Consider the following 57,671-nt stretch of genomic DNA (forward strand, 5'->3'; position numbering starts at 1 on the left):
GGATATGATATCAGTGCAGATACTACATTTACCATTGGAACAGATGGCAAGATCAGCAAATCAGGAACAACTGCAAAAGTCAGCGATGATGGAATCCTTCTGGTAGAAGATAACATGCTGAAAGGCGCGTCTGTAGCAGTAACTAAGAAGCTTGTTTATAATAACATGGCACTTGGTGCTGTTGACCAGACATTCCATGTTGCACTGTATGGCGATGAAGCCTGCACGAAGAGACTGACAGATGTAAAAGAAATTGTATTCAAAAATGCATCAGTATCAACTGTAAACTTCACAAATCTGGAAATCGGCAGAAAGTACTATGTAGCTGAATGTACAGCAGATGGTACGGCACAGTCTTCCGGAACACTTGCAGACGGAACTGTTTACATGGCGAACTTTACAGATGGAAATACAGTAACAGTAAATGAAGCGAACGGTACGAAGACAGTTTACTTTAACAATGAATTCCTGACAGTTCCGGATGGATTCTATAAGGAAGGTAAACTGAATGTTACCAAGAAACTTCTGGGTGCAGATGGAAACGCAAAAAATTCTGACGAAGTATTCTACGCAGGAATCTTTGATGACAAGGATCACAAGATACTGTCCACACATACATCTGAAAATGTCATTCCGCTGGATCTGGCAGATGGCTCAGAAACAAGCTATACTGTAAATGTCAGCGTGGCAAAAGATGCACCGTGTGTACTTTATGTAGTAGAAACTGATGAAAATGGTACCCCTGTAGAGGGAGCAGAAGATTTTGAGTATGAAGTAAGTTACAGTGGAGATTCTGTAACAGTAAATGACTCAAATATGAATGCTTCTGTAACGATCACAAATAAGGAAAAACCAGCAGAGAAAGATAAAGACAAGAAAGATGAAGACACAAAGAAGACAACAACCACAACGACCAATGCAACAACTTCCACAAATGTGAAGACAGGTGATAATACACCAATTGCTCTGTATGTGGTAATTCTGCTGGCAGCCGCAGCAATCGTGGCATTCATTTTCATATTCAGAAAGAAAAGTAAAAAAGACAATAAATAAGCAATAAAACAGACCCGGAGGCGATAAGCCTCCGGGCCTGTTTTTTGCGCTTACTGCAATCTTCTGCGCAATGTTTCCTGATTAAGAGCGTATTTCAGGGCAGTCTCTTTGGTGATGCGTCCTTTTTTATACAGTTCAAGAAGGCTGTGGTCCATAGAACGCATCTGATCCTGAGATGCAGAAGAAATGACTCCTTCAATCTGAAAAATCTTATTATCCCTGATCATGTTTCGGATTGCAGGGGTAAGCTTCATAACCTCGAAGACTGGTATATTACGACCGTCAACGTCCGGGATCAGCTGCTGCGAAATGACGGCCTGCAATACCATGGAGAGCTGGATGGCAATCTGGCGCTGCTGTGAAGGTTCAAAAACATCCATAATACGGCTGATGGTATTTGCGGCACCGAGAGTGTGGAGACTGGATAACACCAGGTGTCCTGTCTCGGCAGCTGTCATGGCAGTCTGAATTGTTTCGTAATCACGCATTTCACCAAGAAGAATAACATCAGGACTCTGTCGCAGAGTGGCACGAAGGGAAGTCAGATAACTGTCAGTATCTGTGCAGATCTCACGCTGGCTGACGATGCATCGGTCATGCCTGTGAAGATATTCAAGTGGATCTTCCAGAGTGATGATATGCCCTTCCCGTGAATGGTTGATACGGTCGATGAGACATGCCATGGTAGTGGATTTACCACTGCCTGCAGAACCTGTCACAAGAACCATGCCTCTTGTAAAATCAGCAATATCCATGACATCGTCAGGAATGGAAAGCTCCGCAGGGTCCGGCAGCTGGAATGCGATCACACGGATAACAGCGGCCAGAGAACCTCTCTGTTTATAAGCATTGATACGAAATCTGGACAAACCAGGTATAGAAAAGGAAAAGTCATCATCACCGTGAGTATGCAGTCTGCTGATATCACGGTCATTTGCAAATTTATAAATCGTCTGCAGAATTTCTTCTGTCTGTTCCGGCATCAGGTGGTCTCCATAGTTAGAAAGATGGCCATCGGTTTTGATCACCAGCGGGCGTCCGGCAATAATAAAAATGTCAGAAGCATGCTCATTGGCTGCTTTTGTGAGAAAATCAAGTGTATCCTGTTGGGTCATGACAATTATTCCTCCTGTTTTGGATTATATACAGACTGGCTGGTATCTGGATTCCAGTCAGCGGTAATCACTGTTTTCCATTGTAAAATTTTGATTAGTTTTTTATCGGCAGAAGTCTGTGGATACAGAATCTGCATTCGGATGAGAAGACTCTGTGTATCCGAAAACGGATGCGACAGAATCAGGATGTCATCTGAAGAATCATCAAAAGCAAGCTCCTCAAATTCTGAAGAAAGATTACCGGCAAGTTTCAGAAACTCATCTTTGTCAGAGGTCTGAGTATGATATGACTGAAGGACTTCCTGGATTTCGACTACGGTATCGGCTGCTTCTTTGCAGGCGTTGTAATACTGTTCTGTCTGTTCCATGGAAAGTCTGGCTGAATTCAGTTCAGAACGTGAACTTCCAAGGGTGAGCAGTGAAAAAACAGCCATACAGAGTACTGCAAAAATGAGAAACAGTGAAGGGATGCCTGTAGACGCAAAAAATGTGTGTCTGCGATTCATGAAGAAGCCTCCTTTCTGTCAGAAGAAATTGTCGGAAATGCAAGTTCTGTCTGATAAAATTCTGTTTCTTTTTTTTCATGAACAGAATAAAAAGTGAGAGTTCCTTCTTTTATCATTGCATCTGTTGAAAGAATAAGAGTCATTTTGTGGGAAGCTTTTTCAGAAGAACAGATTTCCCAGTTTTTATCATAATACCAGATCAAAGTACTGGAATTCTGCGTGCTTCCGGACAGAAATTTAGAAACACTGTCAGGTGTTCCGTCAGTCCCTTCAAGAATCTCGCCGACAGATGTAGTAAGTGACTGAATATGCCTCCAGTCTACGGCTTTTGCGTGGTTCTGGCTGGCTGCGGCAAAAATCCTGATACAGGCAACGCTGGACAACGAGAGGAAAAGCAGTACCATGATCATTTCTATAAGAAAGAGGCTGTTTTTGGAATGAGTATATAATTTTTTCATTTAATCAGCCTCCTGATCTGCGGCGGTGCTGTGCAGGTAAAATTCATCTGTATCTCCAGCCGTGTTAGTAAGAGTAATCCGAAAAAAACTGTTTTTGTTTTCTACTGCCTGAAAATCTTTGAGTTCTGCTATAGTGGTTCCGGCATTAGCAGATACTGCAGAATTTTCTGAAGTAAAAAGTTCTTTCAGAGAAGTACCGTTGAGATAAATATAGGTAATATAATTCTGACCATCAATGGAATCACGGAAACACAGCGCCGGAATTCCCTCCAGCTCACCGGTAAAAATACTGTCAGCAGAGTCGTGCTGTCGGAACTTTGTGGTAATATAAGCAGAAGCAGTACCAAGTGAAAGTTCAGTGTCAGTATTGCTGACCTGATTCTGATAAACCTTTGCAGAAAAAAGTAATATCAAAAGAAGAAAAAGTGTAAACAGCCCAAAAAGCACCAGCGAAAACAGGGAGGCTATGGAATGCTTCTGTATCGTTTTTTTCATGAGGCGGCCTCCTTTCTGAGACTGAAAGAATCAGAAAGAGGTATCACGCTGATCGATGGGAGAAGATTGCTTCCATTGGGCATGTATTCCACTACAAAATGGCTGTGGTCGTAAGTAATGTGATAATCTTCAAGAAGCTCATTGAGGCTTTGCGGATACTGACCGCTGAGAGCATATGTCCGTATGGCACCCTGCTCCAGTGCCTGCTCCAGTGCCTGCTGTTCTTTGGCAAGAGTTTCGTCTGAAGTGAGATTCAGTCCTAGAAAAAATATCAGCCCAACTGATACAAGAAACAGTACCGGAAAAAGAACCATCATATTACGCAGAAATTTTTTTCTGTGACTTTCAAATAATTCCATTATTGCCACCTCACATTGCGATATCTGAAAGGATTCCAAGTAAAGGCATCATGACAGCCAGAAGAACCAGACCTACCAGAAGGGACAGCAGGATCACGATCGTAGGTTCAACGACTGAAATAGTCTGAGAGATGAGATCAAGAGATTTTTCCTGATATTTTTCAGAAAGGCGGCCGAGAGCCTCATCTGAAGTACCTGACTGAAATGAAACAGAAATCATCCGCCCCTCCATACCTGCAAAAAGTCCGGATTCAGTCAGAGCATGGGAAAAAGGTACTCCCTCTTCAATAAGAGTGGAAGCTTTTTGCAGAAGTTCAAGAACAAGCGGATGAGAAACCATTTCTGAAGCAAGGGAAAGACTTGTCTCAGCTGAAAGTCCGCTCCGGAGTCCGAGAGAAAGTCCCTGTGTCATCCGGCTGTAATCCATGGAAACAGGAATATCCCTTAAACCGGGAAGCCGGTATACGAAAGCAGTCAGCATATGGCGGCCACGTGTGTTCAGACAGAAAAACAGAACTGCCAGAATGAGGAGCGCCGTCAGAATAAGAAAAACAGTTGAATATCGACTGATAACATTACCTGCATTGAGAAGCCCGCGGGAAAAACCATTCATATCCATTCCCATCTGCAGAAAAACCTGACGAAAAACAGGAAGAACTTTTACCAGAAGAACAACTATGACAACTCCCATCATTCCGAGCATGATGAGTGGGTAAGTGACTGCGTTTCTGATCTGGTCGGAAATTTCCTGCTCCCGGTCGTAATGCTCAGAAAGACTGGTAAGTATTTCATCCAGACAGCCGGTTTCTTCTCCGGTTTTCAGATATGCACTTACAGAAGCGGGAAAGCATTCGGCATCTGTACAGGCCTGGGAGAAAGAACCTGTTTTTTCTATATTATCAGTAAGCAGGGTAAGAACCTGCCTGTCAGTATCTGTAGTACTTTCGTCCAGCAGAATATGTAAACTTTCTGAGACGGATATTCCGGAATGAACAAGCATTCCCATCTGCCCGAAGAAATTGCTGAGTTCACGGGCGGTAAGTCTGTATTTCATAAAAAATCTCCTTTGCCATTAACGTGTAAACTGTACGGTATAATTATCTGCATCACCTATGTAATCCTGGATTGCTTCTTTGTCTTCTTCGCTGTCGCTGTCAGCAGATGCAAAAGTGGGATCCATGAGAGACCAGCTGTCGCCTTTGAATGAGATGGCATTGTCTATCCATCCTTTTGAACGGATATAAACATCAATCCAGGCATGTTTGATATCGCCGGCATATCCAATCTGGAGTTTGCATGGAATATCACAGCTTCGCAGCATGGCGGTTGCCAGAGCTGCATAATCAAAGCAGATGCCTGTCCCTGAAGTCAGGGTTTCATCTACATCAGGAAGATAGCCGGTCTGAACAGTGTCCGCTTTTTCGTAATCATAGGTAAGATTTTCTGTAACGTAATTGTATATCAGTTCCAGTGCCTTTACATCAGTAGTATCCTCTGTGACCATGGAAAGTGCCAGAGTGCTGGCTTTGCTTGCGGGAGTAAAATTCACATACTGATTCGGATAAAGAAAAGGAAGAAAATCGTTTTTCAGTGTTACAGTTATTGTTTCGCAGTACAGGGCCGCATACTGGTCGCCACTGATCTGCTGATAACCTGTGACTGTATAATCACCGTTTCCTTCAGTAAAAGGAATAACTGCCTGTTCGTCAGGGCTGATAAAATAAGAATACTGAATTCCTGTAGGGGCTGTCATCTGAATACTGGTCGTGGAATCAGATGAATCAGATGCGGCAATGAAATATCCCTGATCTGTGTTGGAAATGTCGAGAATCAGGGGTGAAGTGCCTACTGTAGCTTTTCCGGAGGCTTCGGGAACAAGTACCTGAAGCGGAGAGTAGACCGGAGGTTCATCACTTTTGGTACTGGAAGAACCGCCCCCGCATCCGCTAAGGACTGTGCACAGAATGAAAACGTATATTATTATGGCAGGGAGACGGATAAATGATGTGTTTTTCATAAAAACCGCTCCTTGTGGTTGTTGTAAACCGGTGAGATTTAAAACTCTCATTCAGTATAGCAGATTATGAAGAAAAAAAGAACAGGACGTACAGAAAAAATGTTACTACTCACTCCGTTCACAGTATTACCTGTAGTTACAGAAAAATTAAAAATACTACAATAAAATTAAAAATACAATAAAATATTAAGAAAAGATGTTGACACAGCGTGGACAGAAACATATAATATGGATATGGGCAAACCAGTTGAAAGACTGGGACGCAAAGCCAAGGGTCTAAGGTCATGAGACTATGACAGCCGGTTGCCGCATTAAATTCTGATTTAGTGACGTATTTTATGGAACAGTAATTGTAAAACAGAATCTATATGTATGAGCAGCCGTTTAATTATTATTTCAGTAATTAGACGGTTTTTTTATTCAATATGATGATTTTACAGGAAAACTGATTTTATGAAGTGCGTCCATTTTCTGAAAGGTGTGAATTAATATGAAAAGAAAAATGGACCTCAAATCGTTCCTTCTTAAAAAGAAAGTTGCAGCAGGCTGTGTTGCAGTAGCTGCAGTGCTTACGTTCGGAAGTATCTCAATGGTATGGCAGTCATCGCCGGATGTACCGGAACTTACTACTTACACAGATCCGGAGATTGAGACAACACTTACAGGTGATGATACACCGCTTGCTTCCAAACCGAAGGTAACAACTAAGACTACTTCCAAGACAAAGACAACCAAGAAAAAAGTCAAACTGAAAAAAGCAGCGAAGAAGTCTTACACAAAGAAACTTCCAACAAAGAAAAAAACAAAAACAAAAACGGCAAAGAAAAATAAGACAACAACAGTAAAGACTCAGACAACGGTAAAAACACAGACAACTGAGAAGTTTAAAAAGAAATCCAAAAAGAAACTTGTTACAAAGAAAGTGACAACAACTGTTAAGACTACAACAACTGTTGTAGCACCGGTTGTACAGAACAGCCAGCAGGAAGAACAGGAAATTGACGTATCAGCAGGCGGCTCTTCAGCAGCACAGTCCAAATATACTGTCAGTGATGTTGCTTCCATTGCACCGAAGATGGATAAGAGAGTACTGGAAGCGTATAAAAAGATGGGATTCAAAGTAGTAGTAGATCCGTTTGTTGCTTATTCAGGACATTTTGATGCAAGAACAAGAACAATCACTCTTCAGGAAGCTGATGATACGATCTACCATGAACTTGGACATTTTCTTGCATTTATCGCAGGCAATGTAGATCAGAGTTCATCATTTGCTTCTGTTTATAACAGTGAGAAATCTAAGTTTACCGGTTACAACAAAGCATATGCAACTCAGAATGCAGCTGAGTATTTTGCGGAATCTGTAAGAGATTATGTTGAGAACCCTGAACTTCTCAGCAGTCAGAGAAACGCTACATACAATGCGATCGAACAGGCTCTGAATACAGTCACAACTTCAAGAGTTGACATGATCCTGAAAGCTTATGGAGCAATCTGGAATTAATAAATTACATACAGGACCGTCCGGAGTGATCCGGGCGGTTTTTTGCTTTATAGACTGTATAAAAATATATACAGCATAAAAAAATCTTTCCAATTACAGGAAGGACTGTTATAATGAAAAAGATGTATCAACAGTCAGCAAAAGGAGGAGAACTCAATGTTAAAGGGAAAGACAGTTCTTCTGGGAGTTACCGGAAGTATTGCTGCATACAAAATTGCATATCTTGCAAGTGCTCTTAATAAACTTCATGCGCAGGTGCATGTACTTATGACGCAGAATGCTACGAATTTTATTAATCCTATAACTTTTGAATCTCTTACAGGAAATAAATGTCTGGTAGATACTTTTGACAGAAACTTCCAGTTTCAGGTAGAGCATGTGTCTATAGCGAAACAGGCAGATGTGGTGATGATAGCACCTGCCAGTGCGAATGTGATTGGCAAGCTTGCCCATGGAATAGCAGATGATATGCTGACTACTACAGTTATGGCATGCAAATGTAAGAAAATCATTTCACCGGCCATGAATACCAATATGTATGAAAATCCTGTATTACAGGACAACCTCGGGATCCTGAAGCATTATGGGTATGAGGTGATCGAGCCTGCCAGCGGATATCTGGCATGCGGAGATGTTGGAGCAGGCAAAATGCCGGAACCGGAACTGCTTCTGGAGTATATTCTCAGGGAGATTGCCTGTAAAAAAGATCTGGAAGGCCGCAGGATTCTGGTGACGGCCGGACCTACACAGGAAGCAATAGATCCTGTCAGATATATCACCAATCATTCATCAGGAAAGATGGGATATGCAATCGCCAGAGATGCCATGCTCAGAGGTGCAGATGTAACGCTTGTCAGCGGTCCGTGTGCTATTGAACCGCCTCCGTTTGTAAAAGTAGTTCCTGTAGTATCTGCGAAAGATATGTATGATGCAGTGACTTCAGTCAGTTTTGAACAGGATATTATTATCAAGGCAGCAGCAGTGGCAGATTATCGTCCGGCTGTTGTTTATGATGAAAAAGTTAAGAAAAAAGACAATCAGATGTCCATAGAACTGGAAAGAACAGATGACATTCTCCGGTATCTGGGAGAAAATAAAACTCCGGGACAGTTTTTGTGCGGTTTCTCTATGGAAACCCAGAATATGATAGGTAATTCCAGGGCGAAGCTTCAGAAGAAAAATCTGGATATGGTGGCAGCCAATAACCTTAAGGTGGCAGGAGCCGGCTTCCAGGGAGATACTAATGTGCTTACCCTGATTACTCAGGATGAAGACGTGTCACTTCAGCTTATGAGCAAAGAGGACGCAGCCCATATCATCCTGGATAAGATCCTTTCTATAATGAAAGAAAGGGGAATGTAACCCGTACACCAGGAAGCGGGCAAATAAAAAAGAATAATAGAAGTCCGCTGTTCCGCACCGTATTGTATCCCAAAGGGAACGATAACAAGGAGGAAAAACATGAAAACCAAAAAATTTACAACAACGCAACTGACAATGCTCGGACTGATGGCAGGTGTGCTTCTGCTTATGGCTTACACACCACTGGGGTATCTGAATATCGGACCACTGGCGATTTCTTTTAACGTGATCCCTGTTGCTATCTGTGCAGTAGTTCTTGGACCTGTAGGTGGTGCTGTTGCCGGAGCAATATTCGGCCTTACAAGCTTTTTGCAGTGTATAGGCGTTGGCGGTACAAGTGCCATGGGTGCAATGCTTTTCAGCATTAATCCGGTTCTTGCATTTATCCAGAGATTCGTACCGAGACTTCTGGACGGAATCTGTCTTGGATTTATTTACAGAGGAATGCGTAAGAAAACAAATGTATATGTATCATGCGCAGTTACCGGATTCTTTTCCGCATTTTTAAATACATTATTTTTTATGACTGCACTGGTTGGAATGTTTGGAAATACTGAATATGTACAGGGACTGATCGGAGGAAGAAATGTCATTCTGTTCTGCTGTGCATTCGTCGGTATCAATGCAGTCTGCGAAATGCTTTCATCAACAATTATCACAGGAGCAGTAGGAGCTGCACTTTCAAAAGCTCATCTGATTCCGGCATCACAGATGGTCGCAGATAAAGATGTTAAAGTAAATGCAGCATCATAAAAGACAGGAAGAAAACGTATGATCTTAGCAATTGATATTGGAAACACCAACATTGTGGTTGGCTGTATAGATAAGGAAAAAATATATTTTACAGAAAGAGTGGCTACAGTACGTACCAAGACAGAACTGGAATATGCAATAGATATCAAAACAATTCTTGATATTTATCATATCAGCCGTTCTGATATTGACGGTGCGATCATTTCTTCAGTTGTTCCGCAGATTACAAATGCAGCCAAACTTGCTGTACACAAGATTCTTCACAAAGATGCAATGGTTCTTGGCCCCGGGATCCGTACAGGATTAAATATCATGCTGGATAACCCCGGCGAAATGGGCGCTGACCGGGTAGCGGATGCAGTGGCAGCACTGGCACAGTATCCGGTACCGCTTGTTATTGTGGACATGGGTACTGCAACTACAGTATCTGTCCTGGATGATAAGAAACGTTATATTGGAGGTATGATCATGCCGGGAGTAAGAATCTCTCTGGATGCTCTTACTTCCCGGGCTTCACAGTTGAGCGGAATCAGCATTGAAGAGCCGAAACGTATTATCGGTAAAAATACTGTTGACTGTATGAAGAGTGGGATTCTTTATGGAAATGCAGCAGCTGTGGATGGTATCATTGACAGGATCGAAGAAGAACTTGGACAGAAGGTTACAGTGATCGCCACAGGCGGTATGTCCAAAAAAATCATACCGCACTGCAAAAGAAAGATGATCCTTGACGGAGATCTCCTTCTGAAAGGTCTTCAGATCATTTACGAAAAGAATCGCAAAGATCACCCGGCACAGGAGCGGTAATACACATCTGTTTTCCTGTAAGGGGATGACGGAAATCAAGCTGATAAGAATGCAGCGGCTGACGACTGAAGCGGTCGTAAACAGGATTATACAGATAATCAGCAGGAAGTGGATGACCGATATAACCCATATGGATTCGGATCTGATGTGTCCTTCCTGTTTCGAGATGAAGCTCCAGCAGAGAATAATTGTCAGATATAGCAAGACGCTGAAAGTGGGTGACGGCTGATTCACCGTGATCAAAATCAACCTGACGTTCCATTACGGAACCGTCTTTTCTCCCGATGGGGGCAGAGACGGTTCCTTTTTTTGGCGCAATTCCCTGGACGATGGCAAGATATGTCCGACGGATTTCGCGGTTACGCATCTGTGCGGAAAGAATTGCGGCACTGAGGGCGTTTTTGGCAAGGATCAGTGCTCCGGAAGTGTCACGGTCAAGACGGTTGATACAGCGAAATGGACAGATCAGATTCCGGGAGCGGAAATAAGATTCTACTCCGTTTGCAAGCGTATTCTCATAATTCCCGATAGATGGATGTACCGGAAGGTTGGAAGCTTTGTTCAGAACAAGAATGTCTTCATCTTCGTAGAGAACAGAAAGTTCCATCTCTGCAGGGATAATGCCTTCACAGGAACCGGTCTCAAGAATCCGGACATGGAGAACATCACCGGTATGAAGAACAGTGTTTCCACCGGCTTTTTCGCCATTCAGAGTGAGAGCTTTTTTGTCCGGTTTCATAGAAGTGAGAATATGGCGTGAAAATCCTTTCGCCCGGAGAAAATGAAGGACAGTCATGCCGTCTTCACAGAGAGAAACTTTGTAGTCCAGAATTCGATCCATATTGATGCTCCTTTTTGCTGTGATCAGGGTGAATGGTAACAGTCTGGCTCAAAGGTTATCACAGCATTTTCGTGATGTCAATCTCTGCGGAAAAGATCACGGGTGTAGACTTTTTCCTGGACATCATCCAGACAGTTGTCATAACGGTTGGCAAGAATACACTGACTGAGTTCTTTGAATTTCCTGAGATCATTGACAACGCGGCTCCCGAAGAAAGTAGTACCATTTTCAAGGGTTGGTTCATAGATGATAACTGTGGCACCTTTGGCTTTGATACGTTTCATGACACCCTGGATGCTGCTCTGACGGAAGTTGTCGGAATTGCTTTTCATGGTAAGACGATATACACCGACAGTAACTGGCTTTTCCATATCAGAACTGTAGGAATTGTCTTCGCCGTAGCTGTAGTACCCGGCCATTTTGAGCACCCGGTCAGCAATAAAATCTTTTCTTGTACGGTTGCTTTCCACAATGGCACTCATCATATTCTGGGGAACATCATTATAGTTTGCAAGAAGCTGCTTGGTATCTTTTGGCAGACAGTAGCCGCCGTATCCGAAAGAAGGATTGTTGTAATGAGTTCCGATACGTGGATCCAGGCATACTCCCTGAATGATATCCTGCGTGTTAAGTCCTTTCATTTCTGCGTAAGTATCCAGTTCATTGAAATAAGATACTCGGAGGGCAAGGTAGGTGTTTGCAAACAGCTTGACAGCCTCTGCTTCTGTAAAGCCCATAAAAAGTGTATCTATGTTTTCTTTCAGTGCTCCCTCCTGAAGAAGCGCCGCAAACTGGCGGGAAGCCCGGACAAGATGTTCATCATCAGGATCCGTGGAGACGATAATTCTGCTTGGATAAAGATTATCGTAAAGCGCTTTGGATTCACGGAGAAATTCAGGACTGAAAATAATGTTTGAGGTATTGTATTTTTTACGGACATTTTCGGTGTAACCGACAGGTATGGTGGATTTTATAACCATAACAGCGCCAGGATTTACTTTCATAACCAGCTGGATAACAGCCTCTACAGCAGAAGTGTCGAAATAGTTTTTCTGACTGTCGTAGTTTGTAGGTGCGGCAATGATAACAAAATCTGCATCTCTGTAGGCGGCTTCACCATCCAGGGTTGCAGTGAGGTCGAGATCTTTTTCTTTAAGATATTTCTCGATATATTCATCCTGTATGGGAGATTTCCGCTGATTCAGCATTTTGACCTTTTCGGGTATGATATCAACGGCTGTTACATGATTGTGCTGTGCAAGCAGAGTCGCAATGGAAAGTCCGACGTAGCCGGTTCCTGCAACTGCGATATTAAGTGGAGAAGGCGAAGGCAGTCTGGAAGGAAGACCTGTACTCACAAAAACCTGATCCGGTTCAAAACCGAGAACTTCACAAAGCTGTTCCAGCTGGGAAATTGACGGAATGAAGTCTTCCTTTTCGAGCCTGGAAATAAGAGAACGGTTGATTCCTGTGGACTCGGACAGTTGTTTCTGCGTCATGCCAAGTGATTTACGGTGGCTGGCGACAAGCTGAGAAAGTTTTTTCTGGGATAATTTTTTCATATAAAAAATCCTTTTATGGCAAAAGTTATTTTAAATAATAAAATGACAATCCAAATACAAATAGAATATTTATTTATATTAAAACAAAAACAGATAAAAAACAAGAGAAAAATGAAGAAATGGTGTGGAAGATAAATAAGAAAGATGTTATTTAAAATAACAAAAAGAACGAAGAAAGAAATATAAATGTAAAATTATGTTTACAAAAAAAGGATATTTACTGGTATACTAAGACATAAAATATACAGCAGTCCAGAGGGAAGAGGAAACATGGGGAAAAAACTGAAAATCACAAGAAAAAGTAAGAAAATTATTCTGGGGATCTGCGTGACAGCTGCGCTTGCACTTGTTGTCGGGCTGTTTTCTTATATATATGTGGCAGATCATAACACGCTGGGGCGCAAAATTTCTGTTTACGGCCTTGATGTGTCGAAATTGACGGTACCGAAGGCAGAGCAGAAAATACTTAAATCATTCCAGAACCGTAAGGTGGTTTTTCAGGAAGACGGAGCGGAGGTTTATGAGACAACACTGGGAAATCTGGGATACAGCATCAATGCGGATGACCTGAGATCACAGCTGGAAGATCTTCGTAAGAAAAGAGCGGCAGACAGACATCTTCTCGCAACGCAGGAAGATTATAAGATACAGTATCAGCTGAATAAAGACGAAAACCAGGAAAAATCAGTACTTGTATCCGGGAATTTCGGGGATAAAGAACGGACTGCTTCTGTAGATGCAGCAGTTCAGTATGATGAAAAGCAGAAAAAATATGTAATGGTAAATGAAACACAGGGAAATATGATCGATGAGGCACGTCTTAAGGCGTATGTGGATCAGACCCTGGATTCTGTTTTTCAGACAGATCTTCTGGGAGACGATGTGACAGTTACCATGGGAACGGAAGTCTACCAGCTTCCGGTCAGTGCACAGTCAGAAGAAATGCAGAATAAACTTACAAATCTGAATGCCAGACTGGATACATACAGAAACATGACAGTCACTTATACATTTGGAAGCGAAACAGAAGTTCTGGATGGCAGTACGATTGATTCCTGGCTGAAAATAGATGGAGAAAATGTCAGCGTTGACCAGAATCAGGCGAAGGCATATGTGGAGAATCTTGCAACGAATTATAATACTATTTATGTGCCGAGAACTTTTCATACATCATATGGAAGTGATGTGACAGTGTCTGACAACGAATACGGATTTCAGATCGATCAGGAGGGAGAACTGAATCAGCTGCTCCAGGATCTGGAAACAGGAACACCGGTGACAAGGGATCCGGTATACAGTATAGCAGGAATGCAGCGGAACGGTCGTGATGATCTGGCAGGAAGTTACATTGAAGTCAGCCTAGATAACCAGCACCTGTGGCTGTACAAAGATGGTGCGCTGGTTACTGAGACAGACATTGTCAGCGGCGCACCGACACCGGAAAGAGAAACTATGAGAGGCGCATGGCCGATCGCATATAAGGCGAGTCCGTATACACTTACCAGTGACCAGTATGGATATAACACTACAGTTACTTACTGGATGCCGTTTGTATATGGTCAGGGTCTTCACGATGCAACGTGGCAGTCTTCTTTTGGCGGCAACAGGTATAAATCCGGAGCAGGCAGCCATGGATGCGTAAACCTTCCCAAAGATCAGGCGGCAATAATCTACAATGCCATTGACGGAGGATATCCGATCATCATATATTAAATACGTTGCTGTGAACAGTTACTTAAATACTAGCCGGCTCTTCATAAGGGAGCCGGTTTTATTGACTTTTATCAGGCAAAATTGTATAATAAAATAATGGCTGAAAGGGGGAAATTTATGACACATAAAACCGGTCTGGAAGATTATTTTGTGATTCGCAACAACAAAAAAATGCGATTTGGTTATACGACAGGTTCCTGTGCGGCAGCAGCTGCCTCAGGGGCGGCGCAGATTCTTCTGGGAGGCAGGGAGATAAAAGAAGTGTCACTGATGACCCCAAAAGGAATTCTTCTTCATCTGGAACTTGCAGATATAAGCAGAGAAGCGGATGCTGCTTCCTGTGCGGTAAAAAAAGATGCCGGAGATGATCCGGATACTACGGACGGAATTCTCATCTATGCGAGAGTTGAAAAGAACAGTGATATTACGGCACCCCGGATCACTGTTGACGGAGGTATCGGAGTCGGACGTGTGACAAAGCCGGGGCTTTCGCAAAAAGTAGGAGAAGCTGCAATTAATCCTGTTCCGCGCAAGATGATATATAAGGCAGTGGAAGAGGCAGCAGGTCAGTTTGATTATGAGGGAAAACTGAAAGTTACCATTTATGTACCTGAAGGAGAAGAAATCGCCAGAAAGACTTTTAATCCAAGACTTGGTATTCAGGGAGGAATTTCCATTCTCGGCACATCAGGAATTGTGGAACCAATGAGTGAAAAAGCGCTTATCCGCAGCATAGAAGTGGAAATGACCCAGCATGTGAGCCAGGGAGAAAAATATCTTCTTGTCACACCTGGAAATTACGGCGCTGATTATCTCAGGGAACATATGGAACTTCCTTTTGAAAAAAATATCAAATGCAGTAATTATGTAGGCGAAACGATAGATATGGCAGTGAATATGGGAGCGAAGGGAATCCTTTTTGTCTCTCATATAGGTAAGTTTGTAAAGGTTGCGGCTGGCATTATGAATACACATTCACACAGTGCTGACGGTCGTATGGAGGTCATTTGTTCCAATGCGATACGTGCCGGGGCTGGCATTGAGTGTGCAAGAGAGATCCTTGCATGTAACACGACAGATGAAGCACTGCATATTCTGGAGAAACACTGCATACTGCATGAAACAATGAAAGAAATTACAGACCGGATACAGTTTTATCTGGATCACAGGTCTTATGAACAGATTCTTCTGGGAGCAGTTGTCTTTTCAAATGAGTTTGGATACCTTGGACAGACACCGCATGCAGAAGAACTGATCACAAAAATTAATCAAGGAGTGAATTGACATGATACATTTTGTAGGCGCAGGACCGGGAGCACCGGATCTTATCACAGTAAGGGGAAAACAGTATCTGGAGGAGGCTGATGTGATCATTTATGCAGGGTCACTTGTAAATCCCCAGCTTCTGGAATACAGCAAAGATGTCTGCACGATTCATAACAGTGCGAAGATGACACTGGAAGAAGTAATTGCTGTTATGGAAAAAGCAGAAAAAGAAGGAAAGATGACAGTACGTCTCCATACAGGAGATCCCTGTATTTATGGAGCGATCAGAGAACAGATGGACATTCTTGATGAGAAAGGAATCGTATATGATTACTGCCCGGGTGTCAGCGCTTTCTGCGGTGCGGCAAGTGCACTGAATCTGGAATACACACTTCCGGATATCTCACAGAGCGTGATCATTACAAGAATGGAAGGACGTACCCCTGTTCCATCCAAAGAAAGTATCCAGTCTTTTGCAGCACATCAGGCAACTATGGTTGTTTTTCTCAGCACAGGTATGCTGGAAGAACTGAGCCGCAGACTGGTTGAGGGAGGATATAACGAGGATACACCGGCTGCGATTGTTTATAAGGCAACCTGGCCGGATGAAAAGAGCTTCGTCTGCACTGTAGGCACTCTGGCAAAAACAGCAGCTAAAAACAATATTACAAAAACAGCACTGATGATCATCGGGGATTCTGTTAAGGGTGCGCATTACGACCGCTCGAAACTCTATGATCCTGAATTTACCACAGAGTTCAGAAAAGCAACAAAGTAACAGTATGGAGGAATCTTCCATGAAAATATCCATGATCTGTTTTAGCATGACGGGAGCGGCAACTGCTGAAAAACTGAAACAGGGTCTTGAGAAACAGGGGAATGAAGTTTCATTGTTTTCAAAAAGCAAATATCTGGAAAATTCTGTTTCTGTAAGTACAGAACAGTGGGCAGGGGAAAGATTCTGCCTGGATGACGGACTGATCTTTGTGGGGGCATGTGGAATTGCAGTGAGAAGCATTGCTCCTTATGTTGCGAGCAAGAAAACAGATCCGGCTGTTCTGGTCATTGATGAATGCGGAAAGTATGTAATATCACTTTTATCCGGGCATCTGGGCGGCGCAAATGAGCTTGCCCAAAAAGCAGCAGATATTCTGGAAGGACAGGCAGTCATCACAACGGCAACAGATCTTCACAGCCGTTTTGCTGTGGATGTTTTTGCACGCAGGAATCACTGTGGGATTTTTTTTATGAAAGCTGCCAAAGAAGTTTCAGCTGCAATTCTTGCAGGTGAGACCGTTGGTTTTTACAGTGAGTTCCCGTGGAAGGGAAAACTTCCAGGGGGGCTTGTTGTGTGTGACAGTACAGGAAAAGACCGGGATGGAAATATACCAGAAACCGGGATTGTACTGACAGTACATACTTCATGTATGCCATTTGCCTCCACAGTACAGATTGTTCCGAACATCCTAACGCTTGGGATGGGATGTCGGAAAGATAAAGAATCTGAGGCTGTGAAGATCGCAGCAGAAGAATGTCTCAGCAGGGCAGATATCAGAAGAGAGGCAGTTGAAAAAATCGCCAGTATTTCGCTCAAGAAAAATGAGCAGGGACTTAAGCATCTGGCAGAAAATTGGCAGATTCCTTTTGAAACATATGAAGAAGAACAGCTTAGGGAAGTTGCAGGAGATTTTACTCCCTCTGCATTTGTAAAATCAATTACCGGAGTAGACAATGTCTGTGAGAGAAGCGCAGTGCTTGGCTCAGATAATGGAAAACTCCTCATAAAAAAAACCGGAGGAAACGGTGTGACAACAGCGCTTGCGATCCGGAAATGGGAGGTACGTTTTGAATAAAATATATGTAGTTGGAATTGGACCGGGAGGCTGTGACCAGATGACCGGAATTGCAATGAATGCACTGAAAGAAAGCGATACGATCATCGGTTATACAGTTTATGTTGACCTTGTAAAAGATACTTTTCCGGATAAAGAATTTCTTACAACACCGATGAAAAAAGAGGTAGACCGCTGTGTGCTTGCATTTGAGGAAGCCATGAAGGGTAAAAGGGTTTCCATGATTTGCAGCGGTGATGCAGGTGTTTACGGAATGGCAGGCCTTATGTATGAAGTAGGCACAAAGTATCCGGAAGTGGAACTGGAAATCGTGCCTGGTGTCACAGCGGCACTTGGCGGGGCAGCAGTTCTGGGAGCACCGCTTATCCATGATTTCTGTCTGATAAGCCTCAGTGATCTTCTCACTCCATGGGAAAAAATCGAAGCTAGACTTCTGGGTGCGTCACAGGCGGACTTTGTTATCTGCCTTTATAATCCGTCCAGCCGAAAACGCCATGATTATCTGCAGAAAGCATGTGATCTTATGATGCAGTATAAATCACCGGAGACAGTCTGCGGAACGGTATCCATGATCGGTCGTGAAGGCGAGGAATATCATGTAATGACATTGAAGGAACTCCGTGATACAGAAGTCGATATGTTTACAACTGTCTTTATCGGAAATTCCCAGACAAAAGAAATCAATGGCAAGATGGTGACACCACGGGGATACAGAGATGTATAAAGCAATTGTTTTTGCAGGAACAACAGAAGGATATGAGATCAGCCGTTTTCTGGCTGAACATAAGATCTATACTCTTGCCTGCGTTGCAACAGAATACGGAGCAAGGTCATTGAGTGAAAGCGAATTCCTTCACGTGAAGGCAGGACGTCTTACAGAAGAAGAAATGAAAAAACTATTTCAGGAGCAGAAGCCGGAGATGGTCCTTGATGGAACTCATCCTTACGCAAAGGAAGTGACGCTTAATATCAGAAGTGCTGCAGAAACAGAAGGAATCCGGTATATTCGTGTACTTCGTGGACAGGGCGAAAGACAGGAAGCCGTTTATGTGGATTCAGTGGAAGAGGCTGCTGAATTTCTGAAGAATACAGAAGGAAATGTCCTCCTTACAACAGGAAGCAAGGAACTGAAAGCCTTTACTTCTGTTGAGGATTACAGAGAGCGTTTTTATGCAAGAGTTCTGTCACTTCCATCTGTAGTGGAAACCTGCAGTTCTCTCGGATTTGAGGGGAAACATCTTATTGCGATGCAGGGACCGTTTTCGCAGGAAATGAATGAGGCGATACTGAGACAGTATCAGTGCAGATATCTGGTAACAAAAGATTCGGGCAAAGCAGGCGGATTTGAAGAAAAAATCCAGGCAGCCGAAAACTGTCAGGCAGTTTCTGTAATTATAGGGCGTCCGCTCAAAGAAGAGGGAGTTTCAGTGAGAGTGTGTAAACGTGAATTAATGGAGCGTTTTGGACTTGAAAGTCACCCTCACATAACATTACTTGGAATAGGAATGGGGAATCCGGATCTTCTGACCGTTCAGGGCAGGAAATGCCTTGAAGAAGCAGAACTGATCATAGGCGCCAGAAGGATGGCCGATTCTGTCAGCCTTCCTCATCATGATGTGTTTTATGAGTACAGAAGTCAGGAAATTCTGGATTATATTCAGGCGCATCCGGAATATTCCAGGATCGTGATAGCTTTGTCAGGAGATGTGGGATTTTACAGCGGAGCCCGTAAACTGAAAGAGCTTCTGGGAGAAAAAACAGAAATGATCTGTGGAATTTCCTCGGTTGTTTATTTTATGTCCAGGATTGGTCTTTCGTGGGATGACGCCAGAATCGTCAGTGCTCATGGTAAAAGCTGTAATCTGATATCGGAAATTTGCATGAATCATAAAGTGTTTGCCATTCTGGGACAGAAGGACAGCGTGGCGAAGCTGGCATCACACCTGACTGCATACGGAATGGGAGAGGTACTTCTTTATGTAGGCGAATATCTTTCTTACAAAAATGAGAAGATTTTTTCAGCGCAGGCAAAAAATCTGACAGAGTATGAAGGAGATCCTTTAAGTGTCCTTTGCACAGTAAATCCATCTGCCGAAAGTCAGCCGGCAACGCACGGACTTCCGGATGAAGCCTTTATAAGAGGCAAAGCACCTATGACAAAGACAGAAGTAAGGACAGTATCGCTGTCCAAACTGAGACTGAAGGAGGACTCCATCTGCTATGACATTGGTGCAGGAACGGGCTCTGTTTCTGTGGAGATGGCGCTCAGGGCATACAGAGGGCATGTATTTGCCATCGAAAAGAAAGAAGATGCGGCAGCTCTTCTGGAAGAAAACAAAAAGAAATTTGCACTGGAGCACATGCAGATCATACGTGGTACAGCACCGGAGGCACTCAGAGGACTTCCGATACCGACACATGCATTTATCGGAGGGTCTTCCGGAAATCTCAGAGAGATCGTGCATCTTCTTATGGAACAGAATCCATATGTCCGTATTGTGATCAACTGTATTACACTGGAAACAGTGGGTGAAGCACTGGAATGCATCAGGGAACTGAAAAAAGAGCAGGAAAGTGTGGACTGGGAGACAGAGGTAGTGCAGCTTGGCGTGGCAAGGTCAAAGGACATCGGACGTTATCATATGATGATGGGCGAAAATCCGATTTATATTATTACTATTCAGGCTCATGAGGAGAAAAACTTATGAAGACACCCAGGATCCTTCTGGCGGCAGGTGCCAGCGGAAGCGGAAAAACCCTGATCACCTGCGGACTTTTGCAGGCACTGGTAAACCGTGGAATAAAAACAGCTTCTTTTAAATGTGGTCCCGATTACATTGATCCTATGTTTCACAGCAGAGTGATTGGTACAAAATCCAGAAATCTGGATACTTTTTTTATGGAACCGGATATTACCCGTTATCTCCTTCAGAAAAATGCCAGAGACTGTGAGATTGCAGTTATGGAAGGCGTTATGGGGTATTATGATGGTGTGGCAGGGACTACCACAAGGGCAAGTGCCTATGATCTGGCTATGGTGACAGAAACGCCGGTGGTACTTATTGTGAACAGCAGAGGTATGAGTGTTTCGCTAGCAGCATATATCAAGGGTTTTCTTGAATACAAAGAAAACAGTGGAATACGTGGAGTGATTTTTAATCAGATGTCGCCTATGCTTTATCCGAGAATGAAAGAACTTGTGGAAAGTCAGCTGGGGATTTCTGTATTCGGTTATGTGCCGAAGGTGGAAGACTGTGTGATCGAGAGCCGTCATCTGGGACTTGTGCTTCCGGATGAGATTCCGGAACTTAAAGGCCGGCTGACGAAACTGGCAGATGTGCTGGAAAAAACGCTCGACATTGACGGAATCCTGAAACTTGCGAAGAGCGCACCGGAGATTTTGTCTGACAGAAGCCTGCCTGAAATAAACAGTGACTTTGGTTTCCGGCTTCCGGAACAGGTAAAGCTTGCAGTGGCATCAGATGAATCTTTCTGCTTTTTCTATGAAGACAATTTCAGACTTCTGCGGGAAATGGGTGCGGAACTTATACCTATTTCACCGATGAGGGATAAGAAACTTCCGGAGGATGCAGACGGAATTCTTCTCTATGGAGGATATCCGGAACTGAACGGCGAGTTACTTGAAATCAACTCCTCCATGCGGCAGTCTGTCAGGAAAAAAATAACAGAAGGACTTCCGTGTCTTGCAGAATGCGGAGGCTTTATGTATCTTCATGAACAGATGGAGGATATGAACGGCTCTGTACATGAGATGGCCGGTGTGATAAAGGGCAGGGCTTTCCGTACACCGAAACTTTCAAGATTCGGGTATGTGACTCTGACACAGCAGAAAGAGGTTCTGGGCAATAACTGTCTTGGAAATATTCCCGCCCATGAGTTTCACTATTTTGATTCGGAAAACTGTGGGGAAGCTTTTCTTGCTCAGAAACCTGAGAGCAGAAGAGCCTGGAAATGTATTCACGGAACGGACTCTGTGATGGCTGGTTTTCCACATCTTTATTATTACGGCTGCCCGGCAGTACCGAAGGCATTTCTCATGAAATGTCTTTCCTACAAAAAACAGCGGTGTTCCAGAGAACATCAGGAAGAGAGATAACATTGATGTATCATACGATCGCCCTGGCAGCAGGGTTTCTATTAGACCTTATATTCGGAGATCCAAGATGGCTCTATCATCCGGTCTGCTTTATCGGCAAACTGATCTCTGCACTGGAAAAGTTAATTCGTAAAGTATTCCCAAAAACACGGAAGGGTGAGCTTGCAGGCGGTTTTATGGAGACATTCCTGGTATGCTGCTTTTCTTTCGGGGTTTCAGCTGTGCTTTTATACCTGCTTTATCAGTATCAGCCCGTAGCCGGAGTGATACTGGAAACGTTCTGGTGTTATCAGCTGCTTGCAACACGTTCGCTGAAAGATGAGAGTATGAAAGTATATGACAGACTGAAAAACGGAACTCTTGAGGAGGCACGTTATGCAGTTTCCATGATCGTGGGAAGAGATACCGCAGAACTTACAGAAGAAGGCGTTACAAAGGCTGCGGTGGAGACCGTGGCGGAGAACAGTTCAGATGGTGTGATCGCCCCGATGATCTATATGGCAATTGGCGGAGCACCGCTGATGTTTCTTTATAAAGGCATCAATACCATGGATTCCATGCTGGGATACAAAAACGACAGGTATCTTTATTTTGGCAGATGCAGTGCAAAGCTTGATGATGTGGCAAATTATATCCCGGCAAGGATTTCCGGATGGCTTATGGCGCTGGCGGCTTTTGTCTGTGGCCTTGATGGCAAAAATGCCATTCGCATTTACAGGAGGGACAGAAGAAATCATGCAAGCCCCAATTCAGCTCAGACAGAGGCGGCAATGGCGGGAGCACTTGATGTGCAGCTTGCAGGTAATGCATATTATTTTGGAAAACTATATGAAAAACCTACAATTGGAGATTCTGTAAGAGCAGTTGAAGTTGAGGATATCCGGAAGGCAAACCGTCTGCTTTATGCGACAGCCATACTGGGCATCATCTTATGTCTGGCGATCCGCCTGGCAGTGACAGGGGTATGAGTTTGGAATATAGCATAAGTATAACGGCAGGAGGACAGAGATTATGACAAAACATAAACATGGCGGGGATATTTATTCGTATAAAGACTGTCTTGATTTTTCGGCAAACTGCAATCCGCTTGGAACACCGGAAAGCGTTCGGCAGGCAGTGTATGACAGTGTTGACAGACTGAAAGACTATCCTCAGGTTGGATATGCACCGCTGCGGAATGCGATCGCAGAGTATGAAGATGTTCTGCCGGAACATGTGATCTGCGGAAACGGAGCGGCAGAGCTGGTATTTTCTCTGTGTCAGGCTGTGAGACCACGTAAAGCACTGATACCTGTGCCGACTTTCGCAGAGTATGAGCAGGCACTTGAGAGTGTGGGGTGTCAGGTGGAACATGTGCTTCTGAGAGAAGAAGACGGATTTCAGATGCAGGAAAATTTTATTGACTGGCTTCACAAAGATCTGGATATGGTATTTCTCTGCAATCCGAATAACCCTACAGGAGTTCTTATAGACAGAGAATTTTTGTTTCGGATATTAAGAGTATGCAGAGAGATGGGAATTCTTCTTGTAGTAGATGAATGTTTCCTTGATTTTGTGGAGCAGGGAATGCGGTATACGTTGAAAGCGCAGCTTTCCAGATACCATAATCTTTTTATACTGAAAGCTTTTACAAAACGTTATGCAATGGCTGGTGTGCGTCTGGGATATGGAATTACAGAAAACACTGAACTGATCGAAAAGATGACACAGGTTACACAGCCATGGAATATTTCCGTGGTAGCGCAGGCGGCAGGTGTGGTGGCACTGAAAGAAACAGCATATGTTGAAAAGGGACGAAACCTGATCTTTGGGGAAAGTCCATGGCTGAAAGATGAACTTGGAAAGCTTGGGATGGAAGTTTATTCATCCAGGGCAAATTACATCTTTTTTAAAGGTCCGTCGGGGCTGTTTGAGGCAGCGGTGAAACAGAAGATACTGATCCGTGACTGTGGCAATTATCCGGGACTGAAGGCCGGATTTTACAGAATTGCAGTGCGTACACATGAAGAAAATGAACAGCTGATCAGAGGACTTAAGAGTGCACTGGAAGAAATGGCAGAGAATCATGCCAGAGAACTTCAGGAACAGTTGTGATACCGGAGGATAATGAAATGGCAAAAACGATCATGATACAGGGAACCATGTCAAATGCAGGCAAAAGCCTTCTGGCAGCCGGACTGTGCAGGATTTTTCATCAGGACGGATACAGGGTGGCTCCCTTTAAATCCCAGAATATGGCACTGAATTCTTTCATCACTTCAGAAGGCCTTGAAATGGGAAGGGCACAGGTAATGCAGGCAGAAGCAGCAGGGATAGAACCGTCTGTTCTTATGAACCCCATACTTCTGAAACCGACTAATGATGTGGGCTCACAGGTTATTGTAAACGGAGAAGTGATCGGAACCATGAGTGCCAGAGATTATTTCAGATATAAGAAAAAACTTGTTCCTGATATAATGAAGGCGTTTGATATGCTGGCAGAGCAGAATGATATCATTGTGATCGAGGGTGCGGGAAGTCCGGCCGAGATCAATCTCAAGACAGAAGATATCGTAAATATGGGCATGGCAAAGATGGCAAAGGCACCGGTGCTCCTTGTGGGAGATATTGACAGAGGCGGTGTGTTTGCGCAGCTTTACGGCACAGTAGAGCTTTTGGAAGAAGATGAGAAAGACATGGTAAAAGGCCTCATCATTAATAAGTTCAGGGGAGATAAGACAATCCTTGACCCGGGAGTTGCGATGCTGGAAGAAAAATGTAAAATTCCGGTGGTAGGAGTTGCTCCATATCTGGATATCCAGGTGGAGGATGAAGACAGCCTTACAGAACGGTTTGACAGACATCAGGAAATCGGAGTGATCGACATGGCAGTTATCCGTGTCCCGAGAATTTCAAACTTTACAGATTTTAACCCTCTGGAAAGTATTCCTGGAGTTTCTCTTCGTTACGTAAAACATCCTTCTGAACTTGGAAATCCGGATGTGATTTTCCTTCCTGGAACAAAGAATACAATGGAAGATCTTCACTGGCTGAGAGAGAGCGGAATGGAAACACTGATTCTTAAAGCTGCATCAAGAGGAACCTTTATATTCGGAATCTGCGGCGGATATCAGATGCTGGGAGAGACTTTAAGTGATCCATATGGAGTGGAAGCAGGTGGTTCCATTCGTGGAATGGGCCTTCTGCCTGTAGATACGGTATTTGCAGAAAAGAAGACAAGGACCCAGGTAACAGGAAGATTTCTGGAACTGAATAAAGAATTTGCGTTTCTTAAAAATGTGGAATTTACAGGCTATGAGATCCATATGGGTGAGAGCACCTGGAAAGATGGCGGTCATGCCAGTACCTTTACAAGGGATACTGTGACAGGCAGTGAAAAGACAGAAGGAACTTTTTATCATAATGTATGTGGAACCTATGTGCATGGGATTTTTGACAGAGAAGAAGTTGCACTTGGACTTGTACGTGCAGTTGGTGAGAAGAAAGGCATTGATGTTTCTGATATGGAAGGTGTTGATTTTGCTGCATTCAAGGAGACTCAGTATGATATTCTGGCAGCGGAATTACGGAAACATCTGGATATGAAAAAAATCTATGAAATTTTGGATGAGGGAATCTGATAAAGCTGATATGAGCAGTGATGAGGGAGAAGGAATACGGACAGATGAAAGTTGAACTTGAAAATGTAAAACCTATGGAAATAGAAAAACGTAGTTTTGAGATTATCACGGAAGAGCTGGGTGATACTCCGCTTGTGCCGGGGACAGAGCTTGTAGTGAAACGATGTATTCATACGAGTGCGGATTTTGACTATGCGGAAAACCTCTGCTTTTCCGAAAATGTTATCGAAAAGGCAATGGAGGCAATAAAAAACGGAGCCTGTATTGTAACAGATACACAGATGGCAAAAGCAGGGATAAATAAACGTGCACTTTCCCGATATGGTGGTGAAGTATACTGCTTTATGTCTGACGAAGATGTGGCAGAACTGGCGAAGAAACATGGAACCACAAGAGCAACGGCAAGTATGGATAAGGCTGCTTCTCTGGATCGTAAGCTGATCTTTGCAATCGGCAATGCGCCCACAGCACTTGTGCGTCTCTATGAACTGATCGAAGAGGACAGACTTGCTCCGGAACTGATCATAGGAGTTCCGGTCGGCTTTGTCAATGTAGTACAGTCAAAGGAGCTGATCATGACTGCAAATGTTCCGTACATTGTGGCGAAAGGCCGCAAAGGTGGAAGCAATATCGCAGCCTGTATCTGTAATGCACTACTGTACATGATTGACAACAGAAGAGACTGATGACTGCAAAAAACTGACAGATAAGATATTGCTTTTGTAAATAATAAGTAAAAATCGTCAAAAAACACAAAGACACAGATGAAAGGCCTGTGTCTTTTTTTTGTACCTAAAAACAAAAAAACGTTCCTACAATTTGTAGGAATGACGACGACGTATATGATAAAAAATGCGGCTGGAATTTTGTATTTATTTTGATACAATTAATTTATAAAAGAAATGGGACTCAAATGGGGAATCCGGAAACGGATAAAACTATATTTTATGGGAGGATAAAAAATGATAATCATAGGCGAAAAAATCAACGGATCTATTCCTTCTGTAGCGGAAGCAATCGCAAACAGAGATGCTGAGCTTATTAAACAGAGAGCAATCGCACAGGCAAATTCAGGTGCAAGTTTTATTGACTGCTGTGCATCTGTTCCGGAAGCAGAAGAAGTAGAAACCCTGAAATGGATGATCGACTGTATCCAGGAGGTTACAGATCTTCCGATTTCTGTAGACAGTCCGAGTGCAGATGTTCTTGTTCAGGCATACAAATTCTGCAAGAGACCTGGTATTTTTAATTCAGTATCAGGAGAAGGGGACAAGATCGACAAGATTTTTCCTGTTATGGCACAGCCGGAAAACAAAGGCTGGCAGGTGATCGCACTTCTGAGTGACGACACAGGTATCCCGAAATGTGCGGAAGACAGACTGAAAGTATTTGACAAGATCATGGCAAAAGCAAAAGAGTATGGGATCTCACCTGATCGTATTCATATCGATCCGCTGGTTGAGATGCTCTGTACTTCAGAAGATGGAATTGAAATGAATATAGAAGTAATTTCGACTGTCAGAAAGCAGTATCCATCAATACATATCACAGCGGCAGTAAGTAATATTTCTTTCAATCTGCCGGTACGTAAACTGATCAACTATGGATTTGTTGTTCTGGCAATGAATGCAGGTCTTGACAGTGCGATCATGGATCCTACAAACAGAGATATGCTTGGACTCGTATATGCGACAGAGGCACTTCTTGGTCTTGATGATTACTGTATGGAATATATCGGAGCATACAGAGAAGGCATGATTGGACCTGTCAAAAAATAAAACAGAACTCATATGCGGAAAATGAGGATAAATTAAAAAAGCGGAGGTATTAGTTATGTCAAAAATTACAGAAGTAGCAGAATTAGTAGAAAAAGGTAAAGCAAAACTTGTAGGTGCAGCAGTACAGGCAGCTCTTGATGAAGGTTGTGATGCAACAGAAATTCTTAACAGCATGATCGATGCAATGGCTGTTGTCGGTGACAAATTCAAAAATGGTGAAATCTTTGTTCCGGAAATGCTTGTTGCAGCACGTGCAATGAAAAAAGGTGTTGATGTACTGAAACCACATCTTGCTTCCGGTGCAACAGGAAGCATGGGCAAACTGATTATTGCAACAGTAGCAGGTGACCTTCACGACATCGGCAAAAACCTTGTTGCCATGATGATCGAGAGTGCCGGATTTGAAGTTATTGATCTTGGTGTAGATGTACCTGCGTCAAAAGTAATCGAATGTTACAGAGAAAATCCGGATGTCAAAGTTATTGCACTTTCTGCTCTGCTTACAACAACCATGCCGTCCCTGAAAGATACAGTTGCAGCCCTCAATGCAGAAGACTTCAGAGGCAATGTCAAGATCATGGTCGGTGGAGCTCCTATTACCAAGGAATTTGCTGATGAAATCGGTGCAGACGGATATTCAGAGGACGCAGCAAGCGCAGCAGTTCTTGCAAAAGCTCTGGTAGCATAAATAAATCAGGAATCCCATTAAAGTTTATCTCAGGATAACTGAGGGCCGCTCTGTAATGTCTGTGCAGGTCATGGACGGCAGGGCGGCTTTTGGTTTATAATGAATGCAGAAAACAGTTACCGGAGGAATGGTATGTACAGAGTAAAATTTATCAGAGAAGGAAAAGAAATCCAGGTGGAAGCCGGAACCAAAATCCTTGAGGCAGAGAGAATGGCAGGTCTTATACCTGATGCACCCTGCGGAGGGCAGGGAAAATGCGGAAAATGCCGTGTGAAAGCGGACAGACAGTCTGTACTTGCCTGTCAGACAGAAATACGGAAAGATATGGAAGTGGATACTCTGGTGAGTGATTCCGGTTATGAGATACTGACAGAGGGATCAGAAAGAAAAGTGACTTTCAGGCCGGATCTTACGCAGCAGAAAGCAGTGCTTTGTAAGCCGGAAATGGGCGATAATTCATCAGAATGGGAAAGACTTGTACGTCAGCTTGCGAATGGAGATCATATAAAACCTGATCTTAAAATTGCTTCGGAATTATACAGATACAGAAAAGAAGCGGAAGAATGGTATGTGATCTGTGCAGGTGACGAGATTCTGGATATCAGCAGAGAAGAAAAGAAAATCTGTTTTGCTGCTTTTGATATCGGAACAACGACAGTAGTCGGATATCTTCTGGACGCACTGGATGGAAAGGTTCTGGCATTGAAAAGCAGAATGAACCCGCAGGCTCAGTACGGGGCAGATGTGATCATGAGGGCCAATTATGCACTGGAACATGGAACAGAAGAGCTGAGCAGCTGTATACAGAAGGCAGTTGATGAAATGACAGGAGAGCTGGCAGAAGATGCCGGAAGAGAAAGAACTGATATCTGTCAGGTATGCGTTGTGGGAAATACCTGTATGCATCATCTCTTTCTGGGAATTTCTCCTGCATCACTGGTACATGCGCCCTATAATCCTGCGTTCAGTCAGGGACTTACTCTGAAAGCAGAACAGTACGGACTTCATATTCACAGAAAAGGGCAGCTTATCATGCTTCCTGATATTGCCGGATATGTTGGTGCAGATACCTGTGGCTGTATTCTGACGCTCAGGCAGGATAAGCAGGAAGAGACAAGTCTTATGATAGATATTGGTACAAATGGTGAGATGGTTCTGGGAAACAGAGAAAGGCTTGCCTGTTGTTCTACAGCTGCTGGTCCTGCATTCGAAGGTGCGAAGATTGAATGTGGAATGCGCGGAGCCTTAGGAGCAGTAGATCATGTAGTATACAGAGATGGTAACTGGGAATATACAACAGTTGGAAATGCAGTTCCGACAGGTTTGTGCGGTTCCGGGCTTATCGACCTTGTTGCGCAGCTTTATAAAGCAGGGTTTATAGATGAAAGCGGCCACCTGGAAAGCAGACAGAAAAAATCAAATGTATTTATGCTTGTTCCGCCTGAAAAATCAGGAAATGACAGGGGCGTGTATCTGACGCAGAAAGATATCGGGGAAGTTCAGCTTGCGAAGGCAGCTATTGCAGCGGGAATCCATCTCCTTATGAAACAGCTTGGAATTACCGAAAAGGATATCGACAGAGTTTACATAGCAGGAGCTTTTGGAAATTACATGAATCCGGAAAGTGCAGCTGAGATCGGGATGTTTCCATTATCGCTTCTGGATAAGATCACTCCTGTGGGAAATGCAGCAGGAGAAGGTGCAAAGACAGCACTCCTGAATGCACAGGAACGAAAAGAAATGAATCAGGTGGTTCGTAATATTGAATTTGTGGAACTGGCAGCCTCACCGGAATTTCAGGACTGCTTTGTAGATGAACTCTGCTTTCCGGAAATGGAATAGGAGGAGTATATGATTGACATAAAAGAACTGGAAGAAATGGGAAAGAAGGCAGGATTTTCTCATGTGGCGCTTCTGAAAAGAGATACCATAGAACTGATGCCGGAAGTAAGGGAAATGTGCAAAAAAAACACCTGCCATATGTATAACAGGCGATGGAGCTGTCCGCCGGGCTGCGGAGATCTGGAAGAATGCAGGAAAAAAATCGAAAGATACAGAGAAGGCATCATAGTTCAGACAGTGGGACAGCTTGAAGATCCGATGGATGGAGAAACTATGATGGAAACAGAAGCTCTTCACAAACAAAATTTTTATGAGTTTGAAAAAATTCTCAGGGAAAGATGGCCGGGCATGCTTCCGATCGGAGCCGGATGCTGTACAAAATGTAAAGAATGTACATATCCTGATGCACCATGTCGCTTTCCTGATCAGGCTTTTTCCTCAATGGAAGCATATGGAATGCTGGTAACACAGGTATGTAAAGCGAACAGTCTGGATTATTATTATGGACCATGTACCATTGCCTATACAAGCTGTTATCTTCTGGAATAGAACAGGAGCCGAAAATATGAATGAAAGAGAAACGGAAGCATATCTGAAACGTATCGGATATGAAGATGAAATAAAAACAGACAGAAACTGTCTGGAGAAGCTGATGGAACACCAGCTTTGCAGTATTCCATTCGAGAATCTGGAATCTTTTGAGGAGGGCAAAGTTCCTTCGCTCGAAAGCTGTGATATTTTTGAGAAGATCATTATCCGGAAACGTGGAGGTTACTGCTTTGAACTGAATAAACTGTTTTATGAGTTTCTGGGTAAACTTGGATTTCAGGTTATGCCTGTGGCAGTGCGGATCCTCTGGAAAAAGGAAAAATTTCCCCCAATGCTTCACAGAGCAACGATAGTAAGTCTGCCTGACGGAATATATTACTGTGATGTCGGATATGGAGGACCAGGTCCGAAAAGACCGGTAAAACTGAAAGACGGTGTACATAAGGAACGTGACGGGGAGTTCCGGATCACTGTGAAACCTGAAAACACAAATGGTGAAGTTCTTGTAGAACGCAGAAAAGATGAAGATTTTCTGCCAATACTCCGTTTTGCACTTATACCTGCACTGGAAGCAGATTTTGAAATAATGAATTATTACTGTGCAAAAGCCCCTAATGTATTATTTACACAAAAAAGGGTAGTCAGTATCTGTGAGCCAGAGGGGAGTGTGGCACTGACCGGTGATGTGCTTACAATTCAGAAGGAAGACGGAAGCATAGAAACAAAAGTAAGTGAGTCTGAAGAGACCATTCGGATGTGGATGCGTTTTTATTTCGGACTGGAATATTAACCGAATCAAGGAAGCCCCCCTGCTTCAATTGTGAATATCCGCTTGACTAATAAAGAGAGGCCCGACAGTCAGATGACTTTCGGGTCTTTTTCCTGTATGAGCTGAAAACATATCTGTGTAAGCAGACGCTCCCTGGGATTGTCAAGATTAATGTGAGCAATCTTCTGAATCCGTTCCAGACGATAAGTCAGAGAACTACGGTGGATAAAGAGAGCTTTTGCAGTCTGAAGAGAGTTTCTTTCATGTTCAAGATAAACTTTAAGTGTCTGACAGAGTTCTGTGTTGTTTTTGCGGTCATATTCCTGAAGTTCTGTCAGGCGTGAAGAAACCAGAAGTTCAGGACTTATCTGATGACTGATCCGGGAAAGCATATACTCCAGAAGATAATCGTCAAAACGATAACACCAGATCATGCTCTGACTTTTTTTGCCGAGGCGGAGAGCAGAAACTGCCTGGATATAGCCCTGAGGGATCAGAAGAAAATCACGGAATCCAGAACTGACGCCCATTTTAAAAAGCCCTTCACGCATAATGATCGCAAGTGAACTGATCACATCAGAGGCCGAGGAGTGGTTGAAGGAAAGATTTACGATCACGACAATCCCCTGCTGATAGGTAAAGGCCAGCCCCTCCGGTATCTGAGCCTCGATATGGCCGAGTGTGGCAATAGATGAGTGCATACGGTCATCCTGCTGCTGTGTTTCCAGACGGAGTATCAGGTAACGGTCATGGCGGTTCCAGTTCAGGTACTGAATCTGGTCCGTGATCGCCTGAAGCTCGGAAATTTTGCCTGAAAGATAGTCAGCGAAAAACTGACGGGTATCATTTCCCATTGATATCTGAAACAGATTATGACGTCTGATACAAAGTTCAATAAAGGATCCAAGATATTCGAGCGCAAAAAAATGTCCAGGCTGGATCTCTGTCTGGAGTTCATCCACGCAGAGTCTACCCTGATAGTTCCCGTTTACCCAGAGATTCATATAAAGAATACGGTAGCCACGAAGTTCTTCAGAATAAATATTGGCACCGTGGGTAGTAAGGGTACGCTGATATTCGGCATCCAGCTTGAAATCCTGGATCAGGCTTAAAGGTGCGATAAGCTTCCCGGTCCGTTTGTCATGAATCCATTCAGACATACCGGTCACATGTCTCGGAGAGGAAAGAATATAGAAATTGGTGTCATGGGCAAAAACAGGATTATGAAAAATTTCAAGGCTTGCCTCGAGCATTTCATCAAGAGGGTTTACATTTCCCAGAGCAAGCTGAAGCTGGATATCCCAATTGTAATATTTTTCAAAGGTTTGCTGTATCTGGTTAAAGATATCCGAAAATGACAGAACCCCTTTTAGGTGAAGAATCCTGCAGCTTTCAGAAAAACAGGAGAGATTTCCGCTTCCTATAACAGCAAAGGCAATATTTTTATAGTGATAAAATTCTTCTGAAAGGGCAGTGCCGAAAATAAGGTACAGATAACAGGATTTCAGAGAAGTTCCGGGCTGGTATATGCGAAGACCATCGAGATTCAGGGGGTCCTCTCTGCCGATAATGGAAACATCTTCTTTTTTATCCGCAAAATCGTCGGCAATAATCTGAAGATTAAGATGAAAACCAGTGTGATGATCGCTGGCTGAATAATCGGTATTGTACAAAATATTCCCTCCAATTTATAAAAACCTTGTATTTACTGGTAATTATAACATGCTGCGGAAAAAATAAAAAGAAAATACAGAGAAATATTTTTGTATATATTTACAACAGTTGCTGTACAAAATGTATGAAGCAAAAGAAAAAGAATGAAGAAGTGTGCGGATTTACGAAAAGGAAAAAAATAGCTATACTGTAACTATTAAAAGTAACGTGAAGTTGTGGAAATGGCATTAACCGCTTGACAAGTTATCCAGTATCAGGCTGAGATTGATGCTGGATCCTGAAAACAAATAAAATTCATATGGACATAAAGGAGGAATCATTATGCTTAAGGCATCAGAAATTTTACTTGAAACAATAAAAAAAGACGGAAAACCAGAAAGACTTCTGAGACAGTATGAAGGAGCAACTTTCTTTCCGCCAAACCCTGCGAACAATTATGTACGTGGAAACCGTCATCGTGGTATGGAACCAATGAAAGATCTTTTCGGAACTGAAATTCTCTGGCCGCAGGAGCAGCTTGCTGCCATGCCTCATGTTACAGAAGACAACAAGGTTATTGATGATATCACAGAATGGAAAGATCAGCTTGTGATCCCGGATATCGTTGGCCAGTGTTCAGACCCTGCACTGTGGGAGCCATTTAAACAGAAAGCACAGGAGATTAAGGATTCCGGAAGCCTTTTCATGGCATTCATGCCTACAGGAGTTTTTGAGAGACTTCACTTCCTGATGGGATTTGAGGACATGCTGGTAAACTTCCTCCTGGAGCCTGATGATATGATGGATCTCTGCAATGCCATCGGAGAATATCGTTTCCAGCTGACAAAACTGATCGTAGATAACCTTCAGCCGGACATCATTCTTTCCCATGATGACTGGGGCTCAAAACAGTCGCTGTTCATAAGCCCGGATACATGGAGAGAATTCATTAAACCGCAGTATGAAAAATCCTATAAATATATGAAAGATCATGGTGTGATCATCATGCACCATGCAGATTCCTTTATGGAACCTATTGTGGAAGATATGGTTGATCTTGGAATTGATATCTGGCAGGGAACACTTCCACAGAACGATATTGTGAAACTTCAGAAACAGCTGGCTGGAAGAATGACTCTTATGGGAGGAATTGATGCTTCCATTGTTGACCGTGTGGATTCAACAGAAGAAGAAATCCGTAAAGAAGTAAGAAGAGCCTGTGAAGACTATGCACCGGGTGGACATTTTATTCCGTGTATCACTTACGGCGGACCCGGCTGTCTGTTCCCGCATGTTGATCCGATCATTGATGATGAGATTGCAAAATACAACAAAGAGACATATGGAATCTAAGTGAACAGACAGTAACGCGACAATAATAGCTGTTCTGCAATTCAATACAGGATTGTGGAACAGCTTTTTTTTTGGTAGAATAATAGTAACTATTAAAAAAGAAAGGGCAGATAAGACAGCATGACTATACTTGAAGAACTGGCACAGGCAGTGGAACACGGACACCCGAATGAAACAGAACAGCTGGTAAGAAAAGCCCTGGATGAAGGGGCAGACCCGGTTGTGCTTGTAGAAGATGTAATGGTACCTGCCATGCGCGACATAGGAGAAAAATATCGTAACCAGGAAGTGGATATTCCAGGAATCCTTTCATCTGCAAGAAGCGTACAGAAAGGATTTGCTGCAGTAAAAGAAATGAACCGGGATTATACAAAGAAAGAGTGCGGAACTATCATATTGGGAACCATTGAGGGAGACCTTCATGATGTGGGAAAAAATCTGGTTGCCATGATGTTTCGTGGAGCAGGATTCAAAGTCATTGATCTCGGTGTGGATATTTCCGAAAAGCAGTTTCTCCGTGCAGTAAAACAGAATCCGGAAGTTTCAATTGTATGCATATCTTCACTCCTCAGCACAACGCTTCCGGAGATGCGGCAGGTAGTAAAAGCACTTCGAAAAAATGATCCCAAACATAAATATAAGATCATGGTGGGCGGTGGTGCAGTGACTCGTGAACTTGCAGAAGAGATAGGAGCGGACGGCTACACGGATAACTGTGTGGATGCGGCAGAGATGGCCAAAAAATTCGTGTTATGATATCAGCTGGGAGAAGATCTTGAACTCAGGAGGAACAGAAATGAAACTGTCATCAGCATATATTCAGGAGCAGCTTCAAAAAGAATATCAGACTGTCGGTCAGGAAGGAATGCCAGGAAAATATGCACCTGATTTGTCAGAAAGCGCAGTAATTGATTCTGTACAGAGAATTTATGATGCATGTGACGAATGGGAAAACCGGCTCAGAGAAGAAGTGATGAGAGGAAGAAGCCTTCAGAGGATACTGAAACTTTCAGCAGACTTTATCGGCAATCCACTTCTTGTCATGAGTCTTGACTTTGATCTTCTCGGAGAGTCAGGAATAGAAACAATGCCTGAAAAATCCCGCCTGTTTCATAAGGACGGAATTGATATGGAATATATGAATGCACTGATGCAGAGCAGTGAATATCAGAAGATGCAGGATTCAAGGGAAACGGTTCTGTTTCCTGCCTATATCAGCGGAGTCAGAAGTCTCAACAGGAATCTCTTTCCGGAAGGAAAAAATGTCTGCAGGGTTGTCATGCATGAGTGGAACAGGAAATTTACGGAAGGAGATAAATGCCTTCTGGATACACTTGCAGATTATCTGGAAATTTTCCTGACATACAGTGAAAGTCTTGGTGGAGAAGATCCTCTTGCCGGAATCTTCAAGAAAATCCTGAGCGACAGGACAGCAGACTATATGGAAATGAGCAAAAAGCTCTCAACATATGGCTGGAGCAGTCAGCATACATATCTCAGCCTTATTCTTCAGCTTACTTATCTGAATCAGAAAAATCTTTCCACAAATGCTATCTGCCATTACATAAAACAGCAGTTTCCACAGTCGGTGAGCTTTTTGTTCGAGGGAGAGATCGTCACATTTTTTAATATGACTCTCCTCGAAAAAGATGCTGAAGATATAGGAAACGTGCTGACTTATTTTATCAGGGACAGTTATCTGAAAGCCGGTTACAGCAGATGTGTGAAGGGTCATATGTATTTCAGAAGACAGTTCATACAGGCGAGGACAGCGCTTGATGTAGGAAGCCGCAACAAACCATATGTGTGGATTCATCATTTTGATCAGATAGCACTTACTTATATTATGGAGCAGGTTACACGAAGACTGCCGGCTTCCATGATATGTCATGAAAATCTTCTGAAGCTGAAGGAGGCAGATGAAGAAAATCAGTCTGAGTATATGAAAACACTGCGTACGTATCTGGACGAAAATCTGAATGCGACAAGAACTGCGGAGGCTCTTTTTATCCACAGAAGTACTTTGCTTTATCGTCTTGACAAAATAAAAGAGATCCTCCAGTGTGAACTGGACGATCCCGACGAAAATTTTTATCTGAGTTTTTCCTTCAGACTTCTCGAACAGGAAGACGCTGAAGTATCGTTGTAAGATACAGCTGTAAGGATCAGCTGACGATCTCATGCAGAAGAATGCATGCAGGTGCAAAATCTTCCTCGCTCATGGAAGAACAGGAAAGAAGTAATGTGATATATCCGGGCTCTTCCCGGAGGATGCTTATGCGCAGTCCTCTGGAAAGAGCTTTTTGTTTCAGATCCTTTCCTGCAAATGAACAGGGAAGGGTGAGTGCAAGGCTTGTTCCTGCTGCACCGATCTGGATCTGACTGTCTGTACCGAAAATCTTCCTGACTTCCTGAAGCAGGGCTTTGGTTTTCTGGGAATAAAGGCGTTTCAGCCTTCTTGTCTGTGCAGCAAGATGGCCGTCACGTATGAACTGACAGAGAGCAATCTGTTCAGCCTTTGAAGCAGTCTGATTATAGAAGGAAGCACGCTGTCTGTAGCTTTCGGCAAGCGAAGGCGGAAGTACCATAAAACTGAGACGGATGGAAGGCAGTAGCAGTCTCGAAAAAGATCCGATATAGATAACTTCATGTCCTCCGGAAAGACTGTACAGAGAAGGTGTGGGTTTCTGCAGGTACACAAATTCATTTTCAAAATCATCTTCGATAATAAGACTTCCATGTGTACCTGCATAATGAACAAGCTCCATTCGCCTGGAAACGGGCATGATCTCGCCCCATTTGGTCATGTGTGCAGGAGAAACATAGATGATATCGCAGTCTTTGTCACGGTAATGTATCTGAAAACCATAGTCGGAAAAGACAGTACTTCCCTGAACAAAAGACGGTGTGGGGAAAGAAACGGTTTTCCTGTCAGCAACAAGGGGGCAGAGGATATGGAGAAGGCTCTGGACACCTGCACTGATCACAATATCATCAGGAGAACAGCTGATATTTCTGTGCTGGCGTACGTATTCACAGAGAACCTGGCGGAGGTCTTCCTCTCCCTGTGGTTCGCCGTAGGAGAGAAGACGTTCGTTCTGTCTGAGGGCGCTTTTGATATAGCGCTGCCACAGATCAAAGCGGAAACTTTCCCGGTCAACACCTGAAGAAGCAAAATCATATCTGACATCAGGGTGCTTCCGGGCGGTGTTTTTGTCCGGAGCAGGTTCCTGAGAGGCAATACCAGTAACATAATATCCACTCTGGGCTTTGGCGATGATGTAGCCGTCAGCAGCCAGCTGAAGATAGGCATTTTCGATGGTTGTACGGCTCAGCTTCAGTTCCTGGGCACATTTTCTGAGCGAAGGCATGCGGCTTCCCTCAGGCAGACGATGTTCCATGATCAGATCCCGGTAATGCTGGTAAACCTGTATATACAGACTCTCTTTCTGATTTTCCTGATGAAATGATAAACTCATAAACTGTCCTCTTAAAAATGAATAAAACTGGTTATTTTTTCGTATACACTTAAATGCTATTGTAAAACAGAATATCAAAAAAAACAAGACAGGAGTACTTACCTTGAAAAAAATAGCAGTACTGAATGATCTTTCCGGAATGGGAAAATGTTCACTGACAGCCGCAATTCCGGTGATCTCTGTAATGGGAATCCAGGCATGCCCGCTTCCTACAGCAATCCTAAGCTGCCAGACCGGATTTCCATCTTATTATTGTGATGATTATACAGACCGTATGGATATTATTATGGACGAATGGAAAAAACTCGATTTCCATCCGGACGGAATTTATACAGGATTTCTTGCAGATGCAGCCCAGGCAGACAAAGCTGTGAAATTTATGTATGAGTTCAAAACATCTGAGACGAAGATCCTCGTAGATCCGGTCATGGGAGATGATGGTGAAGAGTATCCGATCTATACAGAAGAGCTCTGCCGGAAGATGCGTTTCCTTGTAAAAGAAGCGAATATCATCACACCGAACCTTACTGAAGCTCTGCTTCTTCTTTATGGAAGGGAAAAAGCACATGCTGAATGGAATCGTCTGAGTGTTCTGGAAGAGGAAAAATATCTCAGCGAAATTGAAAAAACAGGACGGAGACTTACAGAAGAGTTTAAGGTAGAGGCAGTGATCACAGGTATCAGCATTTCTTCTGAAGGAGAGGCAGAGATGGGAAATCTGATCTGCCAGTCAGAATCACAGACCTGGATCACCACCCGCAAAGAAGGGGGTAGCTATTCAGGCACCGGTGATATTTTTGCATCTGTACTCAGCGCCGGAATGGTGAAGGGAATAGATACCGTATCTACTGTAAAAAAAGCAGTGGATTTTATATCGAAAGGCATTCATGATGCAGTACTGGAAGGAACAGACCGCAATGAAGGGATATGCTTTGAAGCACATCTTGCGGAGCTGGCGAAGTAACGAACATGAATTAATTCAACTGAAAAAAGCTCGTCTTCAGAATTTGTCTGAGGATGAGCTTTTGATTTTATAGTGTAACAGCTATTACACATTTTACAGATTTTTTTTCTTATAGATAAACCATGATGCAATGGCTGTAAATACCACCAGATAAGTGACCAGTATTCCGATTCCCGTAAAGGAAAGTCCTTCACCGGAGGCAATACCACGGATCATGTGGCTTGTCTGTGAAAGTGGAAGTGCGGCCACAAATTTACCGAGAAATCCCGGCAGTTTTTCTGTTGAAAAAAAGGTGTTGCAGAGGTATGCCATCGGCATGATGATGTAGTTGGAAAATCTCGGTACATCAGCATGATTTTTTGCAAGAAAAGAAACCACAACACCGATTGCGGAAAAAACAGCTCCGTTCAGCAGCATTACAAGAAATGACCATCCGTTCCAGATAAGACCTGTATCAATGGGGGCTGTCAGGATCAGAATGATTCCCCCGGCATAAAAACCACGGAGACTCCCTCCTATGATCTGTCCTGCGATAAACTGCCACAGCGGAGTGGGAGAGATCATCACCTGATCAAAAGCCTTCTCATACAGTCGCTGCACATTCAGGTTCTGGGCTATGGCATTGAAACTTCCGTTCATGGTAGTCAGGGAAACTACACCCGGGATCAGGAAGTTCAGATAAGGCTGTCCGTGGGACATAGTCTGTATACCCATACCGAAAACAACCAGATACATCAGTGGCGCAATCATGGCAGCCAGAGTGATCTTGTAAAAATCTCTTCGGAATTCGACCCATTTTTCCCATAAAATTGTAATTATACCCATGATGCTGACCTCCTATGACGGGGAAAGATGTTTTCCTGCACGTTCAACAAAAACATCTTCCAGAGTTGTTTCGCGAAGTGTTGCCTGTTCGGAAATTCCGGAAAGATAGGCAATAGCTTCCTGCCGGCTGCAAAAATAATGACTTATGGTTCCGTCAGCTGTAGGTTCATCTACGGTATATTTACCGAGGCTTTCGATAAGTCCTGACGGGGTATTGATCTCTTCGAGTTTACCGTGATCCATAAGCGCAACGCGTCCGCAGAGATTCTGGGCTTCTTCCATATAATGCGTAGTCAGAAGTATTGTCAGGTTTCTGTCATTGAGTTTTCGGAGAAGATTCCACATCTGGCGTCTGGAAAGAGCATCCATTCCTGCCGTAGGTTCGTCCAGAAGAAGAATATCCGGTTCTGTGAGAAGAGCACGACAGACCATCAGTTTACGTTTCATACCGCCGGAAAGTTTACGTACTGTACGCTTGCGGAATTTCAGAAGATCACAGAACTCAAGAAGTTCTTCAGTTCTTTTTTTGATTTCTTTACGTGGCATAAAATATAATCTGCCCTGATATTCCATGATCTCATCCATATTCATATCCTGGCGCATGGAATATTCCTGTGTGATCACGCTGATCTTGCGTTTCAGGTCCGGACGGCTTCTCGTCAGCGTCTGTCCGTCAATGAGGATTTCGCCTGAACTTGGGAGCAGAAGCGTAGAAAGAAGACTGATGGTTGTGGTTTTTCCAGCACCGTTTGGGCCAAGCAGACCGAAAAATTCACCGGTTTCAATTTTCAGATTCAGAGAATCCACAGCTGTAAAATTGTCAAATTTTTTGGTCAGATTACGTGTTTCGATCATTTATGCTCCTTTGCGATGATCAGAGAATAATAGCCGGCATCATCCGGAATTTCTTCCACACTGTGATAAATATGTTCGTCAGGCATTCCGCAGTTTTCTACCATGAGAACGTCACGGCCGCTTTTTGCCAGGATTTCTTTTACCTGGTTCATTTTCTTTCCGGATTTCATGAGAACGTAGTTGCCGGATTCTGTAAGTTCGTTGTCAAGGCGGTGAACAGCAGGTACGATGTGGAGCTGTTCATTCCATTCAGAAAGAGAAACATTCAGTCTTGCTGCAGCTGCACAGAAAGAGGTGATACCGCTGACTAGTTCGGTATGATATCCATCAGCTTCCACTCTGTGCTGCAGATAGGAGAATGTGGAGTATACACATGGATCACCAAGTGTCAGGAAAACAATGTTTTTGCCCTGGTCAAGATAGGATTCCAGTGTTTTTGCACCTTTTGCATGGTTGTGTTCCAGTTCTTCCGGATCATGTGTCATTGGCATATAGATTGGAAGAAGTTCTTTTTCTGCAAGTTCAGGAACAGCCTGTACTGCGATTTTGTAGGCAACAGTTTCTTTGACATCGGCTCCCGGTACTGCAATAATTTCGTTTTCTTGGATCAGGCGGACTGCTTTCAGTGTCATTAATTCCGGGTCTCCCGGACCAACGCCTACACCATATAAAGTTCCTTTCATTTGTAAAAGCCTCCTTAAAATGATTTTTGTATTTTACAAGTTGCTGTGAACGGAGTGAACAGTAACTTCACACATTCTTTTTATTATACTAGAATTATTAAGGGTTTGCAATGCAGGATTTGCTATGGTATGATGTGGGAATGGAATAGAATAGTGAAATTTATATATGCGGTCTGCCTGATGGAGTTGTATGAGAATGAATAATGCATGATGCTTTACGGGAAATATAAGCATACCAGCCTGTACATCACGGGCTTCGGAGACGTGATATGCTAAGATATAACCTGTCTGCAAAATGCATTCCTGAAAATTGCAAACTCGCCTTCGGCTCAGACAAGCAATTTTCACTCATAAAGCAGCCAGAACATATCTAAGAATATCAGACGTCTCCTGCAGAGTGTGATGTACAGGCTGGTATGTCATATTTCCCTGTATACTTCATAATTACAATTTTTGCTGCTCAAATTTCCATCAGCAGACCTTTATAGTTAATTTTTGAGGGTGAGAAAGCAGCGCTATGTTGATAGTGTGTACGAGCCTAATCGAGTGAATGTTGAGAAGACGTTGATTACATAGTTTTTGTTGGGTGGAGATGACAGACGGGTAGAGATGTAGTTCAGCAAAAACAAAGAAGCACGGATACTGCAACGCTCACGAGGCTTTCGTCGTGCAGGACGTGCCAGCTGCCGTCACCGAGCACAATGTCTGAGCGAAGCGAGTTCTGTGCGAATGACGGCAAATAAGCAAGGCACGGACTAAACAGAAAACGCAGTGTTGTCGCAGTACTCCGTGTTCTCAATGTTTTTGCGTGAATACATAAATACAAAATATAAGAATGTATAATTTATAAAAGAAAGTTGAGATATATCATGAAAAAAGTAACAAAAAAATGTTTTATGATGGCGGCAACAGCCACCATACTTATGTCAGTGTCTGCACCGGCATGTCTTACATTCGCTGGCTCAGCAGATACAAATGCAATGACCACCGATAAAGAAGATGGCGAATACTCCATACAGGTAGATCTAGAAGGAGGTAGTGGAAAAGCGAGCGTAACTTCTCCTACAATACTGAAGGTAGAAGACGGAAAAGCATATGCCCAGATTCAGTGGAGCAGTTCCAACTATGATTACATGATCGTAGATGAAGAAAAATACCTTCCCACAAACGAGGAAGGTATGAATTCCGTATTTGAGATCCCGGTACTCACAATGGATGAACAGATGCCGGTGATCGCTGATACAACAGCAATGGGAGCACCAAGAGAAATTCAGTATCACCTGACATTCTATTCAGATTCCATCGGTTCCAAAAGCCAGATGCCACAGGAAGCAGCGAAACGTGTAGTGGCAGTGGCGATGGTGATCATAGTAGGAGGTGGAATCCTCAATTATTTTGTAAATAAACGAAACCGCTGTTAAGGAAAAAATGATACAGCATTTCAGATTTTATTTTCGAAACCATTCTTTCATCACATCAAAAATCTGTACCAGCTCCTTTTCCTGGATCACATAAGGCATCATAGTGTACATGTAATTCAGGAAGGGACGGCTGAAAACGCCATGTTCATAAGCAAACTGCTGAAAGCCCTCAAGGGTTTTGCCATCATGTACTTCCACACAGGTGCAGCCGCCCATGATACGTATTTCCTTTATTCTCGGGTCAGTGAACCCGTCCATTTCCCTGTGGGAAATTTCCTCGATCCGATGGATCTTTTCCATATAATTATCACGTTCAAAAATTTCAATTCCCTTTAATGCCACTGCACATGCCAGGGGATTACCCATAAAAGTAGGTCCGTGCATCAGTGCGTGACGGTCATCATCACTGTAAAAAGCCTGGAATACTTTGTGGTTGGCAACAGTGACAGCATGCCCGATATAGCCGCCGGTGAGGGCTTTTCCAAGAACAAGGATATCCGGCAGTACAAGATCTGCTACAAAACGGTTTCCAGTACGGCCGAAACCAGTAGCAACTTCATCAAAAATAAGAAGAACATCATACTGCGTACAGAGTTCCCTTGCACGCTTCAGAAAAGAAATATCATACATCTGCATACCACCTGCACCCTGCAGAAGCGGTTCCACGATAAAGCAGTTCAGCTGGTCATGATATTTTTCAAAAACTTCTTCCAGTGCCGGAATCTCTGTTGGAATATGGATTACACTTTCTTTTTTGTCAAAGGCAAAATGATAATCTTCATCGTCACCAACTTCCATTGCCTTAAAAGTATCTCCGTGATACGCGTGTTCCAGGGCAAGTACAAGAGGGCGTTTCCTGCCCTGGTTTGTATTGTACTGCAAAGCCATTTTCAGTGATACTTCCACACCCACACTTCCGGAATCAGAAAAGAAACAGTAATCCAGATCACCGGGAAGAAATTCCTGGAGTTTCTGAGAAAGTTTTTCTACCGGATCATGAGTCAGACCGCCAAGCATTACGTGGCAGAACTTATCTGCCTGTTCTTTGATCGCAGCAGTAAGTTCCGGATGTTTATACCCGTGGATCATACACCACCAGGAAGAAACAGAATCAATTAGTTTCTGGTCTTCCGTATAAAGATAAACACCTTCTGCGTCAAAAATTTTATAGGGTTCTTTCATGGTTTTCATCTGTTCATATGGATACCAGATCATCTAAGGTTTACCTCCTCATAAAGTGATGTAAGTACGTCAATGTCAATATCAAGTTCTGTATCGCTGTCTTTTACCAGGGCGAGAGTGGGAAGACCTGTCATATCTTCACACATAAAAATATTGTCTTCCTCCATGACATTTCCGGGATGAAAATGATTAAAGATCATTCCTTTGAGAGGAAGATCATGAGCCTTCATATACTCAGCAGTGAGGACAACACTGTTGATAGTGCCAAGACCTGCATCTGCAATAAGAATACTTGGAAGCTGAAGTTCTTTTATTACATCTTCCAGCTGGATTTTTCGTTCGTCAAAACAGATGGGACACAGGATACCTCCGCTTCCTTCAACTGTGACATAATCATGTGTGGAAGCAGTTTTCTGAAACCCCTGTTTTACAATGGACATTTCAACTGGATTCCCCTCAATTCGTGAAGCAAGGTGAGGAGAAACAGCATTTTCGTAAACATAAGGACACATTTCATTCAGCGGCTGACGTATTCCGGAAATCTGCTGGACAAAAAGGGCATCTCCGGGTATAAGACTTCCGTCAGGACGGCGGTCATTACCACTCATTGCAGCCTTGTAGTAACCTGGATTTTTTCCACTTTCAGCAAGCTTTTTTACGATTAGACCAGTGATGAAAGTTTTTCCTATATCAGTTCCGGTTCCTGTGACAAAAAGTGCTCTGCTCATTTTTTACACTTCCTTCCAGTATTCAGGTGTTACATTGCGTCCCATATCCGTCAGCATTTTGCGGTCGCTCCGGATTGTGGCGCAGGCAACAGTAGTCAGCATGTTTCCGGTAATAGAAGCGGAGGCACCGGCTTTGAACGCAGTCTCTCCGTCATTGGTAAGGAGAGCCCGGCCTGCAGCCAGACGGATGTTCGCATCAGGATTGATGTAGCGGAAAAATGCAATCGTGCGGAGAATGTCTTTCTCGGACAACTGTGGAAGATGTTCCAGGGGAGTTCCGGGAATCGGCATCAGAGCATTGAGTGGGATAGAGTCAATACCAAGTTCAGCAAGACTGATGGCCATGTCCAGACGGTCCTCCCAGGTTTCACCCATGCCAATGATACCACCGGAGCATGCACACATTCCTTCAGCTTTGACTTTTTTCAGAGTTTCGATTTTCATATCGTAGGTGTGAGTGGTGCAGATGTTGGGAAAATTTCTCCGTGAGGTTTCGATATTGTGATGATAGCTTGTCACGCCTGCTTCATGGAGTCTGTGGAGCTGTTCGGAAGTCAGAAAGCCCATGGAAGCACACAGGTCGATTTTGCATTCTTTATGCATGGTTTCATAGGCATGGATAGCCTGGTCGAATTCTTTCCCTGTCAGGGCTTTTCCTGCTGTGACAATGGAGAAACGGTCAACACCTTCGGATTCATTCATACGACAGGCCTCGAGGATTTTTTCTTCCGGAAGAAAATCATAGACTTCACAGTTGGTATGATTATGTGCTGACTGTGCACAGTATTTACAATCCTCCGGGCAGCGGCCGCTGCGTCCGTTAATAATGGAGCAGAGATCGACTTTGTCTCCGATACGCGCTTCGCGGATCTTATCGGCACCTTCTGTAAGCTGGTCAAGATCACAGGTAAGGAAGAAGGAAAGGTCATCTTCACGGGTTATTCTTCTGCCGTCAATGATTTCCTGTGCGAGTATAAGTGGATCAGTGAATGTATTCATATCAGTTTTCCTCCGTATGTAATGAAATTGGCTGAAGTGGCTGTGGAATTGTATATTGACTGATTACAGGCCGGATTTTTTTCGCAAGTACTGCACCGAGAAGACTGAGGCAGATGTCGCCCGGAACAGCAAGCAGGAAACAGTAAAGAAACAGCGGCCATACAGCAATAGGTGTATTGATCACATAGTTACAGATGATATAGTAGTAGATCATTCCTACTGCATAGACGAGCATAAGTCCTGCAAGGTTGGCCATAAGGTATGTGAGGACAGTCTTTTTGCGAAGGTTTTCTGCAATTTTTCCGGTCACATAAGTTCCGATGCAGAAACCGATGATATAACCGAAACTTGGTTTAAATACATACCATAGACCGCCGCCTTCTGAAAAAATCGGAAGACCGGCAAGTCCAAGTACCATGTAGGCAATTACGGAGAAAGCACCTTTCCGGGCGCCGAGAAGCAGTCCGGCGAGCATGGTGAAGAGATACTGCAGTGTAAAAGGTACAACAGGTACCGGGATTTTGATAAATGCGCCTACAGCAATAAGAGCTGTAAAAAGTCCGCAGTAGATCAGAGTTTTTGTTTTTGACATTTGTAAACCTCCTGGTATATTGTGGTTTACAATTATAAAATGACCTCCCACAATTGTCAACCTTCAAAATATTACAAGTTTACAATTTGGATGACCAACCAGCGTAAATATAATATGATACTTTCTTTGTACCCGTCTCTGCATTATTAAGAAAGTTTAAGGTTTACGCCCCTCTATTATGTGATAAGATATACCCATCGAAACCTTAGACAAAGGAGAAGATTCATTTGACAAAGGAACATATACTGATTATAGAAGATGATGCAGACATCCGTGAAGGAATACGGATTCTTCTTGAAAGTGAAAATTATACAGTCAGCGAGGCCGAAAATGGCAGAAATGGTCTTGAAACACTCAGCAGTGATACAGACCTTGTGATTTTGGATGTAATGATGCCCGGAATGTCCGGGATACAGGTATGCAAAGAAATTCGACGTTTTTCAAATGTTCCCGTCCTTTTTCTGACTGCAAAAGTGCAGGAAGATGATAAACTGACCGGTCTTATGGCAGGTGGAGATGATTACCTGACCAAGCCCTTTTCCTATGGGGAACTTCTTGGAAGAGTTAAAGCTCTTATACGCAGATACAGGATCTATCTTGGCAAAAATACAACAGATGCGATAGAAAACCAGGATTATATTGAAACAGGCAGGATAAAAATAAATCAGAAATATAACGAACTTTTTCTGGATGAAAAAGAAACAGATCTTTCAGATATAGAATACCGGATGCTGCTCCTTATGATGGAAAATCCGGGAAAGATTTTTTCCGCCCAGAATCTGTATGAGAGTGTATGGAATGAGCCTTATTTTTACTCATGCAACAGTACCGTAATGGTACATATCCGCAAGCTGAGAGTAAAAATAGAAACAGATCCGCAGAATCCCAAATATATAACTACAGTATGGGGAAAGGGGTACAAATTTGATGCAAGGTGTGACTAGACGCAATTCCCTGTATTTTCAGCTGGTGGTACTTATTGTCATATCAGGTGTTGTGGCGCTGACTGTGTTTTATGGACTGAACACAGCAGGAGAAAATGTTGTCTACTATTATTATAATCATTCTAATTATTCGGCAAAAAGAGAAAAAAATTATGTGGCGGAACTTCAGAGTTATGTAAGCAGCGAAGACCTTGACACAAAAGATACAGAAGAACTGTCTGACTGGGTTACAACGAAGGCTGTCATTATTTCGTTGTGGCTTTATAAAGATGGAAAACTGGTTTTTGATTCTGATTATCCTGATAACAGAGATTACAGCAGTGAACCGGTTTATCTGGATGAAAATACCAGCGGTCAGTTTTATACAGTTGAGTTTGCTGATGGAGAGGCAGAAGCGGGGATTTCAGGCGTATTTGATTATCAGCTTTATAACTATGCTTTTCTGGGTGAGCTGATCATTGCGTTTTCTGTTTTTATTGTCATGGTACTCATGGGAATACGTAAAAAAATGAAATATATCCGTAAGCTTAGTAAGGAGATTGAAATTCTGGAAGGCGGAAATCTGGAATATAAGATTACTGTTAATGGCAAAGATGAACTGGCAGCTCTGGCAGGCGGACTGGAATGTATGAGAGAATCATTTCGGAATCAGAGTATTCAGGAGGCAGAAATCGTCAGAGAAAACCAGAAGATAGTAACGCAGATGTCACATGATCTACGCACACCGCTGACTTCGATCATGCTGTATACGGAATTACTGAAAAAAGGAACATACAAAGACCAGCAGCAATTCAGAGAATATATCGAAAAGATAGAGCGGAAAACAAGAAGAATGAAACAGCTGGCGGATAATCTTTTTGAGTATTCTCTTGTGAGCAGTGGCAGGGAAATTCAGCTGGAAGATCCGGAAAATGAAAAACTCATCTTTTATGATCTGTTTTCAGAAACAGTCAGTTATCTCCGCCAGCAGGGTTATCAGGTTGATTTCTGTGTAGAATGGAATGATGTTAAAATTCAGGTAAATATGGACTATATCTCGAGGATACTTGATAATGTTACTTCCAATATACAGAAATATGCGGACATAAACTGTCCGGTCATAATAGGCTCAGTAAAGAATGGAAATATGGAAGGCTTTTATTTTGAGAACAGGGCAGCCATGCAGTCAGAGGAAAATGAAAGTACAGAAGTTGGAATCCAGAGTATCAAAAATATGATGGCAAAAATGGGAGGAAAATGTATTGCCGGAAAAGAAAATGAAACATTTCGGCTGATACTTTATTTCCCGACCGTAGTATGATATAAAATTGAAATTATATAACTGCAAAACATAAAAATCAGATAATTGTCAGAAAAAGTAAAGCACGATTTCAAGGGACTGTCGGGAAATAGACAGCCCTTTTTTTAACTATTGATAGCCTCCTGGATATGTTCAATAAACACCGCCCGTATTCCGGGATATTCACCCAGCCCTTTTAATACAGGACAGACCTGGTTTCCGGCATTTCTGAACTGCCAGAGCCATGAATCAGGTTCGGCACCTGCCATATCATTATGTGCATGGTTTCCGGCAACGATCATAAAAGGGGTCAGGATAACCTTTGACGGGTGAAAGGCCTGAACTTCTGTAACAAGATTCTGGATGGTCGGATCTGCTTCTACAGTCCCAAGAAAGAAATTCGGATATCCTATGGATTTAAAATCCTTATTAAGCTGTGTATAGACAGAATTTACTTTATGAGAGGTTCCATGTCCCATCATTACAAGAGCATCAGTGGATCCCAGATTCGAAAATTCATCTGCTATAGCCTTTATAACAGAGAGTTTATCCTGCTCCGTGGAAAGAAGCGGAGCACCAAAGACAACCGACTGAAAATATTCTTTATAAGAAAGAACTTCTTCTTTCATGGTGTTGTTTTCGATACCATCCAGAATGTGTGTTGGCTGAACAATAAGTTCAGTGATTCCTTCCTGGATTATCTGCTCCATGGATTCCTTTACAGTAGGAATAATAAGTCCTTCTCTTTTGTAGAGGACAGAAAGGATCATTTTGCTTGTCCAGGCATGATAAATTTCATATTCGGGAAATGCAGTGGCGATTTCCTGCTCGATTTTTTCTATGGAAGCAATGCGTGCTTCGGTGTAACTGGTGCCGAAACTGACCACCAGGATTGCTTTTTTCTTATTATTCATTATAACATCCTCCGGAACGTATGCACAATTTTAATATTATACTATAGATACAGGGTATAGGCAAGAATTCAGAAACGAAAAAACAACTGGAAAAAAGTTCGAATTTTTTCCATAAAGCTATTGACATTTATGGTATAAAGGTATAACATACTAAACATATCAAAGAGGTATGTTAATAGGAAAACGAAATACATATAATAATCAGAAAGGCGGAAAATCACCATGGCAAACATTTATAAGGGAACATTAGGACTGATCGGAAACACTCCCCTGGTGGAGGTTACTAATGTAGAAAAAGAACTTGGACTGGAAGCAACTATTCTTGCGAAGCTGGAATACTTCAATCCGGCCGGAAGCGTTAAGGACAGAATTGCAAAAGCAATGATCGATGATGCCGAGGAGAAAGGTCTTCTTAAAGAAGGATCCGTTATCATTGAGCCAACTTCAGGAAATACAGGTATCGGACTTGCATCTATCGCAGCAGCAAAAGGATATAGAATCATTCTTACAATGCCTGAAACAATGAGTATTGAACGTAGAAATATCCTGAAAGCATACGGCGCGGAGCTTGTTCTTACAGAAGGTGCCAAGGGAATGAAGGGAGCTATCGCCAAAGCTGATGAACTTGCAAAAGAAATCCCGAACAGTTATATCCCGGGACAGTTTGTAAACCCGGCAAACCCGGCAGCACACAAAGCAACAACAGGTCCTGAAATCTGGAAAGATACAGATGGAAAAGTTGACATCTTCGTAGCTGGTGTAGGTACTGGCGGAACACTTACAGGAACAGGTGAGTATCTGAAATCACAGAATCCTGATGTTAAGATCGTAGCAGTAGAACCAGCAACATCTCCTGTACTTTCTGAAGGAAAAGGCGGCCCGCATAAGATTCAGGGTATCGGAGCCGGATTTGTTCCAGAAGTTCTGAACACACAGATTTATGATGAAATTATCCCGGTTGATAATGAAGTATGCTTCACAGCAGCCAAACTTCTTGCAAAGAAAGAGGGCGTTCTGGTGGGTATTTCCTCAGGCGCAGCGCTTCATGCGGCAATTGAACTGGCAAAACGTCCGGAAAACAAAGGTAAAACAATCGTAGCGCTTCTTCCGGATACAGGTGACAGATATTATTCAACAGCATTATTTACAGAATAATCATTTTAATATACAATAAACTGCGGCGGGAGCAGAGCTTGCGCCAGACGAAAAAAAGAAAAGAGGATACCAATAATGGGTGAAAAAATTACCAGAGAAAACAGAAAATTTAAATTTGAGACACTTCAGCTCCATGTGGGACAGGAAAGTCCGGACCCGGTAACAGATGCGAGAGCAGTTCCGATTTATCAGACTTCTTCCTATGTATTCCGTAACTGTGATCATGCAGCAGCACGTTTCGGACTGGCAGATGCAGGTAATATTTACGGACGTCTGACAAACCCGACAGAAGATGTTTTTGAAAAAAGGATCGCAGCACTGGAAGGCGGTTCAGCAGCACTTGCAGTAGCTTCCGGAGCAGCAGCTATTACATATACGATCGAAAACCTGGCTCAGCAGGGCGACCATATCGTAGCAGCTAAGAATATCTATGGTGGAACAACAAACCTTCTGGAACATACACTTCCGGCATACGGAATTACTACTACATTTGTTGATGTATTCAACCTTGAAGAAGTAGAAAATGCTATCCAGGACAATACAAAAGCTCTTTACATTGAGACTCTTGGAAACCCGAACTCAGATGTAGTTGACATTGAGGCGTGCGCACAGATTGCACACAGACATCAGATTCCGCTTGTTGTAGACAATACATTTGCAACACCTTACCTTGTAAGGCCAATCGAATATGGTGCAGATATTGTTGTTCATTCTGCAACTAAATTCATTGGTGGACACGGAACAACAATCGGTGGTGTTATTGTTGAAGGCGGTAAATTTGACTGGGAAGCTTCTGGAAAATTCCCATCCCTGACAGAGCCAAACCCGAGCTATCATGGAATCAGCTTTACTAAAGCATGCGGACCGGCAGCATTTGTAACTAAGATCCGTGCAATTCTTCTCCGTGATACAGGAGCAACTATTTCTCCTGTAAGTTCATTCATTTTCCTTCAGGGACTCGAAACATTGTCTCTTCGTGTAGAACGTCACGTAGAAAATGCACTGAAAGTTGTTCAGTACCTGAACAATCATCCGCAGGTAGAAAAAGTTCATCATCCGTCTGTAACAACAGATGAAAGTCAGAAAGAACTTTACAAGAAATATTTCCCGAATGGCGGCGGCTCTATCTTCACATTCGAGATCAAGGGAGATGCTCAGACAGCAAAAGACTTTATCGATAATCTGGAACTGTTTTCACTCCTTGCAAACGTAGCAGATGTTAAATCACTGGTAATCCATCCGGCAACCACCACACACAGCCAGTGCACAGAAGAAGAACTTCTGGATCAGGGTATCAAACCGAATACTATCCGTCTTTCTATCGGAACAGAAAATATCGATGATATTATCCAGGATCTGGATGAAGCTTTTAAAGCAATCCAGTAATTGAAATTTTGTAAAAAAACCAGATATGGTCTCACTGCACTGATGGATCTGGCTGTACAGCCGTCCAGCACACCGGTAGCTTTAAAAACCATAGCTGAGAGAAATGATATTTCTCTGCAGTTTCTGGAACACATTTTTGCATGTTTCAGAAGAATGGGCATTGTAAAAAGTGTCAAAGGCTCCCAGGGAGGATATAATCTGGCAAAAGATGCTGGCGAGATTACTGTTGCATCCGTGGTAGAGGCACTGGAAGGCAGCTATCATCTTGAGGATGAGGATGCTCTGGCGGAAAGCAGTTACAGAGGGATCTCTGATACGATTCAGAAACTGGTGGTGGATTCCGTCAATCAGGAACTTGATCAGATTCTGTCAAATCTGACTTTGGCACAGATGGGGGAATATTATTCCGACCATTACAATACACAGGAAATGTATTATATATAAAACAGGACCGGGGGTTCATGGCAGCTGATGCCTGGGCCGCCGGTTCTGCTTTTATAGAAAAATGGCTTGTAAATATCGGCTTGATTGGAGAAGTACACATGTCTATAAAAAAAATCGCAGAAAAAGCAGGAGTTTCTATTTCAACAGTCTCAAGGATTCTGAACCGCCCGGATTACAAATGTTCAGTGCCGGGGCTCCGGGAAAAAGTCTGGGATCTTGCAATGGAGATGAATTATGTGCCAAATGAGGCAGCCAGAAACCTGAAAAAAGGTACACTGGCAAAAGAAAGCAGAGTATGGTTTATTAATGTTCTGATGACCAGGACAGATGAGTCAAGGACTGACCCTTTTTTTACAGAACTTTTAAGAGTAGTCGAAAGTGAGATCCACGAACATAACTGTATACTTTCAAAGGTATGGTATATGCCACTTTTTTCAGACGACAGAAAGTGCAGAAGAGAAAATCTTGACCAGATCATTCAACGCATGTATACTGAGACGGAAGGAAAGCAGGATGGACTTATCATCATAGGAAGATGCAACCCTGAAGCTTTGAAAAAATTAAACAGAAAATACCGCAGTGTTGTATCGGTAAACCGTAATTCAACAAACTATGAGGTAGATGAGGTGTTGTGTGACGGCAGAAAAATAGCGTCTATGGCAGTGGAGCACCTGATATCTCTTGGACACAGGAATATCGGTTATGTTGGAAGCTGCAGGAATGAAGAAAGATATGTCGGCTATGTTGACACGCTGAAAAGAAATGGTCTGGATCTGATCCCGGAATATGTAGTAGAGACTGATCAGACGGAAAAAGAAGGCTATGAGGCAATGGAGCGTCTGCTGAAATCAGAAGACTGTCCGACAGGAATCTACTGCGCAAACGATATTTCGGCTGTTGGTATACTGAAATATCTTGGAAGATGCAGAAATCTTTACTTTACTCCATCAGTTATAGCAAGTGATGATATAGAGGAAGCCCAGTTTACGAAACCTATGCTTACAACTGTCGGTCTGCCAAAGAAAGAAATGGGAAAATTTGCGCTGTATCTTCTTCTGGACAGAATGAAGGGCGGACATAATGGCGTGGTCCGTATGGAACTGGCAGGTCATCTTATGGTGAGGAACAGCTGCTCACATGTAGAAGACTGCTGCTGGAGCGATTATATTATATAATACCAGACTAAAAAAGTCTGAAAACCATATGAGCTTGCTCATAAATGGTAGAATTGTGAGAGTGCAGAGCACGGAACAATTCATAGGTATTGGATTACATTACGTTGATGTTAGAAATGAAGGAAAAGACATGTGTATTAGAACGATTGAAGAATTAGAACAGGATACGAGAGAAAAACAGATTATTGACCTGCGTGAAAAAGAAGATTTTGAAAAAGAAACTTATCCCGGTGCAGTGAATATTTACTGGGAAGAATTTGAAGAACATAAAGATGAAGTCCGCAGGGACTGCCCTGTATATCTGATCTGCTATTCAGGACAGAAGAGTGAGGAGATTGCGGAAGAACTCAGTGAAGAAGGATACGAGATCTATAGTGTAAAAAGCGGATACCGTGCCTGGCTGAAAGTTAAATTAATGAGAATGATGGCACAGCCCAATGCTGCCGAACAGAGAACAAAAGATATTGAGCGAAGCATTATCAAAAAATTCCGTAAACCTATCTGGAGACGTTTTACAAAAGCAATCCGGGAGTATGAACTTGTGCAGGATGGGGACAAAATAGCGGTATGTATTTCAGGTGGTAAGGATTCCATGCTGATGGCAAAGCTGTTTCAGGAACTATCCCGTCACGGTAAGAAGAATTTCGAGGTTGTTTTCCTCGTAATGAATCCAGGATATAATGAAATCAATTATCAGACCATAAAGGATAATGCCAAAATCCTCAATGTACCGATCACAGTATTTGAATCAGATATTTTTAACATTGTTGCATCTGAAGAACAGTCTCCCTGCTATCTCTGTGCGCGCATGAGAAGAGGATATCTTTATAGTAAGGCAAAAGAACTGGGCTGCAACAAGATTGCACTGGGACATCATTATGATGATGTGATCGAGACTATTCTTATGGGAATGCTCTACGGTGCACAGGTTCAGACAATGATGCCGAAACTTCACAGCACAAATTTCGAGGGAATGGAACTGATAAGACCACTTTATCTTATCCGTGAGGCTGATATTATCCACTGGGCAAATTATAACGATCTTCATTTTATCCAGTGTGCCTGCCGTTTCACTGAGCACTGTGCTTCCTGCGGCGGAACAGAAAAAGGCTCCAAGAGAGCTGAGATCAAGGAACTGATCCATGAACTTGCGCAGAAGGATCCTGTTATCGAATATAATATTTTCCGCAGCGTGGAAAATGTAAATCTCAATACAGTGATCGGATATAAGCAGGATGGTGTAAGACATAATTTCCTTGATACTTATTACGATGAAAAAAAATAACTGTTCAGCACCATTACAGTTAGGAAACAGAAGAGTGATTTCCCCGTGGGTTACCTGATATATACAGGCATGCTCATGGGGATTTTTTATGCTTTTTGCAAGTAAATCAGACTCTGTGCAAACGTTTTCTTATAAACATATTTAAAAAGTATGTTAATTGGTATATAATGCCTTTAAATCAAAAAAACACAGATTATATACATAAAAGGTGTTTTTTACATATAGACGAGGAGAGGTATTATGGCAAACAGAAAAATCAGAACCAGATGCTGTATTGCTGCTATTGGACTTGCGGTGGCAGTCGGGGTCTGTTCCTATGATGCAGGAGCAGTATCCAATACCCACATCATAAATGTATCATATGATCCCACAAGAGAATTGTACGAATCTTATAACAAAATTTTTCAGAAACACTGGAAAGAAGAAACAGGAGAAGATATTGACATCATTCAGTCACATGGCGGCTCTGGCAAGCAGGCACTTGAAGTAGTGAATGGACTCCAGGCAGATGTCGTGACTCTGGCTCTGGAATACGATATAAATGCGATTGAAGAAGCCGGTATGATTGATTCCGAATGGCAGCAGGAACTTCCGGATGACAGTGCTCCGTATACTTCAACAATTGTTTTTCTTGTAAGAAAAGGTAACCCGAAAAATATTCAGGACTGGGATGACCTCACAAAAGACGGCGTGGGAGTGATCACGCCAAATCCCAAGACTTCAGGCGGTGCAAGATGGAATTATATGGCTGCATGGGCTTATGCAGAGGAAAAGTATAATGGTCAGGAAGACAAGATGGAGGATTTTATAAAAAAACTCTATCAGAATGTAGAAGTTCTTGATTCCGGGGCGAGAAGTGCCACGACATCCTTTGTGGAAAACGGACAGGGAGATGTTCTGATCGCATGGGAAAATGAAGCGTATCTTTCTGTAAAAGATGCTCCGGAAGAGTTTGAAATTATAAATCCTGGGGTCAGCATTCTGGCACAGCCATCGGTGGCGGTTGTAGATGAAGTAGCAGAGAGCCGTGGGACGGAGGAAATTTCATCAGAGTATCTGAAATATCTTTATTCTGATGATGCGCAGAGAATTGCAGCAGAAAATTACTACAGGCCGGTTAATGAAGAAATTCTTCAGGAATATGCAGATGTCTTTGATCTTGATATGAAACTGAAAACGATTCAGGATTTTGGCGGCTGGAAGGAAGTGCAGCAGAAGCATTTTGCAGATGGAGGAATTTTTGATCAGATATATGGGAGTTGAATAAGAGGTGAGACGGAATATGAAAAAAAGTAAAAAAAGAGTAATCCCCGGATTTGGACTTACTATGGGTGTGACTTTAACAATGCTGAGTATAGTAGTTCTGATTCCGCTGGCTTCGCTGGTTATTTATTCTTCACAGCTTGGACTGAGAGATTTTTTTGAAGTTATTACAAGAAAAAGAGTTTTGGCCAGTTTTTATGTGAGTTTTGTTACCGCACTGGTTGCATCTCTTATTAATGGAGTTATGGGACTTATCATTGCGTGGGTCCTGGTGCGTTATGAATTTCCAGGTAAAAAAATCATGGACGGTATGCTGGAACTGCCATTTGCTCTTCCGACAGCAGTGGCGGGTATTTCACTGACATCTCTTACTTCGGATAACGGACTGATCGGAAGTTTTTTTGCCAGATTCGGTATTAAGATTGCCTATACAAAAGTGGGAATTACGTTTGCTCTGATTTTTGTAGGAATCCCGTTTGTGGCAAGGGCTGTTCAGCCGGTGCTTGAAAAACTGGACGGTTCTTATGAAGAAGCAGCCAGAGTAATGGGAGCAAAACCCGGATATATTTTCAGAAGAGTTATACTTCCGGAACTTCTTCCGCCTCTTCTTACGGGAACAGGACTTGCTTTTGGAAGGTGCCTCGGAGAATATGGAAGCGTTGTGTTTATTGCAGGAAATCGTCCATTTGAGACAGAGATCACACCACTGATCATTATGTCAGAGCTTCAGGAATATGATTACAAAAGTGCCACATCTATTGCACTTGTAATGTTGGTGATATCATTCCTGCTGCTGTTTTTGCTGAATCTTATGCAGGCACGTAATTCAAAAAGACTGAGAGGAGGAAATGCCTGATGGAACCGAAAAAAACAGAATCAAAACTGCTAAAATATTTTCTGATCGGAATCAGCGCACTTTTTCTTTTTGTAATGCTGGTGATGCCTCTCTGCGTGGTTGTTACAGAAGCACTGAAAAAAGGCTGGCAGATATACATAGAAGCTGTGACAGATCCCTATACCATTGATGCACTGTTTCTTACTCTGAAAGCGACACTGGCAGCAGTTATATGTAATACAGTCCTGGGCCTCTGTGCAGCCTGGGCAGTGACAAGATTTCAGTTCAGAGGTAAAAAGATTCTTACAACACTGATCGATGTACCTGTAACGGTATCACCTGTTATTGCCGGACTTATTTATCTGCTTGTGTTTGGAAAGCAGAGCATTCTGTATCCGTATTTACAGAATGCGGGGATCCAGATCGTATTTGCAGTTCCGGGAATTATTCTTGCAACAGTATTTGTTACTTTTCCATTTGTATATCGAGAACTGATTCCTGTACTGGAATCTGTCGGAACAGATGAAGAAGAAGCGGCAGCACTTATGGGAGCAAAAGGCTGGACTATTTTTTCAAAAATAACTTTTCCGCATATCAGGTGGGCACTTCTTTATGGAATCGTCCTCTGTACAGCCAGAGCAATGGGAGAGTTTGGAGCAGTTTCTGTATTATCCGGACATCTCCGCGGACTGACAAATACACTGCCTCTTCATGTCGAGATATTGTTTAATGAGTTTCAGTATGTTCCTGCTTTCGCCGTATCTTCAATTCTGGTGATCATGGCAGTGATTCTTCTGATCATCAGAAGTGTAATGGAACATAAAGGGAAAAAGGAGGAAGCCTGATGTACGTAGAATTAAAAGATATCAATAAAACTTTTGGGGATTATAAAGCATCCGATCATGTTTCTTTTGGAATTGAAAAAGGAAAACTGATTGGACTTTTGGGACCAAGTGGAAGTGGAAAAACAACAATTCTCCGTATGATCGCAGGTCTGGAACAGCCGGACAGCGGACAGATCATCATTGATGGAAAAGTAGTCAACGATATTCCGGCAAGTCAGCGCGGAATCGGATTTGTATTTCAGAGTTATGCACTGTTCCGTTATATGACAGTGTATGACAATATTGCGTTCGGACTGAAAGTACAGAAAGCAGAAAAATCTTATATTAAAAAAAGAGTAGCAGAGCTGATTGAACTGATTGGACTGAAAGGACTTGAAAAAAGATACCC

Annotated in this window: 56 protein-coding genes and 1 riboswitch (1 of these 57 running past the window's edge); of the genes, 37 read left to right on the plus strand and 19 right to left on the minus strand. The window is 42.9% G+C overall.

Annotated features, from left to right (window positions below):
- Nucleotides 1–1,053 (plus strand): sortase B protein-sorting domain-containing protein (locus ACTNB8_RS06750; protein ID WP_441053379.1); only part of this gene is annotated, 1,053 nt, incomplete at its 5' end.
- 50 nt (nucleotides 1,054–1,103) lie between these two features.
- On the opposite strand, the gene ACTNB8_RS06755 is transcribed toward ACTNB8_RS06750, so the two are convergent.
- Genes ACTNB8_RS06755 through ACTNB8_RS06785 form a run of 7 tightly spaced genes read right to left on the minus strand, consistent with a single transcriptional unit; the run spans nucleotide 1,104 to nucleotide 6,003 of the window.
- A complete protein-coding gene (locus ACTNB8_RS06755) occupies nucleotides 1,104–2,168 on the minus strand; it encodes a type IV pilus twitching motility protein PilT (RefSeq protein ID WP_441053381.1) in 1,065 nt (354 codons plus the stop codon).
- Between the two features lie 5 nt (nucleotides 2,169–2,173).
- Nucleotides 2,174–2,674, minus strand: a complete 501-nt coding sequence (locus ACTNB8_RS06760; RefSeq protein WP_441053382.1) for a hypothetical protein — start codon at nucleotides 2,672–2,674, stop codon at nucleotides 2,174–2,176.
- Nucleotides 2,671–3,132 (minus strand): hypothetical protein, encoded by a 462-nt coding sequence (locus ACTNB8_RS06765; protein ID WP_441053384.1) that lies wholly within the window; start codon nucleotides 3,130–3,132, stop codon nucleotides 2,671–2,673. The genes ACTNB8_RS06760 and ACTNB8_RS06765 overlap by 4 nt, the downstream gene beginning before the upstream one ends.
- Nucleotides 3,133–3,627, minus strand: coding sequence for a DUF4860 domain-containing protein (locus tag ACTNB8_RS06770; RefSeq protein WP_441053386.1), 495 nt, complete (start codon nucleotides 3,625–3,627; stop codon nucleotides 3,133–3,135). It abuts the gene before it with no gap.
- The gene (locus tag ACTNB8_RS06775) at nucleotides 3,624–3,986 is read right to left on the minus strand and encodes a hypothetical protein (RefSeq protein ID WP_441053387.1); all 363 of its coding nucleotides are present in this window, start codon (nucleotides 3,984–3,986) and stop codon (nucleotides 3,624–3,626) included. Before ACTNB8_RS06775 ends, ACTNB8_RS06770 begins: the two co-directional genes overlap by 4 nt.
- Before the next feature lie 10 nt (nucleotides 3,987–3,996).
- A complete protein-coding gene (locus ACTNB8_RS06780) occupies nucleotides 3,997–5,040 on the minus strand; it encodes a type II secretion system F family protein (RefSeq protein ID WP_441053388.1) in 1,044 nt (347 codons plus the stop codon).
- 18 nt (nucleotides 5,041–5,058) lie between these two features.
- On the minus strand, nucleotides 5,059–6,003 hold the full coding sequence (locus ACTNB8_RS06785) for a transglutaminase-like domain-containing protein (protein ID WP_441053390.1): 945 nt from the start codon (nucleotides 6,001–6,003) through the stop codon (nucleotides 5,059–5,061).
- A 227-nt stretch (nucleotides 6,004–6,230) separates the two neighbouring features.
- Nucleotides 6,231–6,314: riboswitch (cyclic di-GMP riboswitch) on the plus strand.
- A 179-nt stretch (nucleotides 6,315–6,493) separates the two neighbouring features.
- Here ACTNB8_RS06785 and ACTNB8_RS06790 point away from each other — a divergent pair.
- The 4 genes from ACTNB8_RS06790 to ACTNB8_RS06805 all read left to right on the plus strand — a co-directional run bounded on the left by ACTNB8_RS06790 (nucleotide 6,494) and on the right by ACTNB8_RS06805 (nucleotide 10,426).
- Entirely contained in the window at nucleotides 6,494–7,504 is a 1,011-nt protein-coding gene (locus ACTNB8_RS06790) for an anthrax toxin lethal factor-related metalloendopeptidase (RefSeq protein WP_441053392.1), read from the plus strand.
- A 156-nt stretch (nucleotides 7,505–7,660) separates the two neighbouring features.
- The gene (gene coaBC / locus ACTNB8_RS06795; protein WP_441053393.1) at nucleotides 7,661–8,866 is read left to right on the plus strand and encodes a bifunctional phosphopantothenoylcysteine decarboxylase/phosphopantothenate--cysteine ligase CoaBC; all 1,206 of its coding nucleotides are present in this window, start codon (nucleotides 7,661–7,663) and stop codon (nucleotides 8,864–8,866) included.
- A gap of 99 nt (nucleotides 8,867–8,965) precedes the next feature.
- The gene (locus ACTNB8_RS06800) at nucleotides 8,966–9,619 is read left to right on the plus strand and encodes an ECF transporter S component (protein ID WP_441053395.1); all 654 of its coding nucleotides are present in this window, start codon (nucleotides 8,966–8,968) and stop codon (nucleotides 9,617–9,619) included.
- Between the two features lie 18 nt (nucleotides 9,620–9,637).
- On the plus strand, nucleotides 9,638–10,426 hold the full coding sequence (locus ACTNB8_RS06805) for a type III pantothenate kinase (RefSeq protein ID WP_296155427.1): 789 nt from the start codon (nucleotides 9,638–9,640) through the stop codon (nucleotides 10,424–10,426).
- Here the strand turns inward: ACTNB8_RS06805 and ACTNB8_RS06810 are convergent.
- Both ACTNB8_RS06810 and ACTNB8_RS06815 read right to left on the minus strand, forming a co-directional pair.
- Nucleotides 10,380–11,267 carry an RluA family pseudouridine synthase gene (locus ACTNB8_RS06810; protein ID WP_441053397.1) on the minus strand — a complete coding sequence of 296 codons (888 nt, stop codon included), beginning with the start codon at nucleotides 11,265–11,267 and terminating at the stop codon, nucleotides 10,380–10,382. The two genes, ACTNB8_RS06805 and ACTNB8_RS06810, sit on opposite strands and share 47 nt — an antisense overlap.
- 77 nt (nucleotides 11,268–11,344) lie before the next feature.
- Complete coding sequence (locus tag ACTNB8_RS06815) at nucleotides 11,345–12,829, minus strand: nucleotide sugar dehydrogenase (RefSeq protein ID WP_441053399.1); 1,485 nt, start codon at nucleotides 12,827–12,829, stop codon at nucleotides 11,345–11,347.
- A gap of 270 nt (nucleotides 12,830–13,099) precedes the next feature.
- Here ACTNB8_RS06815 and ACTNB8_RS06820 point away from each other — a divergent pair, with 270 nt between their 5' ends.
- From ACTNB8_RS06820 to ACTNB8_RS06895, 16 genes are all read left to right on the plus strand, one after another.
- Nucleotides 13,100–14,542, plus strand: coding sequence for a L,D-transpeptidase family protein (locus tag ACTNB8_RS06820; RefSeq protein ID WP_441053401.1), 1,443 nt, complete (start codon nucleotides 13,100–13,102; stop codon nucleotides 14,540–14,542).
- A 117-nt stretch (nucleotides 14,543–14,659) separates the two neighbouring features.
- The gene (cbiD, locus tag ACTNB8_RS06825) at nucleotides 14,660–15,826 is read left to right on the plus strand and encodes a cobalt-precorrin-5B (C(1))-methyltransferase CbiD (protein WP_441053403.1); all 1,167 of its coding nucleotides are present in this window, start codon (nucleotides 14,660–14,662) and stop codon (nucleotides 15,824–15,826) included.
- A gap of 1 nt (nucleotide 15,827) precedes the next feature.
- Nucleotides 15,828–16,586, plus strand: coding sequence for a precorrin-4 C(11)-methyltransferase (cobM, locus tag ACTNB8_RS06830; RefSeq protein WP_441053405.1), 759 nt, complete (start codon nucleotides 15,828–15,830; stop codon nucleotides 16,584–16,586).
- Nucleotides 16,587–16,605: 19 nt separating this feature from the next.
- Entirely contained in the window at nucleotides 16,606–17,661 is a 1,056-nt protein-coding gene (locus tag ACTNB8_RS06835) for a cobalt-precorrin 5A hydrolase (protein WP_441053407.1), read from the plus strand.
- Nucleotides 17,654–18,385: a precorrin-3B C(17)-methyltransferase gene (gene cobJ / locus ACTNB8_RS06840; protein WP_441053409.1), complete on the plus strand. Its 732-nt coding sequence runs from the start codon at nucleotides 17,654–17,656 to the stop codon at nucleotides 18,383–18,385. The genes ACTNB8_RS06835 and cobJ overlap by 8 nt, the downstream gene beginning before the upstream one ends.
- Nucleotides 18,378–20,369 (plus strand): precorrin-6A reductase, encoded by a 1,992-nt coding sequence (gene cobK / locus ACTNB8_RS06845; RefSeq protein ID WP_441053411.1) that lies wholly within the window; start codon nucleotides 18,378–18,380, stop codon nucleotides 20,367–20,369. Before cobJ ends, cobK begins: the two co-directional genes overlap by 8 nt.
- Nucleotides 20,366–21,778, plus strand: coding sequence for a cobyrinate a,c-diamide synthase (locus ACTNB8_RS06850; RefSeq protein ID WP_441053413.1), 1,413 nt, complete (start codon nucleotides 20,366–20,368; stop codon nucleotides 21,776–21,778). The genes cobK and ACTNB8_RS06850 overlap by 4 nt, the downstream gene beginning before the upstream one ends.
- 5 nt (nucleotides 21,779–21,783) lie before the next feature.
- Nucleotides 21,784–22,746, plus strand: coding sequence for an adenosylcobinamide-phosphate synthase CbiB (gene cbiB / locus ACTNB8_RS06855; protein WP_441053415.1), 963 nt, complete (start codon nucleotides 21,784–21,786; stop codon nucleotides 22,744–22,746).
- Between the two features lie 43 nt (nucleotides 22,747–22,789).
- On the plus strand, nucleotides 22,790–23,872 hold the full coding sequence (locus ACTNB8_RS06860; protein WP_441053417.1) for a pyridoxal phosphate-dependent aminotransferase: 1,083 nt from the start codon (nucleotides 22,790–22,792) through the stop codon (nucleotides 23,870–23,872).
- Between the two features lie 17 nt (nucleotides 23,873–23,889).
- On the plus strand, nucleotides 23,890–25,398 hold the full coding sequence (locus tag ACTNB8_RS06865) for a cobyric acid synthase (protein WP_441053418.1): 1,509 nt from the start codon (nucleotides 23,890–23,892) through the stop codon (nucleotides 25,396–25,398).
- Nucleotides 25,399–25,442: 44 nt separating this feature from the next.
- Nucleotides 25,443–26,084 carry a precorrin-8X methylmutase gene (locus ACTNB8_RS06870; protein ID WP_441053420.1) on the plus strand — a complete coding sequence of 214 codons (642 nt, stop codon included), beginning with the start codon at nucleotides 25,443–25,445 and terminating at the stop codon, nucleotides 26,082–26,084.
- 276 nt (nucleotides 26,085–26,360) lie between these two features.
- Complete coding sequence (locus tag ACTNB8_RS06875) at nucleotides 26,361–27,176, plus strand: methyltetrahydrofolate cobalamin methyltransferase (RefSeq protein ID WP_296155400.1); 816 nt, start codon at nucleotides 26,361–26,363, stop codon at nucleotides 27,174–27,176.
- Between the two features lie 55 nt (nucleotides 27,177–27,231).
- Nucleotides 27,232–27,864 carry a corrinoid protein gene (locus ACTNB8_RS06880; RefSeq protein ID WP_441053422.1) on the plus strand — a complete coding sequence of 211 codons (633 nt, stop codon included), beginning with the start codon at nucleotides 27,232–27,234 and terminating at the stop codon, nucleotides 27,862–27,864.
- Between the two features lie 132 nt (nucleotides 27,865–27,996).
- Nucleotides 27,997–29,706 (plus strand): ASKHA domain-containing protein, encoded by a 1,710-nt coding sequence (locus ACTNB8_RS06885; protein ID WP_441053424.1) that lies wholly within the window; start codon nucleotides 27,997–27,999, stop codon nucleotides 29,704–29,706.
- 9 nt (nucleotides 29,707–29,715) lie between these two features.
- Entirely contained in the window at nucleotides 29,716–30,255 is a 540-nt protein-coding gene (locus ACTNB8_RS06890; RefSeq protein WP_441053426.1) for a DUF2284 domain-containing protein, read from the plus strand.
- A gap of 16 nt (nucleotides 30,256–30,271) precedes the next feature.
- On the plus strand, nucleotides 30,272–31,045 hold the full coding sequence (locus ACTNB8_RS06895) for an arylamine N-acetyltransferase family protein (RefSeq protein ID WP_441053427.1): 774 nt from the start codon (nucleotides 30,272–30,274) through the stop codon (nucleotides 31,043–31,045).
- A 68-nt stretch (nucleotides 31,046–31,113) separates the two neighbouring features.
- Here ACTNB8_RS06895 and ACTNB8_RS06900 read toward each other — a convergent pair whose 3' ends face one another.
- The gene (locus ACTNB8_RS06900; RefSeq protein WP_441053429.1) at nucleotides 31,114–32,697 is read right to left on the minus strand and encodes a PucR family transcriptional regulator; all 1,584 of its coding nucleotides are present in this window, start codon (nucleotides 32,695–32,697) and stop codon (nucleotides 31,114–31,116) included.
- Nucleotides 32,698–33,019: 322 nt separating this feature from the next.
- Here ACTNB8_RS06900 and ACTNB8_RS06905 point away from each other — a divergent pair, with 322 nt between their 5' ends.
- From ACTNB8_RS06905 to ACTNB8_RS06915, 3 genes are all read left to right on the plus strand, one after another.
- Nucleotides 33,020–34,030 (plus strand): uroporphyrinogen decarboxylase family protein, encoded by a 1,011-nt coding sequence (locus ACTNB8_RS06905; protein ID WP_441053431.1) that lies wholly within the window; start codon nucleotides 33,020–33,022, stop codon nucleotides 34,028–34,030.
- Between the two features lie 120 nt (nucleotides 34,031–34,150).
- The gene (locus ACTNB8_RS06910) at nucleotides 34,151–34,786 is read left to right on the plus strand and encodes a cobalamin B12-binding domain-containing protein (protein ID WP_441053432.1); all 636 of its coding nucleotides are present in this window, start codon (nucleotides 34,151–34,153) and stop codon (nucleotides 34,784–34,786) included.
- A 40-nt stretch (nucleotides 34,787–34,826) separates the two neighbouring features.
- Complete coding sequence (locus tag ACTNB8_RS06915; protein ID WP_441053434.1) at nucleotides 34,827–36,179, plus strand: PucR family transcriptional regulator; 1,353 nt, start codon at nucleotides 34,827–34,829, stop codon at nucleotides 36,177–36,179.
- Nucleotides 36,180–36,195: 16 nt separating this feature from the next.
- Here ACTNB8_RS06915 and pdxR read toward each other — a convergent pair whose 3' ends face one another.
- Nucleotides 36,196–37,509 carry a MocR-like pyridoxine biosynthesis transcription factor PdxR gene (gene pdxR / locus ACTNB8_RS06920; RefSeq protein ID WP_441053436.1) on the minus strand — a complete coding sequence of 438 codons (1,314 nt, stop codon included), beginning with the start codon at nucleotides 37,507–37,509 and terminating at the stop codon, nucleotides 36,196–36,198.
- Nucleotides 37,510–37,612: 103 nt separating this feature from the next.
- Here pdxR and ACTNB8_RS06925 point away from each other — a divergent pair, with 103 nt between their 5' ends.
- Entirely contained in the window at nucleotides 37,613–38,473 is an 861-nt protein-coding gene (locus ACTNB8_RS06925; protein WP_441053438.1) for a pyridoxamine kinase, read from the plus strand.
- Nucleotides 38,474–38,566: 93 nt separating this feature from the next.
- On the opposite strand, the gene ACTNB8_RS06930 is transcribed toward ACTNB8_RS06925, so the two are convergent.
- From ACTNB8_RS06930 to cobI, 3 genes are read right to left on the minus strand one after another with little or no spacing between them, the layout of a single operon-like run.
- Entirely contained in the window at nucleotides 38,567–39,298 is a 732-nt protein-coding gene (locus ACTNB8_RS06930; protein WP_441053440.1) for an ABC transporter permease, read from the minus strand.
- A gap of 12 nt (nucleotides 39,299–39,310) precedes the next feature.
- Complete coding sequence (locus ACTNB8_RS06935; protein ID WP_441053442.1) at nucleotides 39,311–40,153, minus strand: ABC transporter ATP-binding protein; 843 nt, start codon at nucleotides 40,151–40,153, stop codon at nucleotides 39,311–39,313.
- A complete protein-coding gene (cobI, locus tag ACTNB8_RS06940) occupies nucleotides 40,150–40,836 on the minus strand; it encodes a precorrin-2 C(20)-methyltransferase (protein ID WP_441053443.1) in 687 nt (228 codons plus the stop codon). Before cobI ends, ACTNB8_RS06935 begins: the two co-directional genes overlap by 4 nt.
- 869 nt (nucleotides 40,837–41,705) lie before the next feature.
- On the opposite strand from cobI, the gene ACTNB8_RS06945 reads away from it, so the two are divergent.
- Entirely contained in the window at nucleotides 41,706–42,257 is a 552-nt protein-coding gene (locus ACTNB8_RS06945) for a hypothetical protein (protein ID WP_441053445.1), read from the plus strand.
- Nucleotides 42,258–42,284: 27 nt separating this feature from the next.
- On the opposite strand, the gene bioA is transcribed toward ACTNB8_RS06945, so the two are convergent.
- Genes bioA through ACTNB8_RS06965 form a run of 4 tightly spaced genes read right to left on the minus strand, consistent with a single transcriptional unit; the run spans nucleotide 42,285 to nucleotide 45,758 of the window.
- Nucleotides 42,285–43,472, minus strand: a complete 1,188-nt coding sequence (bioA, locus tag ACTNB8_RS06950; RefSeq protein WP_441053446.1) for an adenosylmethionine--8-amino-7-oxononanoate transaminase — start codon at nucleotides 43,470–43,472, stop codon at nucleotides 42,285–42,287.
- The gene (bioD, locus tag ACTNB8_RS06955) at nucleotides 43,469–44,167 is read right to left on the minus strand and encodes a dethiobiotin synthase (protein WP_441053448.1); all 699 of its coding nucleotides are present in this window, start codon (nucleotides 44,165–44,167) and stop codon (nucleotides 43,469–43,471) included. The genes bioA and bioD overlap by 4 nt, the downstream gene beginning before the upstream one ends.
- A 3-nt stretch (nucleotides 44,168–44,170) precedes the next feature.
- Complete coding sequence (gene bioB, locus ACTNB8_RS06960) at nucleotides 44,171–45,166, minus strand: biotin synthase BioB (protein WP_441053450.1); 996 nt, start codon at nucleotides 45,164–45,166, stop codon at nucleotides 44,171–44,173.
- A 1-nt stretch (nucleotide 45,167) separates the two neighbouring features.
- Nucleotides 45,168–45,758: a biotin transporter BioY gene (locus ACTNB8_RS06965; RefSeq protein WP_441053452.1), complete on the minus strand. Its 591-nt coding sequence runs from the start codon at nucleotides 45,756–45,758 to the stop codon at nucleotides 45,168–45,170.
- 227 nt (nucleotides 45,759–45,985) lie between these two features.
- On the opposite strand from ACTNB8_RS06965, the gene ACTNB8_RS06970 reads away from it, so the two are divergent.
- Together ACTNB8_RS06970 and ACTNB8_RS06975 are read left to right on the plus strand one after the other, a co-directional pair.
- Nucleotides 45,986–46,702 (plus strand): response regulator transcription factor, encoded by a 717-nt coding sequence (locus ACTNB8_RS06970; RefSeq protein WP_441053454.1) that lies wholly within the window; start codon nucleotides 45,986–45,988, stop codon nucleotides 46,700–46,702.
- Complete coding sequence (locus tag ACTNB8_RS06975; protein ID WP_441053456.1) at nucleotides 46,686–48,002, plus strand: HAMP domain-containing sensor histidine kinase; 1,317 nt, start codon at nucleotides 46,686–46,688, stop codon at nucleotides 48,000–48,002. The genes ACTNB8_RS06970 and ACTNB8_RS06975 overlap by 17 nt, the downstream gene beginning before the upstream one ends.
- Nucleotides 48,003–48,106: 104 nt before the next feature.
- Here ACTNB8_RS06975 and ACTNB8_RS06980 read toward each other — a convergent pair whose 3' ends face one another.
- Nucleotides 48,107–48,895, minus strand: coding sequence for a sirohydrochlorin cobaltochelatase (locus ACTNB8_RS06980; RefSeq protein ID WP_441053458.1), 789 nt, complete (start codon nucleotides 48,893–48,895; stop codon nucleotides 48,107–48,109).
- Nucleotides 48,896–49,117: 222 nt separating this feature from the next.
- On the opposite strand from ACTNB8_RS06980, the gene cysK reads away from it, so the two are divergent.
- From cysK to ACTNB8_RS07025, 9 genes are all read left to right on the plus strand, one after another.
- On the plus strand, nucleotides 49,118–50,050 hold the full coding sequence (gene cysK, locus ACTNB8_RS06985; protein WP_441053460.1) for a cysteine synthase A: 933 nt from the start codon (nucleotides 49,118–49,120) through the stop codon (nucleotides 50,048–50,050).
- Nucleotides 50,051–50,125: 75 nt separating this feature from the next.
- Nucleotides 50,126–51,436, plus strand: coding sequence for an O-acetylhomoserine aminocarboxypropyltransferase/cysteine synthase family protein (locus ACTNB8_RS06990; RefSeq protein WP_296155362.1), 1,311 nt, complete (start codon nucleotides 50,126–50,128; stop codon nucleotides 51,434–51,436).
- Nucleotides 51,437–51,880 (plus strand): Rrf2 family transcriptional regulator, encoded by a 444-nt coding sequence (locus ACTNB8_RS06995; protein ID WP_296155360.1) that lies wholly within the window; start codon nucleotides 51,437–51,439, stop codon nucleotides 51,878–51,880.
- 98 nt (nucleotides 51,881–51,978) lie between these two features.
- Nucleotides 51,979–53,055, plus strand: coding sequence for a LacI family DNA-binding transcriptional regulator (locus ACTNB8_RS07000; RefSeq protein ID WP_441053463.1), 1,077 nt, complete (start codon nucleotides 51,979–51,981; stop codon nucleotides 53,053–53,055).
- Nucleotides 53,056–53,185: 130 nt separating this feature from the next.
- Nucleotides 53,186–54,340 carry an ATP-binding protein gene (locus ACTNB8_RS07005; protein ID WP_441053464.1) on the plus strand — a complete coding sequence of 385 codons (1,155 nt, stop codon included), beginning with the start codon at nucleotides 53,186–53,188 and terminating at the stop codon, nucleotides 54,338–54,340.
- A 240-nt stretch (nucleotides 54,341–54,580) separates the two neighbouring features.
- Nucleotides 54,581–55,603 (plus strand): sulfate ABC transporter substrate-binding protein, encoded by a 1,023-nt coding sequence (locus ACTNB8_RS07010; protein ID WP_441053466.1) that lies wholly within the window; start codon nucleotides 54,581–54,583, stop codon nucleotides 55,601–55,603.
- Nucleotides 55,604–55,622: 19 nt separating this feature from the next.
- A complete protein-coding gene (gene cysT / locus ACTNB8_RS07015; protein WP_441053468.1) occupies nucleotides 55,623–56,459 on the plus strand; it encodes a sulfate ABC transporter permease subunit CysT in 837 nt (278 codons plus the stop codon).
- Nucleotides 56,459–57,283 (plus strand): sulfate ABC transporter permease subunit CysW, encoded by an 825-nt coding sequence (gene cysW, locus ACTNB8_RS07020; protein WP_441053469.1) that lies wholly within the window; start codon nucleotides 56,459–56,461, stop codon nucleotides 57,281–57,283. Before cysT ends, cysW begins: the two co-directional genes overlap by 1 nt.
- On the plus strand, nucleotides 57,283–57,671 hold the start of the coding sequence (locus ACTNB8_RS07025; protein WP_441053471.1) for a sulfate/molybdate ABC transporter ATP-binding protein. It continues 670 nt past the right edge of the window; the window shows 389 of its 1,059 coding nt (coding positions 1–389); its start codon is at nucleotides 57,283–57,285; its stop codon lies off the right edge, out of view. The genes cysW and ACTNB8_RS07025 overlap by 1 nt, the downstream gene beginning before the upstream one ends.

The sequence above is a fragment of the Blautia sp. HCP28S3_G10 genome (genome assembly GCF_052065235.1).
GTDB lineage: Bacteria > Bacillota > Clostridia > Lachnospirales > Lachnospiraceae > Blautia_A.

Excerpts from the sequence above, each read along its gene's own strand:
- ACTNB8_RS06755 (WP_441053381.1), bottom strand. The coding sequence starts at position 2,168 with ATGACCCAACAGGATACACTTGATTTTCTCACAAAAGCAGCCAATGAG.
- ACTNB8_RS06760 (WP_441053382.1), bottom strand. The coding sequence starts at position 2,674 with ATGAATCGCAGACACACATTTTTTGCGTCTACAGGCATCCCTTCACTG.
- ACTNB8_RS06765 (WP_441053384.1), bottom strand. The coding sequence starts at position 3,132 with ATGAAAAAATTATATACTCATTCCAAAAACAGCCTCTTTCTTATAGAA.
- ACTNB8_RS06770 (WP_441053386.1), bottom strand. The coding sequence starts at position 3,627 with ATGAAAAAAACGATACAGAAGCATTCCATAGCCTCCCTGTTTTCGCTG.
- ACTNB8_RS06775 (WP_441053387.1), bottom strand. The coding sequence starts at position 3,986 with ATGGAATTATTTGAAAGTCACAGAAAAAAATTTCTGCGTAATATGATG.
- ACTNB8_RS06780 (WP_441053388.1), bottom strand. The coding sequence starts at position 5,040 with ATGAAATACAGACTTACCGCCCGTGAACTCAGCAATTTCTTCGGGCAG.
- ACTNB8_RS06785 (WP_441053390.1), bottom strand. The coding sequence starts at position 6,003 with ATGAAAAACACATCATTTATCCGTCTCCCTGCCATAATAATATACGTT.
- ACTNB8_RS06790 (WP_441053392.1), top strand. The coding sequence starts at position 6,494 with ATGAAAAGAAAAATGGACCTCAAATCGTTCCTTCTTAAAAAGAAAGTT.
- coaBC (WP_441053393.1), top strand. The coding sequence starts at position 7,661 with ATGTTAAAGGGAAAGACAGTTCTTCTGGGAGTTACCGGAAGTATTGCT.
- ACTNB8_RS06800 (WP_441053395.1), top strand. The coding sequence starts at position 8,966 with ATGAAAACCAAAAAATTTACAACAACGCAACTGACAATGCTCGGACTG.
- ACTNB8_RS06805 (WP_296155427.1), top strand. The coding sequence starts at position 9,638 with ATGATCTTAGCAATTGATATTGGAAACACCAACATTGTGGTTGGCTGT.
- ACTNB8_RS06810 (WP_441053397.1), bottom strand. The coding sequence starts at position 11,267 with ATGGATCGAATTCTGGACTACAAAGTTTCTCTCTGTGAAGACGGCATG.
- ACTNB8_RS06815 (WP_441053399.1), bottom strand. The coding sequence starts at position 12,829 with ATGAAAAAATTATCCCAGAAAAAACTTTCTCAGCTTGTCGCCAGCCAC.
- ACTNB8_RS06820 (WP_441053401.1), top strand. The coding sequence starts at position 13,100 with ATGGGGAAAAAACTGAAAATCACAAGAAAAAGTAAGAAAATTATTCTG.
- cbiD (WP_441053403.1), top strand. The coding sequence starts at position 14,660 with ATGACACATAAAACCGGTCTGGAAGATTATTTTGTGATTCGCAACAAC.
- cobM (WP_441053405.1), top strand. The coding sequence starts at position 15,828 with ATGATACATTTTGTAGGCGCAGGACCGGGAGCACCGGATCTTATCACA.
- ACTNB8_RS06835 (WP_441053407.1), top strand. The coding sequence starts at position 16,606 with ATGAAAATATCCATGATCTGTTTTAGCATGACGGGAGCGGCAACTGCT.
- cobK (WP_441053411.1), top strand. The coding sequence starts at position 18,378 with ATGTATAAAGCAATTGTTTTTGCAGGAACAACAGAAGGATATGAGATC.
- ACTNB8_RS06850 (WP_441053413.1), top strand. The coding sequence starts at position 20,366 with ATGAAGACACCCAGGATCCTTCTGGCGGCAGGTGCCAGCGGAAGCGGA.
- cbiB (WP_441053415.1), top strand. The coding sequence starts at position 21,784 with ATGTATCATACGATCGCCCTGGCAGCAGGGTTTCTATTAGACCTTATA.
- ACTNB8_RS06860 (WP_441053417.1), top strand. The coding sequence starts at position 22,790 with ATGACAAAACATAAACATGGCGGGGATATTTATTCGTATAAAGACTGT.
- ACTNB8_RS06865 (WP_441053418.1), top strand. The coding sequence starts at position 23,890 with ATGGCAAAAACGATCATGATACAGGGAACCATGTCAAATGCAGGCAAA.
- ACTNB8_RS06870 (WP_441053420.1), top strand. The coding sequence starts at position 25,443 with ATGAAAGTTGAACTTGAAAATGTAAAACCTATGGAAATAGAAAAACGT.
- ACTNB8_RS06875 (WP_296155400.1), top strand. The coding sequence starts at position 26,361 with ATGATAATCATAGGCGAAAAAATCAACGGATCTATTCCTTCTGTAGCG.
- ACTNB8_RS06880 (WP_441053422.1), top strand. The coding sequence starts at position 27,232 with ATGTCAAAAATTACAGAAGTAGCAGAATTAGTAGAAAAAGGTAAAGCA.
- ACTNB8_RS06885 (WP_441053424.1), top strand. The coding sequence starts at position 27,997 with ATGTACAGAGTAAAATTTATCAGAGAAGGAAAAGAAATCCAGGTGGAA.
- ACTNB8_RS06890 (WP_441053426.1), top strand. The coding sequence starts at position 29,716 with ATGATTGACATAAAAGAACTGGAAGAAATGGGAAAGAAGGCAGGATTT.
- ACTNB8_RS06895 (WP_441053427.1), top strand. The coding sequence starts at position 30,272 with ATGAATGAAAGAGAAACGGAAGCATATCTGAAACGTATCGGATATGAA.
- ACTNB8_RS06905 (WP_441053431.1), top strand. The coding sequence starts at position 33,020 with ATGCTTAAGGCATCAGAAATTTTACTTGAAACAATAAAAAAAGACGGA.
- ACTNB8_RS06910 (WP_441053432.1), top strand. The coding sequence starts at position 34,151 with ATGACTATACTTGAAGAACTGGCACAGGCAGTGGAACACGGACACCCG.
- ACTNB8_RS06915 (WP_441053434.1), top strand. The coding sequence starts at position 34,827 with ATGAAACTGTCATCAGCATATATTCAGGAGCAGCTTCAAAAAGAATAT.
- pdxR (WP_441053436.1), bottom strand. The coding sequence starts at position 37,509 with ATGAGTTTATCATTTCATCAGGAAAATCAGAAAGAGAGTCTGTATATA.
- ACTNB8_RS06930 (WP_441053440.1), bottom strand. The coding sequence starts at position 39,298 with ATGGGTATAATTACAATTTTATGGGAAAAATGGGTCGAATTCCGAAGA.
- ACTNB8_RS06935 (WP_441053442.1), bottom strand. The coding sequence starts at position 40,153 with ATGATCGAAACACGTAATCTGACCAAAAAATTTGACAATTTTACAGCT.
- cobI (WP_441053443.1), bottom strand. The coding sequence starts at position 40,836 with ATGAAAGGAACTTTATATGGTGTAGGCGTTGGTCCGGGAGACCCGGAA.
- ACTNB8_RS06945 (WP_441053445.1), top strand. The coding sequence starts at position 41,706 with ATGAAAAAAGTAACAAAAAAATGTTTTATGATGGCGGCAACAGCCACC.
- bioA (WP_441053446.1), bottom strand. The coding sequence starts at position 43,472 with ATGATCTGGTATCCATATGAACAGATGAAAACCATGAAAGAACCCTAT.
- bioD (WP_441053448.1), bottom strand. The coding sequence starts at position 44,167 with ATGAGCAGAGCACTTTTTGTCACAGGAACCGGAACTGATATAGGAAAA.
- bioB (WP_441053450.1), bottom strand. The coding sequence starts at position 45,166 with ATGAATACATTCACTGATCCACTTATACTCGCACAGGAAATCATTGAC.
- ACTNB8_RS06965 (WP_441053452.1), bottom strand. The coding sequence starts at position 45,758 with ATGTCAAAAACAAAAACTCTGATCTACTGCGGACTTTTTACAGCTCTT.
- ACTNB8_RS06975 (WP_441053456.1), top strand. The coding sequence starts at position 46,686 with ATGCAAGGTGTGACTAGACGCAATTCCCTGTATTTTCAGCTGGTGGTA.
- ACTNB8_RS06980 (WP_441053458.1), bottom strand. The coding sequence starts at position 48,895 with ATGAATAATAAGAAAAAAGCAATCCTGGTGGTCAGTTTCGGCACCAGT.
- cysK (WP_441053460.1), top strand. The coding sequence starts at position 49,118 with ATGGCAAACATTTATAAGGGAACATTAGGACTGATCGGAAACACTCCC.
- ACTNB8_RS06990 (WP_296155362.1), top strand. The coding sequence starts at position 50,126 with ATGGGTGAAAAAATTACCAGAGAAAACAGAAAATTTAAATTTGAGACA.
- ACTNB8_RS07000 (WP_441053463.1), top strand. The coding sequence starts at position 51,979 with ATGTCTATAAAAAAAATCGCAGAAAAAGCAGGAGTTTCTATTTCAACA.
- ACTNB8_RS07005 (WP_441053464.1), top strand. The coding sequence starts at position 53,186 with ATGTGTATTAGAACGATTGAAGAATTAGAACAGGATACGAGAGAAAAA.
- ACTNB8_RS07010 (WP_441053466.1), top strand. The coding sequence starts at position 54,581 with ATGGCAAACAGAAAAATCAGAACCAGATGCTGTATTGCTGCTATTGGA.
- cysT (WP_441053468.1), top strand. The coding sequence starts at position 55,623 with ATGAAAAAAAGTAAAAAAAGAGTAATCCCCGGATTTGGACTTACTATG.
- cysW (WP_441053469.1), top strand. The coding sequence starts at position 56,459 with ATGGAACCGAAAAAAACAGAATCAAAACTGCTAAAATATTTTCTGATC.